52 protein-coding genes (2 of these 52 only partly in view) are annotated in these 57,671 nt (G+C 45.5%); 35 read left to right on the top strand and 17 right to left on the bottom strand.

Annotated features, from left to right (window positions below):
* The 3 genes from BS614_RS31650 to BS614_RS25935 form a co-directional block, all read left to right on the top strand.
* Positions 1 to 97, top strand: the 3' portion of a protein-coding gene (locus tag BS614_RS31650) for a hypothetical protein (RefSeq protein ID WP_017687030.1). Its footprint begins 50 nt before the window's first position; the window shows 97 of its 147 coding nt (coding positions 51-147); its start codon lies beyond the left edge, outside the window; its stop codon occupies positions 95 to 97.
* Between the two features lie 22 nt (positions 98 to 119).
* On the top strand, positions 120 to 257 hold the full coding sequence (locus tag BS614_RS31645; RefSeq protein WP_157116205.1) for a hypothetical protein: 138 nt from the start codon (positions 120 to 122) through the stop codon (positions 255 to 257).
* A gap of 212 nt (positions 258 to 469) precedes the next feature.
* Entirely contained in the window at positions 470 to 1,447 is a 978-nt protein-coding gene (locus tag BS614_RS25935; RefSeq protein ID WP_372238418.1) for a diaminopimelate dehydrogenase, read from the top strand.
* Positions 1,448 to 1,606: 159 nt separating this feature from the next.
* On the opposite strand, the gene BS614_RS25930 is transcribed toward BS614_RS25935, so the two are convergent.
* On the bottom strand, positions 1,607 to 2,461 hold the full coding sequence (locus tag BS614_RS25930; RefSeq protein ID WP_074096057.1) for a pentapeptide repeat-containing protein: 855 nt from the start codon (positions 2,459 to 2,461) through the stop codon (positions 1,607 to 1,609).
* 155 nt (positions 2,462 to 2,616) lie between these two features.
* Entirely contained in the window at positions 2,617 to 4,002 is a 1,386-nt protein-coding gene (gene gdhA, locus BS614_RS25925; protein WP_210436950.1) for an NADP-specific glutamate dehydrogenase, read from the bottom strand.
* Positions 4,003 to 4,390: 388 nt separating this feature from the next.
* Between gdhA and BS614_RS25920 the strand changes: the two genes are divergently transcribed.
* From BS614_RS25920 to BS614_RS25900, 5 genes are all read left to right on the top strand, one after another.
* Positions 4,391 to 4,864 carry a GreA/GreB family elongation factor gene (locus BS614_RS25920; protein WP_074096056.1) on the top strand — a complete coding sequence of 158 codons (474 nt, stop codon included), beginning with the start codon at positions 4,391 to 4,393 and terminating at the stop codon, positions 4,862 to 4,864.
* On the top strand, positions 4,854 to 5,360 hold the full coding sequence (locus BS614_RS25915) for a cation:proton antiporter regulatory subunit (protein ID WP_036617317.1): 507 nt from the start codon (positions 4,854 to 4,856) through the stop codon (positions 5,358 to 5,360). Before BS614_RS25920 ends, BS614_RS25915 begins: the two co-directional genes overlap by 11 nt.
* 3 nt (positions 5,361 to 5,363) lie before the next feature.
* On the top strand, positions 5,364 to 6,569 hold the full coding sequence (locus BS614_RS25910) for a cation:proton antiporter (RefSeq protein ID WP_017687037.1): 1,206 nt from the start codon (positions 5,364 to 5,366) through the stop codon (positions 6,567 to 6,569).
* Between the two features lie 338 nt (positions 6,570 to 6,907).
* Positions 6,908 to 7,624, top strand: a complete 717-nt coding sequence (gene exlX, locus BS614_RS25905; protein WP_036668609.1) for an expansin ExlX — start codon at positions 6,908 to 6,910, stop codon at positions 7,622 to 7,624.
* Between the two features lie 109 nt (positions 7,625 to 7,733).
* Positions 7,734 to 8,681 (top strand): alpha/beta hydrolase, encoded by a 948-nt coding sequence (locus BS614_RS25900; protein ID WP_084174744.1) that lies wholly within the window; start codon positions 7,734 to 7,736, stop codon positions 8,679 to 8,681.
* A gap of 141 nt (positions 8,682 to 8,822) precedes the next feature.
* On the opposite strand, the gene BS614_RS25895 is transcribed toward BS614_RS25900, so the two are convergent.
* Both BS614_RS25895 and BS614_RS25890 read right to left on the bottom strand, forming a co-directional pair.
* Entirely contained in the window at positions 8,823 to 10,382 is a 1,560-nt protein-coding gene (locus tag BS614_RS25895; RefSeq protein ID WP_074096055.1) for an IS1182 family transposase, read from the bottom strand.
* Between the two features lie 102 nt (positions 10,383 to 10,484).
* Complete coding sequence (locus BS614_RS25890) at positions 10,485 to 11,372, bottom strand: PhzF family phenazine biosynthesis protein (protein WP_074096054.1); 888 nt, start codon at positions 11,370 to 11,372, stop codon at positions 10,485 to 10,487.
* 210 nt (positions 11,373 to 11,582) lie between these two features.
* On the opposite strand from BS614_RS25890, the gene BS614_RS25885 reads away from it, so the two are divergent.
* Positions 11,583 to 12,509 (top strand): NADP-dependent oxidoreductase, encoded by a 927-nt coding sequence (locus BS614_RS25885; protein WP_074096991.1) that lies wholly within the window; start codon positions 11,583 to 11,585, stop codon positions 12,507 to 12,509.
* Here BS614_RS25885 and BS614_RS25880 read toward each other — a convergent pair.
* Positions 12,493 to 13,128 (bottom strand): type 1 glutamine amidotransferase family protein, encoded by a 636-nt coding sequence (locus BS614_RS25880; protein WP_074096053.1) that lies wholly within the window; start codon positions 13,126 to 13,128, stop codon positions 12,493 to 12,495. The two genes, BS614_RS25885 and BS614_RS25880, sit on opposite strands and share 17 nt — an antisense overlap.
* 199 nt (positions 13,129 to 13,327) lie before the next feature.
* On the opposite strand from BS614_RS25880, the gene BS614_RS25875 reads away from it, so the two are divergent.
* The 3 genes from BS614_RS25875 (at position 13,328) to BS614_RS25865 (ending at position 16,003) form a co-directional block, all read left to right on the top strand.
* On the top strand, positions 13,328 to 14,065 hold the full coding sequence (locus BS614_RS25875; RefSeq protein WP_074096052.1) for a cyclase family protein: 738 nt from the start codon (positions 13,328 to 13,330) through the stop codon (positions 14,063 to 14,065).
* 378 nt (positions 14,066 to 14,443) lie between these two features.
* Positions 14,444 to 15,181: a UMP kinase gene (gene pyrH, locus BS614_RS25870; protein ID WP_036617332.1), complete on the top strand. Its 738-nt coding sequence runs from the start codon at positions 14,444 to 14,446 to the stop codon at positions 15,179 to 15,181.
* A gap of 351 nt (positions 15,182 to 15,532) precedes the next feature.
* Entirely contained in the window at positions 15,533 to 16,003 is a 471-nt protein-coding gene (locus BS614_RS25865) for a GNAT family N-acetyltransferase (RefSeq protein WP_074096051.1), read from the top strand.
* Between the two features lie 242 nt (positions 16,004 to 16,245).
* On the opposite strand, the gene BS614_RS25860 is transcribed toward BS614_RS25865, so the two are convergent.
* The gene (locus tag BS614_RS25860; RefSeq protein WP_026080945.1) at positions 16,246 to 16,446 is read right to left on the bottom strand and encodes a hypothetical protein; all 201 of its coding nucleotides are present in this window, start codon (positions 16,444 to 16,446) and stop codon (positions 16,246 to 16,248) included.
* A gap of 216 nt (positions 16,447 to 16,662) precedes the next feature.
* Here BS614_RS25860 and BS614_RS25855 point away from each other — a divergent pair, with 216 nt between their 5' ends.
* The 3 genes from BS614_RS25855 to BS614_RS25845 all read left to right on the top strand — a co-directional run bounded on the left by BS614_RS25855 (position 16,663) and on the right by BS614_RS25845 (position 19,372).
* Entirely contained in the window at positions 16,663 to 17,118 is a 456-nt protein-coding gene (locus tag BS614_RS25855; RefSeq protein WP_074096050.1) for a hypothetical protein, read from the top strand.
* Between the two features lie 543 nt (positions 17,119 to 17,661).
* Entirely contained in the window at positions 17,662 to 18,669 is a 1,008-nt protein-coding gene (locus BS614_RS25850; protein ID WP_074096049.1) for an ROK family protein, read from the top strand.
* 58 nt (positions 18,670 to 18,727) lie between these two features.
* Entirely contained in the window at positions 18,728 to 19,372 is a 645-nt protein-coding gene (locus BS614_RS25845) for a sugar O-acetyltransferase (protein WP_244898200.1), read from the top strand.
* Between the two features lie 62 nt (positions 19,373 to 19,434).
* Here the strand turns inward: BS614_RS25845 and BS614_RS25840 are convergent, their stop codons facing one another.
* The 3 genes from BS614_RS25840 to BS614_RS25830 form a co-directional block, all read right to left on the bottom strand.
* The gene (locus tag BS614_RS25840) at positions 19,435 to 21,255 is read right to left on the bottom strand and encodes an ABC transporter substrate-binding protein (RefSeq protein WP_074096047.1); all 1,821 of its coding nucleotides are present in this window, start codon (positions 21,253 to 21,255) and stop codon (positions 19,435 to 19,437) included.
* Between the two features lie 73 nt (positions 21,256 to 21,328).
* Complete coding sequence (locus tag BS614_RS25835; protein ID WP_074096046.1) at positions 21,329 to 22,840, bottom strand: ABC transporter permease; 1,512 nt, start codon at positions 22,838 to 22,840, stop codon at positions 21,329 to 21,331.
* Positions 22,841 to 22,875: 35 nt separating this feature from the next.
* Positions 22,876 to 24,318, bottom strand: coding sequence for an ABC transporter permease (locus tag BS614_RS25830; RefSeq protein WP_244898199.1), 1,443 nt, complete (start codon positions 24,316 to 24,318; stop codon positions 22,876 to 22,878).
* A gap of 150 nt (positions 24,319 to 24,468) precedes the next feature.
* Between BS614_RS25830 and BS614_RS25825 the strand changes: the two genes are divergently transcribed.
* The gene (locus BS614_RS25825; protein ID WP_244898198.1) at positions 24,469 to 26,220 is read left to right on the top strand and encodes an ABC transporter ATP-binding protein; all 1,752 of its coding nucleotides are present in this window, start codon (positions 24,469 to 24,471) and stop codon (positions 26,218 to 26,220) included.
* Positions 26,221 to 26,329: 109 nt separating this feature from the next.
* On the opposite strand, the gene BS614_RS25820 is transcribed toward BS614_RS25825, so the two are convergent.
* From BS614_RS25820 to BS614_RS25810, 3 genes are all read right to left on the bottom strand, one after another.
* Positions 26,330 to 27,109 carry a hypothetical protein gene (locus tag BS614_RS25820; RefSeq protein WP_074096043.1) on the bottom strand — a complete coding sequence of 260 codons (780 nt, stop codon included), beginning with the start codon at positions 27,107 to 27,109 and terminating at the stop codon, positions 26,330 to 26,332.
* Positions 27,110 to 27,219: 110 nt separating this feature from the next.
* Positions 27,220 to 27,981 carry a LuxR C-terminal-related transcriptional regulator gene (locus BS614_RS25815; RefSeq protein WP_074096042.1) on the bottom strand — a complete coding sequence of 254 codons (762 nt, stop codon included), beginning with the start codon at positions 27,979 to 27,981 and terminating at the stop codon, positions 27,220 to 27,222.
* Between the two features lie 26 nt (positions 27,982 to 28,007).
* A complete protein-coding gene (locus tag BS614_RS25810) occupies positions 28,008 to 29,072 on the bottom strand; it encodes a suppressor of fused domain protein (protein ID WP_074096041.1) in 1,065 nt (354 codons plus the stop codon).
* Positions 29,073 to 29,219: 147 nt separating this feature from the next.
* Here BS614_RS25810 and BS614_RS25805 point away from each other — a divergent pair, with 147 nt between their 5' ends.
* The 5 genes from BS614_RS25805 (at position 29,220) to BS614_RS25785 (ending at position 36,000) form a co-directional block, all read left to right on the top strand.
* The gene (locus BS614_RS25805) at positions 29,220 to 29,513 is read left to right on the top strand and encodes an antitoxin Xre/MbcA/ParS toxin-binding domain-containing protein (protein ID WP_083657375.1); all 294 of its coding nucleotides are present in this window, start codon (positions 29,220 to 29,222) and stop codon (positions 29,511 to 29,513) included.
* Between the two features lie 289 nt (positions 29,514 to 29,802).
* Positions 29,803 to 31,260 (top strand): glycoside hydrolase family 1 protein, encoded by a 1,458-nt coding sequence (locus tag BS614_RS25800; RefSeq protein WP_074096040.1) that lies wholly within the window; start codon positions 29,803 to 29,805, stop codon positions 31,258 to 31,260.
* A gap of 194 nt (positions 31,261 to 31,454) precedes the next feature.
* Positions 31,455 to 32,879 (top strand): glycoside hydrolase family 1 protein, encoded by a 1,425-nt coding sequence (locus tag BS614_RS25795; RefSeq protein WP_062835706.1) that lies wholly within the window; start codon positions 31,455 to 31,457, stop codon positions 32,877 to 32,879.
* Positions 32,880 to 33,112: 233 nt separating this feature from the next.
* Positions 33,113 to 33,964 carry a BglG family transcription antiterminator LicT gene (gene licT, locus BS614_RS25790; RefSeq protein WP_036617363.1) on the top strand — a complete coding sequence of 284 codons (852 nt, stop codon included), beginning with the start codon at positions 33,113 to 33,115 and terminating at the stop codon, positions 33,962 to 33,964.
* 128 nt (positions 33,965 to 34,092) lie between these two features.
* Entirely contained in the window at positions 34,093 to 36,000 is a 1,908-nt protein-coding gene (locus BS614_RS25785; protein WP_074096039.1) for a beta-glucoside-specific PTS transporter subunit IIABC, read from the top strand.
* A 71-nt stretch (positions 36,001 to 36,071) separates the two neighbouring features.
* Here the strand turns inward: BS614_RS25785 and BS614_RS25780 are convergent, their stop codons facing one another.
* A complete protein-coding gene (locus BS614_RS25780; RefSeq protein WP_074096038.1) occupies positions 36,072 to 36,974 on the bottom strand; it encodes a LysR family transcriptional regulator in 903 nt (300 codons plus the stop codon).
* Positions 36,975 to 37,159: 185 nt separating this feature from the next.
* Here BS614_RS25780 and BS614_RS25775 point away from each other — a divergent pair, with 185 nt between their 5' ends.
* Together BS614_RS25775 and BS614_RS25770 are read left to right on the top strand one after the other, a co-directional pair.
* Positions 37,160 to 37,747, top strand: coding sequence for an ankyrin repeat domain-containing protein (locus tag BS614_RS25775; protein ID WP_074096037.1), 588 nt, complete (start codon positions 37,160 to 37,162; stop codon positions 37,745 to 37,747).
* A 50-nt stretch (positions 37,748 to 37,797) separates the two neighbouring features.
* The gene (locus BS614_RS25770) at positions 37,798 to 39,141 is read left to right on the top strand and encodes a uracil/xanthine transporter (protein WP_244898197.1); all 1,344 of its coding nucleotides are present in this window, start codon (positions 37,798 to 37,800) and stop codon (positions 39,139 to 39,141) included.
* An 82-nt stretch (positions 39,142 to 39,223) separates the two neighbouring features.
* Here BS614_RS25770 and BS614_RS25765 read toward each other — a convergent pair whose 3' ends face one another.
* Positions 39,224 to 39,601 (bottom strand): PilZ domain-containing protein, encoded by a 378-nt coding sequence (locus tag BS614_RS25765; RefSeq protein WP_036617371.1) that lies wholly within the window; start codon positions 39,599 to 39,601, stop codon positions 39,224 to 39,226.
* Positions 39,602 to 39,789: 188 nt separating this feature from the next.
* Here BS614_RS25765 and BS614_RS25760 point away from each other — a divergent pair, with 188 nt between their 5' ends.
* The 6 genes from BS614_RS25760 (at position 39,790) to BS614_RS25735 (ending at position 43,982) form a co-directional block, all read left to right on the top strand.
* The gene (locus BS614_RS25760) at positions 39,790 to 40,257 is read left to right on the top strand and encodes a DUF6386 family protein (protein ID WP_074096036.1); all 468 of its coding nucleotides are present in this window, start codon (positions 39,790 to 39,792) and stop codon (positions 40,255 to 40,257) included.
* A 29-nt stretch (positions 40,258 to 40,286) separates the two neighbouring features.
* Positions 40,287 to 40,967 carry a hypothetical protein gene (locus BS614_RS25755; protein ID WP_074096035.1) on the top strand — a complete coding sequence of 227 codons (681 nt, stop codon included), beginning with the start codon at positions 40,287 to 40,289 and terminating at the stop codon, positions 40,965 to 40,967.
* Positions 40,968 to 40,996: 29 nt separating this feature from the next.
* Complete coding sequence (locus tag BS614_RS25750; RefSeq protein ID WP_084174740.1) at positions 40,997 to 41,644, top strand: SMI1/KNR4 family protein; 648 nt, start codon at positions 40,997 to 40,999, stop codon at positions 41,642 to 41,644.
* A gap of 76 nt (positions 41,645 to 41,720) precedes the next feature.
* The gene (locus BS614_RS25745) at positions 41,721 to 42,122 is read left to right on the top strand and encodes a hypothetical protein (protein WP_074096033.1); all 402 of its coding nucleotides are present in this window, start codon (positions 41,721 to 41,723) and stop codon (positions 42,120 to 42,122) included.
* A gap of 179 nt (positions 42,123 to 42,301) precedes the next feature.
* Positions 42,302 to 42,850, top strand: coding sequence for a sigma-70 family RNA polymerase sigma factor (locus BS614_RS25740; protein WP_342351877.1), 549 nt, complete (start codon positions 42,302 to 42,304; stop codon positions 42,848 to 42,850).
* Positions 42,840 to 43,982 (top strand): DUF4179 domain-containing protein, encoded by a 1,143-nt coding sequence (locus tag BS614_RS25735; RefSeq protein WP_074096032.1) that lies wholly within the window; start codon positions 42,840 to 42,842, stop codon positions 43,980 to 43,982. Before BS614_RS25740 ends, BS614_RS25735 begins: the two co-directional genes overlap by 11 nt.
* 124 nt (positions 43,983 to 44,106) lie before the next feature.
* Here the strand turns inward: BS614_RS25735 and BS614_RS25730 are convergent, their stop codons facing one another.
* Positions 44,107 to 46,092, bottom strand: coding sequence for a beta-galactosidase (locus BS614_RS25730; protein ID WP_084174738.1), 1,986 nt, complete (start codon positions 46,090 to 46,092; stop codon positions 44,107 to 44,109).
* A 114-nt stretch (positions 46,093 to 46,206) separates the two neighbouring features.
* Between BS614_RS25730 and BS614_RS25725 the strand changes: the two genes are divergently transcribed.
* The 4 genes from BS614_RS25725 to BS614_RS25710 all read left to right on the top strand — a co-directional run bounded on the left by BS614_RS25725 (position 46,207) and on the right by BS614_RS25710 (position 51,569).
* A complete protein-coding gene (locus BS614_RS25725; protein WP_074096031.1) occupies positions 46,207 to 47,049 on the top strand; it encodes an AraC family transcriptional regulator in 843 nt (280 codons plus the stop codon).
* A gap of 287 nt (positions 47,050 to 47,336) precedes the next feature.
* Entirely contained in the window at positions 47,337 to 48,380 is a 1,044-nt protein-coding gene (locus BS614_RS25720) for a pectate lyase family protein (RefSeq protein WP_074096030.1), read from the top strand.
* Positions 48,381 to 48,682: 302 nt separating this feature from the next.
* The gene (locus BS614_RS25715; protein WP_074096029.1) at positions 48,683 to 50,161 is read left to right on the top strand and encodes a methyl-accepting chemotaxis protein; all 1,479 of its coding nucleotides are present in this window, start codon (positions 48,683 to 48,685) and stop codon (positions 50,159 to 50,161) included.
* Between the two features lie 184 nt (positions 50,162 to 50,345).
* Positions 50,346 to 51,569: a GNAT family N-acetyltransferase gene (locus BS614_RS25710; RefSeq protein WP_084174736.1), complete on the top strand. Its 1,224-nt coding sequence runs from the start codon at positions 50,346 to 50,348 to the stop codon at positions 51,567 to 51,569.
* A gap of 118 nt (positions 51,570 to 51,687) precedes the next feature.
* On the opposite strand, the gene BS614_RS25705 is transcribed toward BS614_RS25710, so the two are convergent.
* A complete protein-coding gene (locus tag BS614_RS25705) occupies positions 51,688 to 52,053 on the bottom strand; it encodes a VOC family protein (protein ID WP_074096028.1) in 366 nt (121 codons plus the stop codon).
* A gap of 164 nt (positions 52,054 to 52,217) precedes the next feature.
* Entirely contained in the window at positions 52,218 to 53,837 is a 1,620-nt protein-coding gene (locus tag BS614_RS25700; protein WP_157116328.1) for an alkaline phosphatase, read from the bottom strand.
* 261 nt (positions 53,838 to 54,098) lie between these two features.
* Between BS614_RS25700 and BS614_RS25695 the strand changes: the two genes are divergently transcribed.
* Both BS614_RS25695 and BS614_RS25690 read left to right on the top strand, forming a co-directional pair.
* The gene (locus BS614_RS25695; protein ID WP_074096026.1) at positions 54,099 to 56,012 is read left to right on the top strand and encodes an AraC family transcriptional regulator; all 1,914 of its coding nucleotides are present in this window, start codon (positions 54,099 to 54,101) and stop codon (positions 56,010 to 56,012) included.
* A 622-nt stretch (positions 56,013 to 56,634) separates the two neighbouring features.
* On the top strand, positions 56,635 to 57,671 hold the 5' portion of the coding sequence (locus BS614_RS25690) for a carboxylesterase/lipase family protein (RefSeq protein WP_074096025.1). 1,207 nt of this gene lie beyond the right edge of the window; the window shows 1,037 of its 2,244 coding nt (coding positions 1-1,037); it begins with the start codon at positions 56,635 to 56,637; its stop codon lies off the right edge, out of view.

Genomic DNA, 57,671 nt, shown 5'->3' with positions numbered 1-57,671 from the left:
TTGTCTATTGTCTCTAAGTGTATTATCTGTATCTGTGATATGGGTTAAGAATAACGTTCATGCGGTGCCTGTGATCCAGCCGTTTGAACGTGATTAGCACATGAAACAAAGATGAAGGGGTGGTAACAGATGGTGAAGAGAAGGAAATATGTATTGGCCTGTGCGGCACTGGCGATGATGGTAGCCTTGCCAAAAAGTTGACGGATGCGGGACAGGAAGGCGTCATTGAACTGACGTTGACCTGGACAGAATCATAAGCAGAAGAGAAGGGCTATTTTTCTTTCCTGCTTTTTTTCTTCATAAAATAACGAATGAACGCCATAATACCTTGCATACGGAGCCGCATTATTGCTGCACCGCTGCAAGGTATTTTTATTTCGAACTGGAAACCTGACAGGTTACATGGTATGTTATATCATTATAAACAGAGTAATAGACAACTATAGAAGAAGACAGGAGAGGATTGAACATGATTAGAGTGGGTATTGTTGGTTACGGTAACTTGGGTAAAGGTGTAGAGAAAGCCATTTCCCAGAACGAGGATCTGGAACTGATTGCTGTGTTTACACGTCGTAATCCGGAGCAGATGGTCGCTGAAAGCACAGAAGTACGTTTTGAGCATATCTCTGCAGCGGAGCAGTACATAGGCAAGATTGATGTTATGATCCTCTGTGGTGGTTCTGCAACCGACCTTCCAGAGCAGACACCAGCCATCGCCAAGTTGTTCAATACGGTAGATAGCTTCGATACACATGCGAAAATTCCTGAATTCTACAAGGAAGTTAATGCTGCGGCAGAGCAAGGCGGTCACGTAAGTGTCATTTCCACAGGTTGGGACCCAGGCTTGTTCTCCATGAACCGTCTGCTTGCACAGTCCATCTTGCCAGAAGGAAAAGAGTACACGTTCTGGGGCAAAGGTGTGAGCCAAGGCCACTCGGATGCTATTCGTCGTGTTCCAGGCGTTAAGGCGGGTGTACAGTATACTGTACCTGTTGAAGAGGTAATCAACCGCATTCGTGCAGGGGAGACACCAGAGCTGTCTACACGCGAGAAACATCTGCGTCAATGTTATGTGGTAGCAGAAGATGGTGCTAATCAGGATGAGATCCGTGAGACGATTGTGTCGATGCCTAACTATTTTGCAGATTACGATACAACTGTAACATTCATTAGCGAAGAAGAATTGAAATCCGAGCATGAAGGTATGCCGCATGGTGGATTTGTAATTCGCAGTGGGGTTACAGGTGCTGGTCAAAAGCAAATTATTGAATTTGGTCTGAAACTCGACAGCAATCCTGAATTTACAGCAAGCGTACTTGTGGCGTATGCAAGAGCCGCACAACGCTTGAGCGTGGAAGGACATAAGGGAGCGAAAACGGTATTTGATATTCCGCTCGGTCACTTGTCTCCAAAATCGGCTGAAGATCTTCGCCGCGACTTGTTGTAATTCTGATTCGTTCCAATGATTTTATAGAAACAGCTCGTCCTTGGATGTATAGGACGAGCTGTTTTTTTTGGCTGTTGCTGTATACGATTCATACATTCATATGAATTGGCAGGTCTATCCTACCTGTATTCCTGCTCGTGTTCTTGCGGAAATGGCACCCTACACCCAGTGTGAGGGAATGTTAAGATGATCCGGCAACTTGGTATTCACATTACCTTTGGCTGCATTAATCTGGGATTGCGTCAGGAAGATGCCACCTCTCAGGTCTGCATCGCCCAGATCCGTATCCCGCAAGTCCGCGCCAATCCAATCCGCATTTCGTGTATCTGCATTTCGGAGATCGGCTGCGATCATTAAAGCCCCTCGGAAGCTTGCGCCCCGCAGGTCAGCTCCTTTTAAATTGGCACCAAAAAAGTCACTTCCGGTACGTTTTTTACTCTTCTTCGACTTCCCTTGTCCATGAGCGGTGGGTGGCACATTCGCGCGTACCAACTCACTTGCCTGAACCAAGAGTTGATTCACACTGGACCGATAATTGGCGATGTCCAGACGGAGGAGTGCCGCAGGCTCCAGATTGCTCAAGCGCTCAATCTCCTCATATAACTCACCAAATGCCGAGTGAAGGGATGACGTCTCCGGTCTCATCATCATTTCCTTCATATAACTGAGCAACTCGTGAAGTTGTCGCAAAGCAGGCAGACAATCGAACATCTCGTTTGCAGACTCTGGATGATCACGCCAATCTTTGCCCGCGTAGGTCACTTGGGACAGCTTCTGTCCAGCTCCGAAACAGTCATATACCGTGCAACCTTTGAACCCTTTCTGCCGAAGCTGAGTATGGATACCGCAGCGATTGTCCGTGCGCAGATTGGGACAGGGTGTGCCGCTGGCTTTATCAAAAGCAAAGTCAGATGACTTGCCATAGGGCAAGGCAACACAGCACAGGCCAAAACATTGCTCACAGTCTGCGCTAAGATGAGGACTCGCAGTGCTGGCAAATGGTTGGTTAGACAATGTAAACACTTCCTTATAATAGTACAAATAGATGGAATTACGTCAGTACCACTTTACCATTGCCTTGCGATTAGAGCAATTGAAGACAAGGAAAAAAGGGCAGTTACCCAAATTGATGGGAACGCCCTTTGATCGTGGAGAATCACGTATTTAAATTAAACTACACCTTGAGCGATCATGGAATCCGCTACCTTGAGGAAACCGGCGATATTCGCTCCGGCTACGAGGTTGCCTTCACAGCCATACTCTTCAGCAGCTTCTACACAGCTGGTGTAGATGTTCTTCATGATGTCATGCAGCTTGGCGTCTACTTCTTCAAATGACCAGGACAACCGCATGCTGTTCTGTGACATTTCAAGAGCAGACACGGCTACACCGCCTGCATTAGCTGCTTTGGCTGGACCGAACAGCACGCCTGCACCGTGGAAGACGTCAATGGCAGCCAGGGTGGAAGGCATATTCGCGCCTTCGCCAATGGCCTTCACGCCACCTTTAACCAGCAGGGCCGCAGCTTCTTCATCGATCTCGTTTTGCGTCGCACATGGAAGAGCAATATCACAAGGGATAGACCAGATGCCTTCACAGCCTTCGGTATATGTAGCATGCGGGTGTTCTTTGATGTATTCGCTGATGCGAAGACGATCAACCTCTTTCAGACGTTTCACGGTATCCAGGTTGATGCCTTGTGGATCGTGTATGTAGCCACCTGAGTCACTACACGCCACGACTGTAGCTCCAAGCTCCTGTGCCTTCTGAATGGCATAGATGGACACATTACCAGAGCCAGAGACAACGACTGTGCTGTCTTGGAAGCTGAGTCCCTTGGATTGCAGCATCTCCTTCACGAAGTACACACAGCCGAAGCCAGTCGCTTCCTTACGTGCCAAGCTTCCTCCGTACAGCAGTCCTTTACCTGTCAAAACGCCTGCCTCATGCCCGCCATGGATACGTTTGTATTGGCCGAACATGTAACCGATTTCCCTTGCGCCTACACCAATGTCACCTGCCGGTACATCCGTATCGGAACCGATATATTTGTACAGCTCTGTCATGAAGCTTTGCGTGAAACGCATGACTTCCAGATCCGATTTTCCTTTGGGATCGAAGTCAGAACCGCCTTTACCACCGCCAATGGGCAGACCGGTCAAAGCATTTTTGAAGATCTGTTCGAAGCCAAGGAACTTGATGATGCCCGAGTATACAGAAGGATGGAAGCGAAGTCCGCCTTTGTAAGGGCCAATGGCACTGTTGAATTGCACCCGGAATCCACGGTTAACCTGAACTTTGCCCTGATCATCTACCCATGGGACACGGAATGTGATTACACGTTCGGGTTCAACAAGCTGTTCCAACAGACTATGGTTCTTATACTTGGGGTGTGCTTCAATAACAGGAATAAGGGAATCCAGAATTTCTTTGACAGCCTGATGGAACTCGTCTTCGTGCGGATTTCTGGCGACAACCGACTCATAAACGGAATGAACATATTCTGCGGCAGTAACTTGAACGGACTCTGTAGTTTCTTTTGTTATCGTGGACACTTTTTCGATGCACTCCTTTATTGTGTTAAAGTCTGTAGAGGCTTATTTGCATAAATTGAATAAAAGTTTGTAGTTAAATATACAGGAAAGCAAATAAAAATACGAGATGAAAATTCATAAAATGTTTTTTATGCAGTAATTAAAATGTTCTATGGATCTACCATATGATGTGAAGAATTAAGTTATTAAATGGAAGATATGACCACAAATGATAATAAAAAAGCAAGTTAGACGAATATACTGGATTAAAATATTAGTTTTGGTAAGATGGTAAGAAGGTCTCGTATCCCGGGATCTTTTTAAAATATAAAGGAGGAAAACAAGATGATGAAGAGAAACATGCCAATCAACATGGAGAACAAGGCTTGTATAGGGGGTGAAATTTATTATGAACCATAGGACCTCCCGCCATAATTGCAGAGAGAAGCTGGTGAGCCAGCTATTTACATTCGGTGAAGAGAAGAGAACATTTCTCGACGCCTATTTCGACGCGCGTGATCCAGAGCGGATACAATTGGAAAAACAATTGTCCGCATATACAGAGTATGTGGAAAAACTGCTCATGGGTCCTGATGAAGGTCTGGACTCAGCTGTATTGATCGGCAGTCATATTGATTTTGAATATCTCGATTTTCATACGTCAGATTCGTTCATGATTGTCATGCCAGAGGATACTAATCCTGATGAGGGTCGTATTTCCTTCCTCTCTCCAGTTGGGAGTCAATTACTGCTTGGCAGTAAAGGGGAAGTTAGGTCTGTTCATACACCATCAGGTTCCATGAGAATCCGCATTACGGGAATCGAGCTGAGGAGCGAAACCTTGAACGAGCCGGCGCTAGGGGGTGCAGATCATGCACTTTAAAGAGACGGACTTACCAGGGATTGGACGTAAATACTGGCTGCATACCCGTAGTGGTGAGCATTTGGTCATTGTGATTCATAACGACGAGCGACGTGACCTATTCCATATGGAGTCAGGGGATACACCTGAAGAGGTGGGTGATATGGTATCTCTTGTCACCCTGGATGATGATGAAGCCCGGGCGGTAGCCGCTATTGTTGGTGGTATGACCTATAAACCGAAGTTTCAGGATGAGCGTGAAGTGATGCTTGAAGGGCTGTTAATCGAATGGCTGCGAATTGAGCCTCACGCCGCAAGCGTAGGCATGACGATTGGTGAACTGGATATCCGTCAGGCTACGGGCGCCGTAATTCTCGCTGTTGTGACCAAGGATAAGGAGAAGCATTTTAATCCAGGCCCGGATTATGCTTTTACCGCTGGAGCTACAATTGTAGTTGCCGGTGAACGGAATCAGATCAAACATCTCAAACAATTGTTGACTGATGGACGGACTTAGCCTATGGATATGCTCATATTCGAAGTGGGAATTGCCGTTGCGCTGATTACACTTACTGGGCTGATATCTTCACGATTACGATTTTCAGTCATTCCTTTCTATATCCTGATTGGTATGGCTGTTGGACCACATGCACCACAGATCGGCATAGTGGATTTACGTTTTATCGAAAGTTCGACCTTTATTGAATTTATGGGCAGGCTTGGCATTCTGTTTTTGTTATTTTATCTGGGTTTGGAGTTCTCGGTCTCCCGTTTATTAAAGTCTGGTAAAGCCATTCTGACCGGGGGCATGTTCTATGTTGGTCTGAATTTTGTCTCTGGATTGCTGTTGGGGTGGTTCATGGATCTGCCCCTTCAGGAGACACTTGTTGTCTGCGGGATCATGACCAGCTCTTCTACAGCCATTGTAGCTAAAGTGCTCGTTGATCTGAAACGCACGGCAAACCCTGAAACAGAGATTATTATGGGCATGATCATGTTTGATGACTTGTTCATCGCGATTCATATCTCCATCCTGACCGGGCTTGTGCTCAGCGGGGCAACTTCATTCTTAAGTGTTCTATTAGTATCGCTGTCTGCCCTGCTGTTTATTGTGCTGTTCCTGATTATTGGCAGGAAAAGCATCAAATATATTGATAAGGCACTGAATATCAAGTCATCAGAGTTGTTTCTGCTTACCGTCATGACACTGCTCTTCCTGGTAGCCGGTTTCTCAGAGACGCTGCACGTAGCGGAAGCTATTGGAGCGTTGATGATGGGGCTTGTGTTGGGCGAATCAAGACATGTGAGTCGGATTGAACATCAGATCATGCCTTTCAAAGATTTTTTTGGTGCAATTTTCTTCTTCAGTTTTGGCCTGACCATCGAGCCGGCTTCACTTGGCGGAGCTGTTGGGATGACGATTATTGCCGTTATTCTGACGATTGCCAGTAACTATGGTGCAGGTATGATCGCTGGCAGACTGGCTGGAATGAGCCCTAAAGCATCATTGAATGTGGGCTTTACCCTGGTCTCGCGGGGTGAATTCTCCATTATCATGGCGAACATCGGCAAGGCCGGAGGGTTGATGGCATCCATCCAATCGTTTGCCGTGTTGTATGTGTTAATTCTGGCTGTGCTGGGGCCTATACTGACCAAAGAATCTCCGCGGATCTATGCTCAGTATGCGCGGCTAAGGAAGCGGATGAAACGAAGGGAAACAGGTTGAGTCAAACGCTAGCTGTCCTTGGACAGACTGGGTATTCTGACCGTAGTGTTTAATAGGCGCCACACCATTCGGAGAGAGGAATTACTCCGGGGTGTGGCGTTTTTTTATTACGGGGAACCCATCGAATACAGCCTTGTTATTATACATATTCCACCAAATTATGGTATGTATCCATATCTTGTGCGTGGTCGTGAATGTTCAAGTCCAGAGGCAGGACTATAGATGTGATTTGGTAGAGAGGGATTGAAAATAAGAAGTCATTATGTAAAATAATGTTATATTCAAATCTAGTAGTTGAACCAACCATTTACACGAGAACGGACGAGGAGGAATAGCTTATGAACAAGAAAAGTAGATTTCAACGGTTAAAATGGGCCGGTACAGGGATGTTGCTCAGTCTCGTATTATTTGCTCTCCCTGCATCTGCTGCATGGAACGATACATATCAGGGTTACGCGACGTATACAGGCTCAGGCTACTCGGGAGGTGCGGTGTTGCTTGATCCCATCCCGGCGGACATGAAGATTACTGCACTTAATCCGTTCCAACTCAATTATAACGGTGTCAAAGCCGCTTTAGCGGGAGCCTATCTCGAGGTGCAGGGTCCTAAAGGCAAAACAACCGTCTATGTAACAGACCTCTATCCAGAAGGCGCCAGCGGAGCACTGGATCTCTCACCGAATGCCTTTAACCTGATCGGTGACCCAAAGGCAGGTAAAATCGATATCAGCTGGAAAGTGGTCAAAGCTCCAATTCAAGGCAACGTCTCCTATCGGATCAAGGAAGGCAGCAGTCAGTGGTGGGCAGCCATTCAGGTTCGTAATCACAAATATCCGGTGCTGAAGTTCGAAGTGAAACAGAAGGATGGCACGTGGCTCAATCTTGAAAAGCAAGACTATAATCATTTCCTCGGAACTGGACTGGGCAAAGAAAAACTAAACGTTCGTATTACCGATATTCGCGGTCAGGTATTAAATGACACGATCCCGGCTCTGCCTAATGATGGATCGGGTGGTGCATATATCGTACCGGGCAATGTACAGTTCCCCGATTGACAGATATACGAAGGTGTTATAAAAAGAAGTATGGTCATAGACGTATTCTTAACGAAAAGTCGTACACTGTACGGCTTTTTTTGTATAAGAAAAGAGGAGAATGTAACGTATGAAAAAAAGTTTGCCTTCATATCAGACAACACATCCCTATTGGAAACAGTATCAGGCCTTTTTCCCGGAAGAAGTGAGGTTAGGGGAGCATACAGCTCCTGAGGAAGAATGGTGGGAGTCCAATGGGGTTCATCTGCATATCGATCGTTTACCTGCGCCGGAGTCTTCAATCAAAATTCTGTTCATTCATGGTGCGGGAGGCAATGGCAGGTTGCTCGCTCCGTATGCCCGCATGTTGCAGCGACATGGATACGAGGTGGTATCGCCAGATCTTCCGCCGTATGGGTTAAGTTATGCAATGTCTGGTACACGTATTAACTACGAACTTTGGATAGAGCTGCTTGTGTCACTCATTGAACGGGAACACAAAAAAGATGGCAAGCCAATCGTTGTATTGGGAAGTAGCATCGGAGGTATGCTTGCCTATCACACCAGTGCACGCAGCAAGCGTGTTAAGGGTTTGATCGCAACTACATTTGTAGATACGAGTAATCCGAAAATGCGTGACCAACTTGCGCCGAATCGTCTGGTGAGCCGGGCGGGAAAACGGATGATGGATCTGTTCCCTGGTCTGCTGGATCATGTACGTATTTCGGTCAAACAGGTATCCCGAATGCAACTGATTACTAATAACAAGGACTTAACCCGGCTTATTATGAATGATCCACAAGCGGCAGCTACACGTATTCCGTTGGAATTATTAAGAACATTCCTTAATAAAAAACCGGAGGTGAGCCCGGAACAGTTCAACCAGTGTCCGGTCCTGTTGGTTCACCCTGAACTGGACCCCATGACACCAATCAGGTTCAGCCAATCTTTTTTTGATCGTCTGGTGGTGGACAAGGAATGTGTGATCTTGGAAGGGGCAGGCCATTTTCCTATAGAGCAGCCAGGACTGAACCAGTTGGAGGTAGCGGTACTACGATTTTTACAACAAATTCAATGATGACCACAGGCTACTACACTGTTTTCGCATAAGATAGTTTACATATCCTAAGTACGTAAAGGGGCTGTCTCAAAAGCCCTTAAAAGCGTATCGGCAAAAAGAAATAACACTCATAGGTTCAAAAAAGGACAAAGCAGAGGTTTATCCAGCTTTGTCCTTTTTGCGTTTTTCCGTCATTGCGGCTTTTTTAAGCAGATTGTGGGCAAGGCAAAGCCACCCGACCTCCAGGCTTACTTTTTGCAAGCCGCGAAGCAGGAATCTTCGGAATCCCCGGTTGTTTTTGATTTGTCCAAATACACTCTCTGGCTCCGTCATGCGCTGAACAGAAAGGGTGTATCCTTCCTCGCTGCGCAGTCGTTCCCGCATCTCGTTTTTTTGCCGCATATAGGTCAGACTGATCGCGATCTCCCGATTGCCTTTGGCTTTGGTGCATGTTGCTTTCAGAGGACATGTACTACAATCTTCACTTCGATAATGGCGGGTACGAATCGTGTAACCACTTTCCGTGACCGTCTCGCTTTCATACCGAAAATGTAACGTCTTCCCAGCCGCACAGGTCCATGCATCTTCCGTTTCGTTATAGCTCCAGTTGTCCACCTTGCCAATCGCTTGCTTCCACGCCCTGGTTTTCTCCTTGTGGTACGTCCCATATTTGACGATTGCCTGGATGTTTTGCTCTTCGAAATAGCTGTAATTCTCTTCACTTCCATATCCTGCATCCGCAATGACGGCCTTCGGTCTTTTGCCGAGCGTTTCTTCGAAATGATCGAGATGGGGCTTCAGACATTTCGTGTCTGTGGGTCGCTGGTGCACCGTGTAACCCAAAACAAACTGGTTTTCCGTTCCAATCTGCACATTGTACCCAGGCTTCAATTGACCATTTCGCATATGATCTTCTTTCATTCGCATGAACGTTGCGTCTGGATCGGTTTTGCTATAGCTATTCCGCTCCCCTGCGGTTTGGATCTGGTGCTCATACTTTTGCAGCCGCGGTAGCAAGTCTTTGCGTAACTGGCGTACGGTTTTCTTTACGATTTTGTTTTTCGGTTTTTCTTGTAAAGATTCCTCCAGTTGCTCAACGGCTTTTTCTAGCTTTTCTGCCGTGAGTACAGACGCTTCCCCGAGCTCAGGGAGGTCTGTACCCGCATGGAGCGCATCTTCTTCACTTTCGGCCGCTTCGATGGTTTGGAACAGGGTATGTACTTTTTCTTGCAGCTTGGCCTGGTACTTGACGACAGCCTTTTTCCAGACAAAGGTGTACCGATTCGCATTCGCCTCAAGCTTGGTTCCGTCCAGAAAGTAGTGATCCATGGACACGTATTGCTCCTGAACCAGCAGTTCCAGCACATGGGTAAACACCGTTTCCAGTACCTCTTTCATCCGCTCGGAACGGAAGCGATTGATGGTCCGAAAATCCGGTTGTTGCCGCCCAGCGAGCCACATGAACATGATATTTTCGCGAACAGTCTTGGCGATTTGCCGGGATGAATAGATGCGTTGGGTGTAGGCGTAGATGATGATTTTGGTGAGCATTTTGGGATGATAGCTATGGCGGCCTCCGCCAGGATACGCCGAGTAGAAAATGGAATCGCTCAGGCGATTGACTGCGTCATTTACAACACGAACAAGGTGATTTTCGGGGATATCTGTCTCCAAATCCATTGGCAAGAAAAGTTGATCCATGGTATATTGAATGTACAAAAGAAGCCCTCCTTAGAAATGGTTGCTCGACACTTCCATTTTACCAAGGAAAGGCTTCTTTTTGTTTTACAATTTGGAAAACAGGTCTGTCCCTAGCCATTTTTATGACTTATGAGACAGCCCCATTTTAATGTTTTTGATATGAACTGCGCTACCGCCAACCTGAATCTGTGTGATTTCATTAGAGCTGTTCAAAGTTAATCTGGCTCGGATCTCAGAGGGGCGGTTCATGGTATACCCTTGTCTGATCGTGTACGTGTGATGATGAGGATCTGTGAGTTGGTTGTACTTGTATAAATAACAGAGCATTGCACCATTGGATGTGCCCGTTGCGCTCTCTTCCGGTATATCATAAAGCGGTGCAAAATTACGGCATTCTGCCAGAACGTCCTCAGCATCTGATTCGAGTGTAAACACATGATAACCTACGGCATGATGAGCCTTGCATATTTCAGTGATACGCTGGAAGTCAGGATCAATTTTGGTCAGAACATCAACATCTCTAACAGCTATCAGGATATCGGGTAGCCCGGTAGACACAATCTGTACAGGTAGTTCGGAATGTAAATCCTCCATAGAAATGCGTAATGAGTCAGCAATCTGCTGACGGTCCACGATCTCCCCAAACTCCGGCAATGTCTGTGACAGATAGACTTCTCCATTGACTGCGATAACGACTTTAAGAATTCCGGCCAGTGTCTCCAGTGTATATGTACCAACATCAACGAGATGTTGTGTCTTCATTAGATAAAATAAAGCAATCGTGGCATGCCCACAGAGATCAACTTCATCACTTGGAGTGAAGAAACGCACTTTGAAATCAGCCTGATCCGACGGCATTACAAACGCAGTCTCTGAAAACCCGACTTGTCGGGCAACCTCCTGCATCTGGGATTCAGACAAATGCGCAGCTTGTAAAACAACACCTGCGGGGTTACCGCCAAGAGCCTTGTCCGAAAATGCATGTAATGTACTTACTTCAACTTCCATATCGTTACCTCGCTTGTTCAAGTATTGGATTCAGTATTGGATTAAGATTTAACATAATCGATAATCGACATTATATCACGATTGTTGAACTGGATCGTGAATCCCAGATTGCTATGATTTTTGGAATGAATAGGTCAAGTGACAGCTGGGAAAGGGTAATGAAGGAAGAGAGAGCATAACGATAATCCAATGGAAAGGCTGGGATCTCTAATGAGAGCAATTGTGATTGAGGAATTTGGTGGAGCGAAACAATTGAAGGAACAGGAAGTAGCCAAGCCAACATGTGGAGTGAATCAGGTATTAATCCAAACGTATGCCACGTCGGTGAATCCAGTAGACTTCAAAATCAGACAAGGTTATATGAAAGAAGCAGCGGAGAATTTTCCGTTGATTCTGGGCGGCGATGTTGCCGGTATTGTGGCTGAAGCAGGTTCAAATGTCACGAGGTTCAGAGAAGGTGATCGGGTATTTGCACGTCCGCGTCAATTCGGGACCTATGCAGAATATGTTGCTGTTGATGCAGACATTATTGCCCGTATACCGGAGAACTTGAGCTTTGAGGAAGCGGCAGCGATCCCGCTGGCTGCGATGACGGCATGGCAGGCACTTGTGGATCACGGACGTTTAGGCAAAGGGCAGAAGGTACTCATTCATGCGGGTGCAGGTGGTGTGGGAACGTATGCCATTCAGATCGCCAAGTCCCTCGGCGCTGAAGTGGCTTCCACGGCGAGTGAATCAAACGAAGCGTTGCTTCGTTCGTTGGGTGTGGATCATTTTATCAATTATAAAAAAGAAGATTTCTCGGAGATTCTCTCCGATTATGATGTTGTGCTGGACACCATGGGCGGTGATATTCAACGCGATAGCTTCAAGGTGTTAAAGTCTGGCGGGCATCTGGTATCCTTGGTAGAACAACCGGATGAGAAGCTTGCCAAGGAAGCCGGAGTAACGGCCAACGTCTTCATGATGGAGCCCAAAGGGGATCAACTGGATCAGCTGGCTGAACTGGCTGCGGAAGGCAAGCTCAAATCGATTATTGATGGAACGTACCCGCTAACTCAACAGGGAGTAAGGGAAGCACATGGGAAGAGTGAAACCCATCATACCCGCGGGAAACTGGTTATTCAGGTGCAATAGAATTCATTAACTCGTAGAAGTATTTGGACTCATGAGTCTGATATAGATTGTACCAGGCCTGTAATGTTTCTGGTGCAAAGACATTCAACAGCTTCAACACATGTATTGTAAATTCTAACGGAGCTATTCCAGATGCAGTAACTAGATTTCCATCGGTTACTGCAGGCTCCGTTACATAATAGGTTTCTCCAGTATAATCTGGGCATATCATCTTCAGGTATTCTAAATCATTGCTTGTATGCTGTCTGGAATCCAGTATTCCTATTTTTGCAAGTGCAACTGTAGCACCGCAAATCGCCGCAATAACCGTACCCTCTTCTATAGAGGCAGCAACTTTTTTCAATAGAGGATCATGGATGGTGTCCATCCAGGTGTTTCCTCCTGGAAGAATGATGAGGTCGTCACCTTTCAATGTACATTCATCAATAGAAATATGAGGAAGGATGTTCAATCCGCCCATGGTAGTTACCGGATGTTTATCCACGCCTACGGTTACGACCTGTAAAGCCTGGATCTCTTTCCTGAAATACCTTCCCGAGTTCAATTCAGCAGTTAGATATCCTACCTCCCAGTCTGCCATCGTATCAAATACATATAGATATACGTTCTTCGTTTGCATCATACATGCTCCTTTTGTTTTCATGATTGAATGGATTACTCTTGTATTATAAATAAACTTCACTGACAACTACGGTCAGTGAAGTTTTAAAATTTGAAATTTATAGCCCTAAGAACTAATATAGGGACTGCTCCCCAATTGCAGTGGAATAAGATATAATAGGAGAAATTTATTCCATTTTGTGCATGAGGTGATAAGGATGTCCAACGAACTCATTCAAGCCATTCAATTGTTAAAAGAAAAGAAATGGGTAGATCTGACCCATACGTTTGGACCGGACTCTCCGCATTTTTCAGCTTTTGAGGCAGCACAATTCGATACACTGTTTGATCACGATCAAGGTTTCTATGCCCAGAGCTTCAAGTTCCCGGGTCAATACGGGACACATCTTGATGCGCCGATCCACTTCGTTCGGGATACCCGGTATCTGGATGAACTAGGTTTGAAGGAGCTTGTGCTCCCGCTTGTGGTCATTGACCAGTCTGCCGAAGTAGAGAACAATCCGGATTTCACACTGGATGTAGAGCATATTCTTGAATTTGAAAGAGAGCATGGCGTGATTGAAGCTGGAAGCTTTGTAGCCTTACGTACAGACTGGAGCAAACGCTGGCCTAACCATGAAACATTTGATAACAAGGATGCGGAGGGCAACAGTCATGCACCCGGATGGTCGGTTAGTGCGCTTATGTTTTTATTTGAGGAGAGAAAAGTACAAGCCATAGGGCATGAAACCTTTGACACGGATTCGGCCGTGGATTATCAGAAGAATGGGGCACTTCTGGCAGAATATTATGTACTTGCCCAGAATACATACCAGGTCGAGCTGTTAACAAACCTGGATCAAGTGCCGGCTAAAGGCGCTGTTATTTTCAATATTGTACCGAAGGCGGAGAAAGCTTCTGGTTTTCCAGTCCGGTCTTTTGCCATTCTGCCGTAAAAACGGGGTAGATCATAAGCTGAAATAGATAAATAAGGCACAGAACTCAGAATACTCAAGTAGACAGCCGGCTAAATAGTCGGCTGTTTTTTAGTTAAGCTAACGGACAGGTTAGTGGCAAGGTAGCTCTTTGATACGGCTCATCGTAAATCATTCTATAACTTATTGAAATTGCTTGCAGATTTAATAATGACGGTAATTGCAATTTAGCCTCACGTAATGTAAAATTACTTGACGGAAAAACATGGAAGGGGTGGGGGTATGAGGTGGAAAAGTAAGACTTATATTCAGTCGACTTGTGTAATTTCATATTTCCATTCCATTAGGACACTAAAGCATTTATTGCTTTAGTGTTTTTATTTTATGGGGGTGTATTAATTGTCAAGGTATAAAAGAGTTCTCGTTAAGCTAAGTGGCGGAGCAGTCGCCGGAAACTCTGAATTTGGTTTTGAACCGGAAAGATTGGACCAAATCGCTGATGAAATTATGTCAATAGTAAACTTAGGAGTTGAAGTATCATTAGTTATTGGTGGGGGGAATATTTTTCGAGGTAATATGGCGGAAAGCTGGGGAATAGAAAGGGCAGAAGCTGACAACATTGGAACACTTGCGACTGTAGTAAATAGTTTAATGCTTCGTGGAGTTCTTAAAGCCAAGACCAAAAAGGAAGTACGGGTAATGACCGCTATACCTATTACTTCAGTTGCAGAACCATACATCCGTCTAAAAGCAATTCACCACCTAGAAAAAGGCTATATTGTAATTTTTGCAGGAGGGAACGGTCAACCTTACGTTACAACAGACTATCCTTCAGTACAAAGAGCCATCGAGGTTAATTGTGACGCTTTATTAGTTGCAAAGCAAGGTGTTGATGGTGTTCTTAATGCAGACCCTAAATTTGATAAAAATGCAAAGAAATTTCGTTCGCTTCATTACAACGACGTTTTAGAACACAACTTAAAGGTAATGGACCAATCAGCTTTCATTTTGGCAAGAGACTACAATTTGCCAATGCATGTGTTTAACTTCGATAAACCAGGTTCGATGAAAGAAATCTGTGAGGGTAAGAATAATGGTACGATAATTAGTGGCGAATCAATTTTAGAGTTGGAATGAAGTATGTTACAAGTACTACTCTTCCTTGATTTAGCGGAACGATAGTTCCGCAAAAGAGAAGTTCTATTCAAAATCCCACTCGGCCATGGAGTGGGATTTTGTTTATGTTGATATGTATATCTTGTGATTAAAAGATACTTTATGTTTTGATTCATTACGGTGATCCGTATCATAGGTAGAAGTACAGAACATTACTCTAACGGGAAACGATAGCTCAATAAATCCAACAAAGCAGCAGACCAACGTGATTGGCTGCTTTAGTTCAACTAACGGGCAGGATAGTTCTGTTATGGTATTATGTGGGAGTTATACTATCGGCGAGAGTCTGAAGTATTGGGGAGGTAGGTGGGTATGGAGTACAGTATACGCTTGGCAGAGAAAGAAGATATCAGAGTTTTACTTGATGTGAGAAATAACAAGGATTTATTTACAACGTATTTGAATCAACAAGAAAAAAAGGAAGTGTATCTCCTTGTTGCTGAAATGGATAGATCAACAATTTTGGGGTTCGGTCTTCTGAAACTTAATAGTTACTTATCACCCAAATTGAGTGACTTATATGTAAATGAAAATTATCGTGGCAATGGTATTGGTTCCGGTTTAATTAGACATCGTGAAAAACTTGCAAGGAAACTCGGCTATTCTGAAATATTCGTTAGTGTTGACCCAATTGGGAATCCGAAAATGATAAAGCTTATAACCAAGCTTGGATATAATAGAATTACTGAACCATACTCAAGAGCAGCTCTATTCCACAATGAAGACGGGACAACATATGAGAAAACTTATACAAGGGTTGATTGGAAGAGGTCATTGAACTAACGGGAAACGTTAGTTCATAAAGCACGGGGCAGACTGCAGGTTGGCAGGCTGCTCTTTTTTCATTTAGCTAACTGGCAGCAGGTAAGTAAGCTTATCAGGAACCAAGTCAAACTAGGATTTGACACATTAGAAAAATAAATGTGTATTTTGGCAAACTTATGGATTAAGTCACAACTAACTAATCTAAATGATTCACATATGTAAATAGCAAGGGAGGCGTATTCCGCCTCCTTTTTATGTTTTTACTTTTGATCCGAGTGAGGATCTTGATTAAATCTTTGAGAGATTTTTTTCTCTGTTTTCTTACGCCGTATCCAGCGCTTGAGTATGCCTTCTTCCTTGCGTTCTTGCAGTGTTTCCTTCAAACCTTGAATCATAAATTCCGATCTTCGTCTGTCATCCCGACTAATCTCGCGTAATTCCTTAATAAATTTGTCGTCCATATCTGCCTCTCGCTTATTCAGGATAATTTCATTATACCGAACGTACGTTCTTTTATCAAGTTTTTCCATTACGAATGATTTTCGAGATCAATATAGTGAAAAGAAGCACAGGAACAATACGCGGCATGTGTGAGAATGGTACTAGAGGGTTTGATAATAATCCGCCTATGAATGACTGTATGAGGTTGAGAAACGAGAGGACGGAAGGAGCAATTCATGATGAAGCAGAGTGAAGGCAGATCGTGGTTACTCATTTTGATGCATGGAATTCTGGGGATTGGGGCAATCGTTGGAGGGAGCATTTTAATCATCGACCCAACTGGAAGTATGGTGAATTTGCCCGAATCTTTGTTGGGGAACTCCCCGTTTTCCAGTTTTTTGTTCCCGGGGATCATCCTATTGCTGGTTCTTGGCGTGATGCCTACAACGATTGCTATTTCGCTCATCTGCTACATTCATTGGGGGGTGGGTGAGAGACTGAATCTCTATCCTGATCGCTATTGGGCTTGGACTTTTTCGTTGTATACGGGGTTTGCTCTCATCATCTGGATTATGGCGCAGGTGTACTGGATTCAGGAAGTCTCTATCATTCACTTGGTCTATTTTGCATGGGGAGTGGGTATTCAAGTTGTGACCTTATTGCCCGGGGTACAGCGAATCTATTCAAAATAAACTGCTTGTATATTGAACAAACAGCTGCCGAAAGAATCGTTGAATGATTCTTTCGGCAGTTATTTTTTATGGGCATCGAGATAATACGCGTTGTTGTAGTCATGTTGTCCACATGTTCCTTGGACTGAAAAGTGCTCGGATAAATCTAAATCATATTGACAAAGAACTATTATCCTCGCATACTTACGTAATATACTTTATAAAGTTTGTTTATTAACTAGAGGGATAGTCACATGTGGTATCGCAAAATCATAATCCGCATGAAACAGGGAGGTAAGTATGGATGGTCTACGTTATTATGGCAGTTATAATATGGGCAGGTACTTATGCAAGTATGGCCTTGTCAAAGCAACCGATGGAAGTGAAACCTGTGAAGTCGATGGATGATTTGTTTGAGTGAACAAAGTAGCTCTGCCTATTTCGATCCATTGCCAGCACGATGGAACTCATGTGTTCGAGTAAGGCATTATGTTATGATATGGTGTGAATGACATCCATACCATTGCTTTGGCTCAATTGAACCAGAGTAGAAACGAGAGGGTTATGAAAAAAGCCAACGCTACAATGATGAAATACATCAATTTGAATAATGTGCGTGAAGTCATGCAGCAGATCGAGACGGCGACCAAACCGCAATTAGCTTTATTAACCAATCTTAGTGTTGTGACCATTAATGCGCTGATTCAGGAATTATGTGATGGCGGAGAGTTGTTCCAGGATAAAGTGGTTCCCTCTAACGGCGGTCGTCCTGCTCAGGCATATCGATATAATTATAACTTCAAGCTTGCTTTGGTTCTTTACATTAAAGAGATGAAAGGCCAGGAGTTGATTTCGGCAACGGTCATGAATCTGGAGAATAAGGTTGTGTTGAAGGAAGAGAGCATTTTGCCTGCTTTCGATAAACAGCATGTGCTGCAACTTATCGCGCGTTTCGTTACGGAGTACCCCGCCATTGATATGATCGGCATCGGTATTCCGGGGCAAGCCGTAGATGGGGACATCACGGTGAGCAGTCATGAAGAGCTTATCCACTCACATCTGATACGGGAGATCGAGAGCGAGTTCCAACTGAACGTTCTCGTGGAGAATGATGTTAATGCAGCGATTAGCGGATACTGTACACAGCATGCGGATATGAAGGAACAGAGTGTAGCGGGAATTTATTTTCCGAACCGATACCCGCCGGGTATGGGCATGATGTTGAATGGACAGATGATCCGTGGGAAAAACGGGATGTTTGGTGAGATCAAGTATCTTCCTTATTCACCTGATTGGCACCGTGACATGAGCAAAAATGATTTTGTAGTGAACGTATGTCACATCCTGCAAACGATTAATGCCGTCGTTGCCCCGCACCAGATTGTCATTTATCAGGAACGGGTGGAGAGAGAAGAGCTGGATTTGGCGTGGAAACAGTACGGGAAGGATCACCCCATGCCGTCTTTGCCCGAGATTGTACATCAGGACTCGTTCCAACATGATTTTGATGCTGGGTTACGAGGAATGGTTCTTCAGGCGTTGAAGTCAGGCATTCTATCAGAAGCCTTATAACCCACAGGTCATGTCTGTGGGTTATATTTTATAAGCTAACTCTTGTAAAGGAGGATTTATGATGCGTGAAGAAGAGAGAATCATGAAGGGCGTGTTGTTCAGTCCAAGTGATCCCGAATTAAAGGTCATCAAAAGGCGGGCCCATAATCTCAGTCAGCGTTACAGTCAGACCTTTGAAGAACAGACTGAGGAAAGGAATCAGATATTGCAACAGCTACTGGGAGAGATTGGAGAAGGCGGATTCATGCAAGGCCCCATCTTTTTTCATTATGGTGTGCATACCCGGATAGGCGAGCATTTCTTCGGTAATTACAATCTGACGATACAAGACGACGCGCAAGTGACGATCGGGGATTATACCAGTTTTGGACCCAACGTTACGATTGTTACCCCCATTCACCCCATGATTGCCAGCGAGCGGAGACAGATGGTGGACCAGAACGGTGATGTGAAGTCACTATGTTATGCCAAGCCGGTCACGATTGGTAATGATGTATGGATCTCGGCAAATGTCACAGTGTGCGGGGGCGTAACGATTGGAGACGGCTGTGTGATCGGAGCAGGTAGCGTGGTGACTCGTGATATTCCACCGCATTCTTTTGCAGCAGGCGTACCGTGCAAAGTTATTCGCAAAATTACTGATGCGGACAGCATCCGAAACTACCCCGATGTTCTGGCAGATTGCCGTGTGCTGGAAGAATAACAAAAGGCTGCCATCAGGATCAAACACATGATCCTGATAGCAGCCTTTTTGTTGGTATACGTTTACTTGGAGGCGTTGTAGTTACTCAAGAATTCTTTTACTTTTGCAGGATCGGCTTTCAATTCATTCCCGGTCTGAACGAGCGGGCTTACTGTGGAGTATGCTTTGAGTTTGTTGTTCTTGTAGAAACTCAAAATCTCATCCTGATTAATGGAGTACAGCACGGCTTTTCTCAGGTCACTGCTCTTGGCAACTTCACGATTGGCCGTATTGAACAACAGATAGGAGACAGCGTTACTTGGCAGACTTTGCAGTTTCAGTTTGCTGTCATTTTCGATGATGTCATACTTGGTTTCAGGTACACCGTAGTATAAGTGAATTTCACTGCTGCGAAGAGCAGAGAGGGCGCTGTCTGCATCCGCGATGAATCGAACGTTAACCTGAGCAATTTTTGGCTCATCTTCCGTGCCTTTACGGTAAGCCGGATTTTTTAAGAATACACCTTCATAGTCATTTTTATAAGACAAAATGTAAGGTCCGCTAGTATAAAGGGTGTTATTGTATGCTGCGCCTTCAGTCACCGTGTTCTGATCACCGTAAGGAATATCTTTGTTGACGTCAAAGGAAGCTACATCATATGTGTTGATGCTCTCCACCTGTTTTTTGGACACGATACCCGCAGATTGGTGAGCCAGGTAGTTCAGTACTTGCGGGAAAGGTTCAGTTGTGGTCAGTTTAACGACCTGATATTTACCTGCACTATTATCTGCTTTGGTTTTGTCAGTCACAAGTTCGGTAATTTTGCTGCCCAGTCCTTGTTCCAATGCTTCGAGGATTGTGCCGTGGCCACTGGATTGTTTAACGTTTTGCAATGCACTCAGATCTGTTACAACTTCAGCTTCTTTGATGTGTTCATGCAAACTGTATGTCCGGTGATCCGGAACGGAATCTTTGTTTTTAGCGCGATCCAGGGAGAAGATAACATCATCTGCACCGACACGTTCTCCTGTATCTACAGCTTTTTTGTTATCAATCTTCGCAAAGTTGATATCGTCTCTGAGAATGAAGTAGTAGTCTGAATTACCTTCAGCAATACTGAAATTATGGGACAGTGATCCTTCTGCTGTCAGCTGATCGTCATCTGTCAGGTTAACGAGACGTACATACATATTGGTGTTCAACTGGTTGATGGAACCGTCGTTTCCTTTGATGGGATCAAGGGAAGTCAGTACGGATGCGCTTTGCGTCAGAATCAACGGATCTTTGGCATTTTTGGAGCTGTCCTTGAACTCAATCGGTTCCCAAGCCATGGCGCGGGATTTGGAGAGACGAACGGTGTCGACATTCAGAATGTCTTTGTTCACAGCCTGACTTTTCAGGGAAATGTACAGAGGAGCGATATACGCCTGATCCGTTACCAAGCGATCTTCCAATTGTTTGTACGTGTCTTTGTACTCATCTGGAGTTTGAGTAGCTGCCTGATCGATGAGTTTATCAAGTTCCGCATCTGCAAGGATACTGTAATCTCCACCTGTTTTGAAAAGGGAACGCACTGCATAATCGGGATTTCCCGTTACCGTTGTCCAGCTGGACAAGGCAATGTCATAATTCCCTGCATCCTGCTGGGATTTGAAGCTACCGTAATCCGGCTGCAGGTTCAACTTCACATTGAAGCCGTTTTTGGTCAGCTGGTCGCGCACAATGTTTACATCATTTTCGGAAGAACTCATGGCGAGCAGTTCAATGTCAGCCGGTTTTTGTGCAGTTTCAGTTGTGTCCGCAGGTGTGGTCTCCGCCTGGGATTCGGTTTTCGTTTTTACGCTGCAGCCGGAAATCACAATGACGAGAATTAATAGCAATGAGATCAGTGTACGTTTTTTCATGGGATTACCCTCCATATCTTGAATGTGTGATGTGTGATTTCTTTTTTCTATATCATTCATTTCAACAACTCATTTAGGCCTTCTCCAGCTTGGGATCAAGCGCATCACGCAGACCGTCACCGAGAAAGTTAAACGAAAGAACCAGCAGAATAATAGCCAAACCTGGATAAATCGCCAGATAAGAGTGGGTCTCCAGGTATGTACTGCCGAGCTTCAGAATGTTACCCCATTCCGGAATATGCGGCTCCACGCCGAGTCCCAGATAACTCAAACTGCTGGTAGCGATAACAGCTCCACCAATCGTGAGTGTGGACTTGATAATCATGGGCGCAAGGGAGTTGGGAATAATGTGTTTGAAAATAATCGTACGATTGTTGTACCCCAGTGCACGTGCAGCTTCCACAAATTCAAAAGTAGATACATAGAGCACACTGGCTCTCATCGTACGGGCGTAAGTTGGGATCGAACCCAGACTCAGCGCCAGAATGAGATTGACTGTATTGGCTCCAAACGCCGCAATAATGGCAATAGCGAGCAGAATTCCCGGAATCGCATAGAGAATATCCAGCAGCCGCATGATGATGTTATCCGTATGCCTTCCGTAGAAACCGGAGAATGCTCCGAGGACTCCACCGATCAACACAGGAATGATGGTCGACATGCAACCTACGATCAAGGAGATCCGGGCACCAAATACAATCCGGGAAAATAAACATCGTCCGAAGTCGTCCGTTCCCAACGGATACGCAAGGGAAGGCGGTTGAAGCAGCGCCGAGTAGTTATTTTCCACAGCCATGCTGTAGTCAAAGGTAAAGAAGCTGCAGATCGATATCGAGAACAGAAAAATGATAAAAAACAAACCGGACATGGCAGTCATATTTGGAGCAAGTCGCTCCCACAGATCATTCCAGAAGTTTGATTTTTGTTTCCCCTGTCTGCGAATGCGTCCAATAATGGAAATGCCGAGCAATAGGGCAAATACATTACCTGTGATTGAGGTCAGAATCAGCACTACACTGACACCGATCATCCAGCGAGGGAGGATAGAGGTCGCGTTATATCGGGATACGATAATCAGTACGACCAGGTCGATGACCAGAATAAATATCAGCACCGCCATGGCGGGCAGAAAGTTGTCAGCCACATAAGGTTTGAAAACATTTAACGCAGATACACCGATGACGAACAGCTGGGTTAACAGCATATATACCGCAAAGGTGTACTCCACATTCTTGGCTTTTCGCATCAGATGAAAGGCTGCCGTTACGATAAATATATTGCCAGAAAGGATAGCAAGCAGTTGAACCCAGGCGATCCTGCGGGTCAAAGTAGAGATCGTACCCGTACGGATCAAGTCTTTTCGAATCCGAAGGGTGATGACACTTTGGACCAGTGTGAAGAACACATAGATCCCAAGTATCGTTAGCAGAAATGGTTTGAACGTCTGCCCGCTCCAGTCATAACTGTTGAACAGCAACAAGGCAGTCAAGAGAAGGGACGTGATCCAGGCGAAGCTCGCCTGACTGTATTCTCGAGAAGACTTAAGCCGGAAACGCATTTCTTGTGTTAAGGACGAGTTTGTCATAATACACCTGCTTTAAGAGGTAGTTCAACACCACTTTAATATTGTTTCATCTTGGAGCGCACTCTTGGATCAATAAAAGCGTACAGCAGATCAACCGCTACATTGATAATGGAGATCGTAATTGCTGTGTAGATTACTCCGCCCATGATACTCGGAATATCGGGGATGAATTGTTTATCCACAATATAGCTACCGAGACCGCTGATATTAAACACTTTCTCCGTCACTGCTGCCCCGCCAAGCATGGCTCCGAATTGAAGTCCAACCACAGTAACGATTGGAATCAATGCATTACGTACAGCGTGTTTCAGCATGACCTGACGTTCGCTTAACCCCTTGGCGCGGGCGGTCATCACATAATCCTCATGAATGACTTCCAATGTAGAAGACCGGGTCATCCGGGCCACCGCAGCCGTGAGTCCCGTGCCCAGCACAATGGTTGGCATAATGATCGACAGCCAGTTCTGCGGGTTGAAGGTGGCGGGAAGCCACTGCAATTTGATCGAAAAGTTCAGAATGAAAATAAGTCCTTGCCAGAAATTCGGGATCGATAATCCAATCAGAGCGATGAACATAAACGTATAATCGAACCATGAATTAGGCTTAATCGCTGAGATGATACCGATGGGTAACGCAATGACAAGTGCTAATAGCAGGGAGATGACCGCGAGCGTCAATGTAATTGGAAACTTTCTTGCAATCGTTGCTGTTACGTCTTCATTTCCTGCAAAAGACTTGCCAAGATCGAAGAGAGCAACTCCTTTAATATTGTTCCAAAGCTGTGTAAGATAAGGCTGATCCAAGCCATACACCTGATTAAATGCTGCAATCTGTTCCTGCGTTGCTGTCTCTCCGAGAATGTTAGCTGCCGGGTTGAACGGAGACAGATACAAAATCGTAAATACGAGTGTTGCTACGCCCAGAATGACAAATACCGTCATCAGTATTCTTTCAAATATGTACTTTAGATAAGGATTTCCATACAAAAAGAGGATGCCATACATCAGACAGCCAGGAATAATCGATATCGCGAAAAACCACGGTTTGTCGATAAGGGTGTGGAATGTATCGGCCATCGTAAGACGGTGACTTCCCTGTTCCTGAAGTATGCGAGAAGTCCGCTCCTTCAACTCTTTCTGAACCGTTTCTTCCAACCATTCCTCTGTCTGACGTGTGAATTCTTCCTCACTGACCTGTTGCTGGAAAAAACGATGTTTGCGCCGCAGCTGTTCTTCCACTTCCAACTTCAGCTTGTTCCGATAGGAAGAAGCGAGCAGTTCTTGCTCAGCCGTCTGCCTGGCAGCTACCCAGCCGTCATTTTTTCGATTCGAACGCCATATTAGAAACACGACCAGATTGATCGGTAATCCAAGAATGAACAGAACATATCGGTAGGAAGGATGAAGCAGCATTTTGCCATAAATAAAACTTAAATTGTGCACCAACCGCGAGAGTCTGCTGCTTTCTGCAAGATTCAAACCAAGCGTGCCTCCTTTCATTCAGGTTTAAATTGCATTATTCCGATTGATATAGTATATATTATTTAGGGTCTAAACAATTGTCAAGGAATTAAATGGTATACATATGAGATGAGTGAATGTGAAAAACGGATGAGAGCTGGTGATAACATGGAACCTTTATTGAAAGTTAATGATTTATCGGTCTCTTTTCATTCTGGAGAGAGTGAGTTTCAGGCAGTGCGAGAAGTAAGTTTTGAAGTGCGAAAAGGCGAGACACTGGGCATTGTAGGAGAATCGGGCAGTGGAAAGAGTGTAACAGCACGTTCCATTATGAGGTTGCTGGCGTCGCCGCCTTCACAGATGAAAAATGGAGAGATTCTGTTCAAAGGGGTCGATCTGGCGAATAAAACGCAGAAAGAGATGGAGAGCATCCGTGGGCGTGATATTGGTATGATCTTTCAGGACCCGATGAGTTCTCTTAATCCGACCATTAAAGTAGGGAAACAGATCTCCGAAAGTCTGATCAAACATCAGAAGGTGTCCAAAAGGGAAGCCAAGAAACAGGCAATTGCCATGATGGAGCGGGTGGGGATAACTCGTAGTGAAATACGCTACAACCAATATCCGCACGAATTCTCCGGAGGCATGCGTCAGCGGGTCATGATTGGTATTGCACTTGCTTGTCGTCCTGAATTGCTCATTGCCGATGAGCCGACAACCGCACTGGACGTTACAATTCAAGCTCAGATTCTGAATTTGATGAAAGATATGCAAGATCAACTGGGTACATCGATTATTCTGATCACGCATGATCTGGGCGTAGTGGCAGGCATGTGTGATCGGGTTGTTGTTATGAAAGAAGGACAGATTGTGGAAACTGGGACTACAACAGAGATTTTTGCTAATCCCAAACACCCGTATACGATCAGACTTCTGAATGCATTACCACGTCTGGATCAGAAGAAAAAGCCAAAACTGGTATCATTGGTCCCGAGAGATCTGGAGGATGATCAGCCGTTGCTTGAGGTGAAATCGCTCAGACAACATTTTAATCTGGGGAAAGGCAACACCTTAAAGGCTGTGAATGATATCAGTTTCCATATTCGTCAAGGAGAGACACTCGGCGTTGTAGGGGAATCCGGCAGCGGAAAATCAACCACGGGGCGTGCGATTCTGCGGTTGCATGAGCCAACAGGTGGAGATGTACTGTTTAAAGGAGTCCCGCTCAATCGTCTGTCAGCTTCAGAGATGAAAACGATGCGCAGACATATGCAGATTATTTTCCAAGACCCCTATGCATCTTTGAATCCCAAAATGAGGATTATGGATATCATTGGAGAAGCGCTTGATATTCATCAACTTGCAGGTACAGCATCTCAGCGGGAGAAGCGGGTGGAGGAATTACTAGAGATGGTGGGTCTTGATCCTACCCATGCGCAGCGTTATCCACATGAATTCTCGGGTGGACAGAGACAGCGAATCGGTATAGCGCGGGCTCTGGCTGTGGAGCCGGAATTCATCGTATGTGACGAACCGTTGTCTGCACTGGATGTGTCGATACAGGCTCAGATCGTACAATTGCTTGAAGAGTTACAGCAGCGACTCGGATTAACGTATCTCTTCATCGCGCATGACTTGTCCATGGTTAAACATATCAGTGATCGAGTGGCTGTCATGTATAACGGGAAAATTGTGGAGCTGGCCGAGAGTGAAGAACTCTATTCCAACCCGCAACATGCCTACACCAAGGCATTGCTGTCTGCTATTCCTGTGCCTGACCCAGCGGTAGAAGCGAAGAAAAAGAGACATGTTGTGAAAGAAACAACAAGAGAAAATATTGAAGTAGAGGACCGTTATAATCTGGAACATTCCAAGTGGGTAGAAGTCACGGAAGGGCACTGGGTAGCCATATCTAGCTAGTGCAATATATAGTCTTTTTAACTACAAAAGAACCCCGACGATGATCTCCACAGATCGTTATCGGGGTTGAGTTATATGTTCTTCGTATAATGGCAGTAATCGAAAGCGATTATTTGAATTGAACCGATTTTTTGATGGTATCAATCTCGGCTTTGGTCTTATCATCCATGTAAGTGAAGATGAAGTTGAAAGCATATCCTTCAATAATTGTACTATAGTAATCTTGAGTAATTGTTGAACCGTCACCAGCATCCATCGTGATTTGCATCAGATCCATCTCTTTACCACCGATGGTTTCCGTTGTGATTTCCTTATAATCGTAAGGGAACTGGCTATCCACCATGAATTTTTTGGTTGCTTCCAGGTAGTCTTTACCTGTACGGATGCCTTGCAACAAGCTCACTTTCTCAGCAATGGCCATAGCGGAAGGGCCAACTTGACCGCCGTCCAATGGGTACTTTGAAGCCATAAGCAGATTCAATGTTTTGGTCTGAGACAGTTCAATCTGTTTTTTCTTTGTTTCATCATCACCAGCAATCGCTTCGGATGAAGCACTTGTCAGCTCATTCATGCCTGCAGCATCCTGGAACTCCCATGCTTCCGGGAATTTCAGAGATACGCCAAAATAGTCATTGGTGTAAGAACCTTTTTCCGTAGTCCCCAGCTCAACGTCTTGGGAATTATCAGTTTCCTTGGACTCTTCGCTTGCTGGTTCTGTGTTCTCTGTCTCTTCTGTAGTCGCTGTATCAGAATCAGTACCCGTCGTTGTTTCTGTCGGGGTAGGCTCTTTTGTTGCAGCTGTGTTATCTGCTTTGTCACCGCAAGCAGCTGCAACCAGCATAATCATAATGAGCATGGCGAATAAAGAAGCTTTTTTTGGAATTGTCATATTACCCTCCTGAAATGTGTGTGTGTGTTTCTCTCTCTACATGGTGCCTGCTTCCTAAATTGTAGCACAAACGTTCTCATATACTACCTATAGGAATCTATAGGGGTCTTCTATACATAAGACATTCGGCTGGCAATTGAAACAGCTTCTGTGCTGGATTGCACACCTAATTTGTTAAAAATCACTTTTTTGTGATGATTCACGGTGCATTCCTTGATCTTTAATTTCAAAGCAATGGCTTTTACCGTGAGGCCTCCGGCGATCATCTCCAGAATGGTTAACTGACGCTCGGTGAACTCCACCGCCGGTTTGTCGCACACTTCAGCAGTCTGTTGACTCTGATAACAGTTCTGCATGTACGCTGGAATTAGCTTGGCAATGGCAATCAGTTCACCTTGCATATCTGCATTAATGGTGGACACATCCAGATAACCGACATGTTGCGATCCCATGGACAGAGGTGCGGCGTAACAATGCCAGCTTTGAAAAAAAGGACTTTCATGCTGCTCGGGCAGTAGCACTACAGGCTTGTTGCTGTCCATCGTTACAGATATGGCGTTAACTCCACAGCTCTGTGCTGTGAAGAACATGCCCGGACGAATGGGGGAATGTTCTACTACAGTTTTAAGATCTGAACTGTAATTCATGGAGAGGAGCACACCGTTGGTATCTGCGAGTAGAAAAAGATAAGTGCCCGTTAAATTCTCTTTGATAACCGAGATGCTGCTCTGGAATGCATGAATGAGGAAATGATTGATTTTACGAAGCCTGTCCAGACTGGATTTTGGTAAATAGTCGAACGGTGCCGTTCCTGCTGCATGTGAGCAAGTCGGAGACTCTTCGTGTCGTGAGGTAAATGTAATGGCAGGCATGTTGTTTCCTCCTTGCTGCACAGTTCTCATCCAATCGTTTGAATGACGTGTCCTTCCTGGTCCTTAATCTCTGTTCTAACAATCTGAACGATAATATGATCCAATGAAGTTATCTCGAATGTCCCTTCAACCGGACGAAGGTTCTCTGCCAGCTCATTAACAATTTGTTTGTTCACCGTCAGGGTAACTTGTCTGTCCGATTCCAATACAGCTGGCTGTTCACCTGCTTCAAATAGAATATTAGTATCAGGTCCGATCAAGGATAGAGAGGCACCTTTCGAAATTCGGCTACGAAGGATGGTGCCAACTAATACGGCTTGTTTGGCTCCAAGCTGGAGTTTGGCCGGAACCGATTTTTGCAGCAATTTTTTGCGAGGAGACTCCCAAGCCAGTTGTTGTATGAATAAAAATGCTGTGCTGGACCCGTCCTGTTCCATTCCATCCTCAACCGCTTGTATAACCGAAGGAATATCTGCGTACGAATTTCTCATCAGATCCGTCACATATTTGGGCATGAACATAGAGGAGGCAGACAGGAATCCACGAGCATTCCAGCTTTGAATCATTTCCAGTTCCCGACCTGTAATACCAACCATCTGAATAAATTGCACTGAACCATTAGGCGTAGAGATTGCGGGTAGATCCGGGTCTTCAATAAACGAGAGAGCTGTCAGCAAAGTATCGGATTCCAGACAGATGGGGCCATTGGCGTCCATGTAATCTCCTGGCTGAAAGATATTTCCGCTAGTGAACACGTATCGTCCTACATTCTGTAACAGATTCAGCGCCCAGGCAGGCGGTTCAGTTTCTTCTTCAGTGCGTGTAAGACGAAATGTGAATTCGAATCCATACCCGCTTTTGGATGCATCCTGCATCTCTTTTTCATATAATTCAGAGAAACCGTAGGTAACAAAATGCCAGTGAGGCATAGGTGTGTTCACCTCATAAACGCTAATGCCATCGAGTGGATCGGGACCTCCGAGCATATACGGAAGGGCAGTGCCGTAGTGTTTTGGCTCTTGTTCCCCATACAATTCACGCATGGATTGATCAATCGCATCCCAACCAGATGTGTTTTCTTCCTGAGTCATTATTGAATCCTCCTTGACTGTTCTTTCCCCCGAAAAACATTTAAAATTAAGTCTACCTGTTACAGAAACGGATTCAAGCGGCTTAAGGATGAATTGTGTCAGATAGGACCACAGGGTTACAAATGGCGATATGGGGAGTGAAATTACATGAGTATGAAAGGTATCTATTTAAAGGAGTTTAATCAGGCAAGCTGGGACTCATTTTCCGAATTGTTCGAAGAACTTGGACAAAAGATGGACCCCGCGTGGGTAGAACGTGCGCGATTACAAGGAATTCCAGCAGATATAAGTCGGGTGCTTTTGTGTGAAATGGGGGAGTACGCTTTTGAATGGATGGCGAAAGATATCCCGGCTTTAGGGGACCAAAGTCCCGCTGTTTACCTGGAAACGGAGGAGGGAGCGCAGGCATTAAGGGCAGCGATTATGCGTATGCCACGTTAATTTTTTCGATGGTGAGAGTGTGCGAGCGATCATATGATCCAGTGAAGTTGATTTTGCAAAATAGATATGTTACGCTTACATTACAAGAGCAAACACAACAGAATATGCAATAACATCTTTTGATGGATTGTAACTGTGAAGACAGGCAAAACCTAAACTGATGGTGAAATGAAAGCTCCTTTTTTTGGAGCTATTTTACCTTGAGTTTAGGTTTTTCTTGTTTTCTGCTCTAAATTACAGTTTTTTACCTGGAAAAACCAAAATAAATTTCGAAAAGAGGTTGTTGTTCATGACCACGGCAAAAAAAGGATTCCCCGAAAACTTCCTATGGGGCGGCGCTACAGCTGCCAATCAATTGGAGGGTGCATTCGATAAGGACGGCAAAGGCCTCTCCACAGCGGACATGATCGCTCATGTTCCTAAAGAGAAGCGTACAGGCGGACATGCCATGGAAATTTCCTCTTCCCGAATTGAAGAGATCCTCTCCGGCAAAATTGAAGAACGTTTCCCGAAACGTTTTGGTATCGATTTCTATCATCACTTTAGAGAAGATATCGCTTTGTTCGCAGAAATGGGCTTCAAAGTATTCCGTTTGTCCATTCACTGGGCACGTATTTTCCCGAACGGTTATGATCAAGAGCCAAATGAAGCAGGCTTGAAATTCTACGATGAAGTATTTGACGAGTTGTTGAAATATGGCATCGAGCCGCTTGTTACATTGTCTCACTATGAGACACCGCTTGGCTTGACGCAAAAATATAACGGCTGGGCTGGCCGTGAAGTAATCCAGCACTATGTTCGATATGCAGAAACGGTGTTTAACCGTTATAAAAATAAAGTGAAATACTGGCTGACGTTTAATGAAATTAACGTCATGCTGTTCAGCCCGTACACTGGCGGCGGCATTCTGATCGATAAAGTGGACAACAAGCTGCAAACCACTTATCAAGCGCTGCATCACCAATTTGTAGCAAGTGCATTGGTAACGAAGCTTGCACACGAAATTATCCCTGGTTCCCAAGTGGGTTGTATGCTTGCTCGTATGGAAACTTATGCAGCAACATGTAATCCGGTAGATGTTCGTCTGGCTCAACACGAGAATCAGATCAACCTCTTCTTCACGGACATGCATGCTCGTGGTAAATACCCGAACTACATGGCTCGTTATTTTGAAGAAAACGACATTGTGATCCAAAAAGAAGCAGGCGATGATGAGATTTTGCTGAACAATACCGTTGATTTCATCTCCTTCAGCTACTACATGTCCGTAACCAAATCTGCATCTGCAGACAAGGAAGAAACATCGGGTAACCTGACTGGCGGCGTGAAAAACCCTTATCTGGAAGCATCCGACTGGGGCTGGGAGATCGATCCGATCGGTCTGCGCGTAACCTTGAACAACTTCTGGGATCGTTACCAGAAACCATTGTTCATCGTAGAAAATGGTCTGGGTGCATATGACCGTGTTGAAGAAGACGGTTCGATCCATGACTCCTATCGAGTGGATTACCTGAAAAAACACATCGAACAAATGAAAGAAGCCATCAAAGACGGCGTCGATCTGATTGGATTTACAGCATGGGGCCCGATTGACCTTGTGAGCATGTCCACTTCCGAAATGTCCAAACGTTATGGTTTCATCTACGTGGATCTGGATGACGAAGGTAACGGAACACTCAAACGTTCCAAGAAAGATTCGTTCGATTGGTACAAAAACGTAATCTCCAGCAATGGTGAGCAACTGTAGTTCTCTCGTTTCCAGGATTGTTACCGCATAAAAAGAGCGGGCAAAACCTAACGCGAAAGTTGGCATTCAAGGAACCTGATGTTCCTGACTGCCCTTTTAGTTGGAGATTGTCCGCTTTTTCCTGTCGGCAAAGGATAGAGTAATGCGTTTAGACAAAGAATGAAAATATCGTTAATTAGAGAGGAATGATTGACATGACTACACCATTTCCGAAAGACTTCCTATGGGGCGGCGCTGTAGCAGCCAACCAACTTGAAGGAGCTTATAATACAGATGGCAAAGGTCTGTCTGTTCAAGATGTAATGCCACACGGGATTACAACGCCTAGAACGGAAGCACCTACAGAAGATAACCTGAAACTGATCGGTATCGATTTCTACAACCGCTACAAAGAGGATGTTAAACTGTTTGCTGAAATGGGCTTCAAAGTATTCCGTACATCTATCGCTTGGTCCCGTATCTTCCCTAAAGGTGATGAACTGGAGCCAAACGAGAAAGGTCTGCAATTCTACGATGACCTGTTCGATGAGTGCCACAAATATGGCATTGAACCACTCGTAACGATCTCTCACTATGAGACACCGCTGCATTTGTCCAAAACGTATGATGGCTGGGTTAACCGTAAAATGATCGAGTTCTACGAGCGTTATGTAACAGTGCTGTTTAACCGTTTCAAAGGCAAAGTAAAATATTGGCTGACATTCAATGAGATTAACTCCATCCTGGAGGAACCATTCATGAGCGGTGGCATCTATACGCCAAAAGCAGAACTGTCCAAACAGGATCTGTACCAAGCGATCCATCATGAATTGGTAGCCAGTGCGTTAGCTGTAAAACTGGGTCATGAAATTATGCCTGAAGCCAAAATCGGCTGTATGGTACTGAGCATGCCTACCTATCCGTTGACTCCGAACCCGGATGATGTGGTTGCAGCGATGCATGCTGAACAGCGCAATGATATCTTTGCTGATATCCATGCACGTGGTTATTATCCGAAATACATTAATCGTTATTTCAAAGCAAATAATATCAATATTAAGTTTGAAGATGGCGATGCTGAAATTCTGAAGCATACCGTAGACTTTATCTCGTTCAGTTATTATGTAAGTATCTGTGAGACTGGTGATCCCGAGAAGCGTATCGAAGGAAAAGGAAACCTGTTCGCTGGTGTGCAAAACCCTTATCTCAAAGCGAGTGAGTGGGGCTGGCAGATCGATCCGCAAGGACTGCGCGTAACCTTGAACAAATACTGGGACCGTTATCAAAAACCATTGTTTATTGTCGAAAATGGTCTGGGTGCAGTTGATGAGCTGATTACCGACGAAAATGGCAATAAAACGGTGAACGATGATTACCGTATTCAATACTTGAATGACCATCTGGTACAGGTTGGCGAAGCTCTTGAGGACGGCGTAGAAGTGATGGGTTATACGTCATGGGGCTGTATTGACCTGGTAAGTGCTTCAACAGCAGAGATGAAGAAACGTTATGGTTTCATCTATGTAGACCGCAACAATGACGGATCAGGAACATTGGATCGTTACAAGAAAAAATCATTCCATTGGTACAAGGAAGTTATTGGTACAAATGGCGCAAGTCTTAAGAACAACAACGAGTAAATACTAGTTCTATAAGCATAGTTGTGCAAGCACCTTCTGATGTCACATTAACGCACATTAACCGCTTTCACAAAAACATTGTCATATGGATAATTATATGGTAAGATGGGCCTAAGGCTAATGAATACTGGATTGTTACTGTTCAATCAGGCAAAACCAGAAGCGGGGCATATTTCGTGACCTGCTTTGGTTTTGCCTTTTACTACTTTGACGGTGCAAGGTGATGTGAAGAAATGAAAATTGAGAAGGTGCTGAACAACAACGTAGTTACCGTAATTGATCCGGGAGGAAACGAACTGGTCGTTATGGGACGTGGAATTGCCTTCAAAAAGCATACTGGTGAATCGATTGACGAGAGTCTCGTCGAAAAAATATTCTCGCTTGAAAGTAAGGAAGTATCACAGAAACTTAAAACACTTCTGTCTGATATCCCGGTTGAATATGTCGAGTGCTCGGATGAGATTATCCGTTATGCCGAGACGGTGTTAGGTGAGAAGCTGCATGAGAGCATCTACATTTCACTGACGGATCATATTCATTTTGCCATTGATCGACATCGTCAAGGATTGCAGATCCGTAACGCATTGTTCTGGGAGATCAAGCGCATGTACCGGAAGGAATATGCCATTGGACTCAAGGCGCTACAGATTATTGAGGAAACATTAGGTGTCCTGCTACCCGAAGACGAATGCGCATTCATTGCAATGCATCTGGTTAATGCCCAGATGAACGGTGAGATGAGGGAAACGATCAGTATTACGAACATCGTTAAGGACATACTTAACATCGTAAGACGTAGCTTTGTGATTGAACTTGATGAAGATTCATTGAGTTATTATCGATTTTTAACTCATCTGAAGTTCTTTGCCCAACGTGTGTTGCAAGGAACGGCGATTGAAGATAAAGAAGTAGATAATCCGCTTCATGACTTGGTGAGCAAGCAGTATCCGGAGGCACATGCATGTGCAGTAAGGATCAGTGACTATACGCGTAAGATCTATAATCGGGTGTTGTCCAAGGAAGAAATACTGTATCTGACCATTCATATTGAACGAATTGTCAGAAATGAACAAACAATTGAATAAAGTTGGGATTGTTACTGCTAAAAAGGCAAAACCTAAACGTTGAATAATGATAAGCTTTTCTGCTTTGTCATTATTCAGTGTTTAGGTTTTTTTTTAACCTTCATTACACATAAAAGGAGCAAAACACAATGGATAAACAACAATTGTCCAAGGATATTTTGAAGCTTGTTGGTGGCGAAGAGAATATTGATCAAGTCACTCACTGTATGACAAGACTCAGATTTAACCTGAATGACAACCAAAAAGCGGACAAAGCGACGCTGAAAAATACACCAGGCGTTATGGGCGTGATGGAGAATGGTGGACAGTTCCAGGTTATCATCGGTAACGATGTGCCTATCGTGTATAACGCATTCGTTGGCAACATGTCCAAATCACCAAACGCAGATAATGCAACCTCAAGCGCTTCAACTGGGGAGAAGAAAAAGAGAAATCCGGTAAGTGCGTTATTCGATTTCATTTCAGGTATATTTACACCGATTCTGCCAGCGATTACAGGTGCTGGTATGATCAAAGGGATCGTGGCTATCCTGGTAGCCCTGGGTTGGTTGTCCGATACCAGCTCGACCTACATCATTTTGTCAGCAATCGGTGACGGTGCATTCTACTTCCTGCCAATCATTCTGGCGATCAGTGCTGCACGTAAACTGGGTAGCAATATGTACATTGGGGCAGCACTCGCCGCGGGTATTATGCATCCAACGATTACCGCGTTACTTTCGGAAGGGGATTCGACATTCGCAGGCATTAAAGTCATTGCCGCAACGTATTCCTCCACAGTAATTCCGATCATTCTCGCCATCTGGATTGCTTCTTATGTAGAGAAAGCCGTTGATCGTGTAACACATGCTTCACTTAAACTCTTGGTTGTTCCAACAGTAACACTGTTAATTATGGTTCCACTGACGTTGATGACTGTAGGTCCATTGGGTACGGTTCTTGGTAACGGTTTGTCAGGTGGTATTTCATGGTTGTTCGATAACATGTCCATCTTCGCAAGTATCCTGATTGGTGGTACGATGTCACTGCTGATCATTACAGGTATGCACTATGCGTTGCTGCCAATCGTTGTTGGTTCAATGACAACACTGGGTTACGACTTTATCATTCCACTGATGTTTGCAGCTAACTTGGCACAAGGTGGCGCAGCATTTGGTGTAGGTCTCAGATCGAGAAATAGCAAAACCAAATCCCTTGCGTATTCCACAGGTCTTACAGCTGTCATGGGGATTACAGAACCAGCGATGTACGGTATCAACATGAAGTTCAAAAAACCGTTTATTGCAGCCCTTATCGGGGGAGCGATTGCCGGTGGGTTCATGGGTATCTTCAATGTTAAATCGTACGTTATTACAGGACTTGCAGGTCTGCCGAGTGTGGCAGCATTTATCAGTCCAGCAATCAGCACACTGCTCTATGCTCTGGCTGGTGGTTTGATTGCCATCGTAGCTGCGGCAGTACTGACGTACATTCTTGGGTTCCAAGAAGAAAATGCATCGGAGCCAGTAGCTGCACCAGCAGCTGAGCCGGCAACACCAGCAGCAACAACTTCTGCTGCTGTAACTGAAGAAGCAAAAGCACAAGATGAGCAAGTATTCAGCCCGATCACTGGTGAAGTTAAACCGCTGAGCGAAGTGCCAGACCCTGCGTTCTCTGAAGAGATTATGGGTAAAGGATTCGCGATTCAACCATCTGAAGGTCGCGTCGTATCTCCGATCAACGGAACCGTGTTCTCGTTATCGAAGAGTGGACATGCCATTGGCCTGGTAAGTGATACAGGCGCAGAGATGTTGATTCATATCGGGATTGATACCGTGAAGCTGAAAGGTCAGTTCTTCTCTCCTAAAGTTCAAGCAGGTGCGAAGGTTGCCGTAGGTGATGTACTGATGGAGTTTGACCGGGAACAGATCGAAAAAGCCGGTTACACAACGATTACACCAGTCATTATTACAAACATGCATCAGTATGAGTCCATTGAGTCTGCTGGTCGCACTACGATCAAAGAAAAAGACTTGTTGTTCACAGCTAAAGCTTAACCATAAAAATGAAACAGCAGCTTCACCGGAATGAATCCGGTAAAGCTGCTGTTTTTTTTGCTTATAGCCTTTTACACGGGAAGCATACCCTGCACCAGTTGCACAAAGTGTTGTGCAGGCTTGGACAGATAGCGGTTCTGCAGCCACACCAGCGCCGAGCCAACCGTGGAATGCTGATCCTGGATGCGATATACGTGGAATGGGTGCTCGTGATATAGCTGTAGTACCGTGTGAGGCACAATGGAACTGGCGAAGCCGAGTCGGACCAGCTCCAGCAACATATTAATGTCCGAGCATTCGCCCATGATGGAGGGGGTAACCAGGTGCTCCCGGAACTTGTCCAAAATTAACTCGAACATACCAAGTCCTTCTGTACTTGGAAGCAGTAGAGGGATTCCTGTAAGCTGCTCAAAATAAGTCCCCATTTCCGCTCCTAATCCCAATTCCGTCGGGCTATCCAGGGGTGTTGAAGAAATATAGAAAAGGGGCTCCTGTGGCAGATGCAGCACCTCATAACGTTCAGTCTGGACAGGCATGCGTACACAGGCTAGTTCAACTTTGCCATCTTCCAGCAATCGGCATAATTGCGCAGATTCATTTTGTTGAATTTTATAGGTAACCTGTGGGTGGGTGGTGCGAAACTGTTGCAGTGCTTGCGGGATCAGGCGATCCGATATGGTATTGATGCCGATGGCGAGTTTGCCCCGTATGCCGTGACGGAAACTTTGCATCTCCATTACAGCTTCCTCCATATATTTGGTCAAGGTAACCGCATAATCATAGAAGCTGCGACCCGCCTGCGTTAGTTCCATCATACGCCCTTTGCGTTCAAACAAAATTACGCCAAGCTCTTCCTCCATTAACTTAAGCTGCTGGCTTAAGGGTGGCTGAGCCATGTGAAGTCTTCGGGCTGCTGCTGTAATCTGTTTCTCCTCAGCAATGGCAATGAAATAGCGACACTGTTTGATATCCAAGTGGTTGTTCTCCTTCGCCTGCAATGTATATGTAATTCGTATGGAAAGGCAACAAAACATGTATTTTTAATATACTACGATCTTATGTTACCATACATTAGATTTGCATACCTGACTAACAGGGTTTGGTTTCTATATGAATATTACTGCATGAGAACGACCTTGAATTGGAGGAAAAAAACAACGTGGTTAGAACAATACATGATGCTGCTCAAGCGGGCCATACCGATGAGGTCATTCGATTTATCACACAACAGGGTAACCGGTTGAACGAACGGGATACATTGGGGCGGACACCTCTGCTGGCAGCGGTGCACGGTAACAAGATAGACACGGCAAGGATGCTAGTGGACGCCGGAGCGGACATTAATCTTCAGGATGCACGGTTGGACAACCTGCTGTTATACGCGAGTGCTGAGGGTATGTATGACATGGTCGAATTGGCAATTACAGCAGGTGCAGATACGAGGTTAACGAATCGTTTTGGCGGCACAGCCCTTATCCCAGCAGCGGATCGGGGCCATGTGGACATTGTGGAGCTTCTGCTGACACGCAGTGATGTGGATGTGAACCATATCAACAACCTGGGGTGGACAGCCTTGCTGGAAGCGGTCATTTTGGGAGATGGCGGGCCGCGTCACCAGCAGATTGTTGCCTTGCTTTTGCAATATGGTGCAGATCCAAAGATCGCGGATCGGGACGGGATTACACCGCTTGCACATGCAAGCCGGCATCGGTATGCCGAGATGGAACGACTATTAACCCAAGTCTGAAGAGACTTATACATTTATGATACAGAACAGTGAAAGGATATTCCAAACGAATGAACAGACATCAAGAGCATTTTTCACAAAAGAATATGAAGGACGTATCTTCACTGATTTTGGCAGGTATACAGTGGTTTTTCTTCCTGTTTACCAATACCGTTGTTGTTCCGCTATCCATTGGACATAATTTTCATCTGTCTCCTGATGCTATAGCTGTGTCGATGCAGCACGCATTCATACTTACCGGAGCAGTGTGTATTCTGCAAGCTGTATTTGGTCATCGATATGCGATTATGGATGGTCCGTCAGGATTATGGTGGGGATTGACGCTAAGTTTGACGGTATCTGCTTCATCGGCCGGTATGAGTCTGGAGCGTATTGGCGGTGGACTGGCTGCAGGTTTTCTGTTAGCGGGACTAACGATGGTGATTCTGGGTTGGCTGGGAGCAGCGCAAGTGCTGCAAAAGCTGTTCACACCTATGGTGAAGAGTGCGATGTTATTTCTAATGACGATTCAATTAACCATGAATTTTTTCAAAGGCATGATTGGATATACGGAGTTTGGTCGCTTCGATCTGCCTGTTGCCGCATTGTCCGTTGTCATTGCATTTTTGGTGGCATGGATTCAATTAAAGGGCAGGGGGAAGCTGGGGAACTACGCGATCCTGATTGGGATTGTGGCAGGCTGGATCGCTTATAGTCTATTGTTTCCTGGACAGCATGGCGGACAGCCGAATCAGACAACAACAGGCCTAACGCTGTTTCCATGGGGAGCACCCAGATGGGAACCGGGCATTGTCATTACTGCATTTTTCGTGGGGTTGGTGAATATGACGAATTCGATCACCACATTAAGCACAGTTGAGAAACTATACCGGACAGAAACAACAAGCCGTCAGTATAGGCATTCCTATGCACTAACGGGTCTGTTCACGATGTTGTCAGCCTGTGTAGGTGTGCTGCCCTTTGGTTTATTTGCATCATCGATCGGGTTCCTGGAGAGTACTCGCATTCTGCGTCGTGCTGCCTTGATTATTGGAGCGGGGATGTTATGTGTGATAGGTCTTACACCTTCAGTGACAGCATTTTTTGCACAAATACCACCAAGCGTCGGCAGTGCTGTTTTGTTCGTGGCTTATCTTCAGATGTTCGGCACGGCACTTAGAACGCTTGAAGGTACGACGTTTAATTCTAAAACGATCTATCGTGTAGCGCTGCCGGTCCTCACGGGAGTTGCTGTCATGAATATTCCTGCGGAGGCCTTTCAAACCTTGCCCATGTATCTTATTCCGATCATAAGCAACGGTCTCGTCATTGGGGTATTGGTCTCACTCGTTCTCGAAAAAACCGTGAACTGGTCCAAAATGGAACAACCAATGACAGTTAGTAAAGCAGCTTAAAGAGACTCATCTTGCGACAGTCCAATTTGATTGGGCTGTTTTTTTGTTGTTCTTTGTGTTATCAGGTTATATGGCTAGTTCACTATTTCACGATGATTTTACCTTGTCCTGCAAGCATTCGCATCTCTCTAGAGAGACGGTCCTGGTTCCCATCCTGCATTTCGAGTTGAACCCCATAGTGCCATGAGGTATTTTTTTCTTGACCCCAGCGGAGAGTGCCTTCCATATATAGAGGGTCTTCAAAAAGCAGCATATTCATTCCAATCCGAATATCGTTATTCTCGACAGGCAGGGACAGCGGAAATGACAGCTGACAGCCAGATCGACTGATATCGCAGAGTTCGGCCTGAATGGGTTTGGCTGGTGCGTTAACCCCGTTGATGCTGAGAATATAGATCTCAAAGTGGATCGGTTCCTTCAATGTGTAGCGAAAGGGTTCTTTTCTATTGTTAATTGACATGGCTTGGCTTCCTCCATCAGGTTCAAAAAAAGTCAGTTATGCTTATATCGACCATTTGGAGCGAGAAATGAAGAGTTGCGAAAGCAGAGATGGACCAGGGGTTCCTTTTACACGTGTACCAGGCTTGATATAATGATGGAATATATTTCTGAGCTCAGACCTGAATCAGACAGAAGGGACGGTTGAATATGAGAGGGACATTTCAAATGGTTACAGATACGGCAACAATGTGCTTGTATGATCTGGCTGCGTTAAAACATCGTGTCGAGGATACTTCGGACTGGTGGTCCATTCCGGCGGACGAGCTGGCTGAGGTGAATGCAGGCCATTGTCTGTTCCTTAACTTGGGTGCGGATGGAGTGTATGAGGTGGAATGGAGCATGCAGGATGTAGATGCAGATGTAGATCCAGAACGGGTAGCAGAACGTGGAAAAGTGTATCATTTGCAAGTTCCGTCGGGCAACGTCTATCTAGGAGCAGCAGATGATGTCAGTGGCGGTGATTTGGAGCCGGATGAGTCGTGTGAAGGGGTCTTGTTTCAGTTAAAGCCCGGAAACTATGCGTGTATCATATCCAGAGAAGCCAGTCGGATCGCGATTATCATGACACCAAGTATTCAGGGAAATAACACGCTGGATGAATTAATTCGGATGTAGTGTACATATGTGAACAGGAGGAATTTGATATGCAGGATTGGAACGAAACAACCATGATGAATGCAGATAGCTTGCGTAAACGGATGAGAATACTTGCTGCATTGGATATCATCTTTTCGGAGGAAGAATGGCTACGCGTTCATTATTATGAAGCTGAGCTTCAGCCAGGTGTGGCGTGGGGAAGCATTAATAACGGTGCAGGTGATCATCTGCATGTATTGTTTACGAATTCAGGTACCTTGATCAAGGGATTCGATCATGAGTCACCTTTAAGCCCGCATGCACGTGAGGATGGTGAGATCTACCCGGGCATGTATGATGAAGTGCCAGAGGCCTTGATGGCTGTTCTGCGAGATCATGAGGAAACATTGGATATGGAGGATGTGACCTTTTGCCTATGGCAGGAAGGGAACGACTTGTCATGGAAGGTTGGTAACTGGATTCAGCTGGCGATGACCGAGGAAGACGAAGTGGATGCCAGAGGTGGCGCAGAATTTTTACTGGGATATTTGGAGAAGAACACGGAAGATTACGTTGACTGGGCCAAAGGCTACTATGACTTGCCGGATCTGCCGTTGGAAGCCGTAACTGATGTATATGCAGAAAAACCGGTGACCGCCAGCCTGATTAAGCAGTTGTGTCCTGAGCGAGATGTGGCAGCAGCACTGGATGAGTTGCAGCAACGCGGGTATGCCGTGGAACAAACGTAATAGAGTAGCGAAGGGAGGAAAGGTAGATTATGTACACTGTACAACTGGAGCGGATGCGTGAAAAGTTGAGCACTCTCCGAAGTCTGGACCCGGATCTGGACCTGTTTGGCGCAGAAAACCATGAATATGAAATGGAGCCTGTGTGGACGCAGGAGGATATCACGCAATTTGAACAGAAATGGCGAATTGAGTTGCCGGAGGAGTATAAGGCATGGCTTCTTCATATGGGAACGGGTGGTGCAGGACCTTATTATGGTCTGGAAAACCCGGATGACGGCGTATACGCTGTGCTTGGTTATGATGATGAGCTGAATGCAATCTCGGACCCTTTTCAATTCACAGAATCATGGAACTGGAACTATGACTGGTTCGAAGACAGCAAGGAAGAAGAGGAATGGGAAGCGTTGGAACATGAATATCTTGATCCAAAATGGTCGGCAGGCATGCTGCGCATCAGTGATTTTGGTTGTGGCATCTCCATGAATCTGATTGTTAAGGGAGCCTCCTACGGAGAGATCTGGGTTGATGACCGGGCTAACCGCAATGGAATCTATCCTGATCAGTATTGGGGCAATACGAATCGATTACATTTTCTGGACTGGTATGAGTTATGGTTGGATCGTTCAATCCATCAAATGCATGAACAAAAGCAACGATCTGGAGCGAACGAAGTCTGAAGGAGGAGGTTGTACATATGGGCTGGGAATATGGCTCTGATCGGTAAGAGATTTGCCTGAAACAGGAGGAGCATATATGGCTAAAAAATCAAAGAGAACAATTCCTGCGCTCATATATCAGTATCAAGGTCCACAGCGGAATGTGGGTTTTGTTGTATCCCCTTTATACATAGAAGAATCGGTTGAAGTAGAGATGGAAGACATGCTGTTCATATATCATGAAGACTTTGACTATATTCGCCCTGCATTGGATCGCGCATTTCCCTTAATTGACCCGCGAACTGGAGAAGAGATGAAGGAGCTTGATCCCTGCTGGGAGAATCCGATTACGAAGGATGTGTGGGTGGGGATTTTATCAGAGTTGGATCACCAGGTGGTTGCAGAGCCTGAATTACGGAATTTTTTGAATCAGTTTACAGCTTGGGTGAAAAACCATCTGCAATTGGCCGACGGGATCGAAGTCACCGGCAATTTGTAAGTTAGTTGATCTTGGATTGTTCATTCGTGTACGTAATTCAGTATACCGGCGGCCGAAGTGCTATGTAATCAAGCTCCCTCATAATGATGGCGGAGCTTTTTTGATGAACAAATATTAAAAACCGTTTGCTTCACTCACCCGTCTTATACCACAGAAAGAGAGAGAAGGAGGGATGCGGGGTGGAAACAAAAGCAGAGATGAACCAGAGGATATATGTACAGACTGAAGACGAGACGGCATTTGTGCAATCCATTATGGAACATCAAGATACGCTCATTTCCATCGCCTACAGTTACCTGCGTAATCGGCAAGATGCGCTGGAAGCTGTGCAGGAGATGACGTGCCGGGCTTGGATCAAACGTCGTACGCTGAATAATGAGAAGGCGTTCAAGTCGTGGATCATTCGGATTCTCATCTATGTCTGCATCGATGAACAGAGGCGCCGCAAGCGGGCGACACCTCTGGCGAAGGAGGATATAGAGGACAGCATTCCGGCGTCTTGGATGATTAGCGTTGATGATAATCGAATCGCTATGGAATCTCTTTTGCAAAAGGTGAAACCGAAATATCGCCATGTATTATTGCTGAAATATTATAACGACATGACACTGACGGATATTGCCTCCATCCTCGGCAAACCGGAAGGTACGATCAAGACCTGGCAGCACAAGGGACTCCAACAGTTGCGCAAGTTGATGAGGAATAGGAGGGATTGGCATGACCACTAACCCGGAGGAGAAAGCACTTCTTGCAGACGCATATCAGGTGAAAAGAGAGAAACAGCAATGGAATCCGGCGGACACGACTGCGGCAATTCAACGTGGTCTCGCAAAGGCCAGAACAAAACGATCAGGTAGGACTGTTCGTATCAAATGGATCACGGCAGTGCTAGTCACGGTTCTGGCTGCGGGTTGGTTTCTTATAGGCCCGCTTGGAAACTATGGGCAACAACCGGCAACATATACTGAGCCTGTGACCCATTGGGGAGTACTTGAACCCTTTCGTGGCCTGCTAACTTCGGATATGGACCGTGCAACGATTACTTCAACGCTCAATAATGGTTATGTGCAACTCGTGGATCGGACGGTGACATCAGGAATATATCAGTTTACCGTGAACGCGGTTATGGCGGATGAGAACAGGATAACCGTATTGTATACCGCCAGAACGGATGCTTCGCAAGAGATTTATTCGATAGTCAATACCAAGATGACGGATGCAAAAACAGGTTATGTCCTTGATAACGGAAATATAGGAGGTATGCATTTTTCGAATGATAAACATACCATTTATGGCCGGAATACAATTGAGCGTAATCGAAATAAACCACTGCCTGAGCAAGTGAATCTTCAATTCCAGCTTTCTTCCGTTGTTCCAGATGTGGTGGGAAATTCAGAAAAAGGGGAAAAGGAACGAAAATATAAATATTCCAAAAAAATGAATCTTTCTTTTGCACTGGATCCCAAGTTCTCTATCCCCAAAACGGAAATCATCAACGTTAATCGGACCTTTACCGTTGGGGGTCATGAAGTTACGTTGTCCGAAGTGGAATTATCACCGCTTATGACTCGGGTTAGAATTGTTTTTGAGCCGGAGCAAGAGATCGATTACAAAACGAAGTTGTCGATCAGTGAAGTCGTTCAGCCTCTTGAGATTGTAACTACCACTAAAAACGGGAAACAGACCAAGTTATCCATGGTAGGCGGGAGCGGAACGGAAGACGGAATGATGTATTCTTTCAGTAGCAATCTGTTGGACCATCCGGAGTCCATGGTATTAAAACTTCGTGGTAAACCAGATAAGGTCTATGATGATTTGCAGGAAGCCAAGAATGATGAATTGGAAATCAAAATCAAATAAGATGAACTAACTGGCAATACTCTTATTCAGATTAGGTGAATGTTAGTGAAAGCAGAGAAGGGATGTCCCTCAAGGTCGTAAGCCTTGTGAGACATCCCTTCTTAAATAAGAAAAGCTGCTGATCTTATACAGTTATAATATCTACTCCCATAGCTGGAAGAGTCAACTTCTGATCCAACCTCTCGCTGGTCAACAAGCTGCGAAAAGGAACGTCCAGCGTAATCTCTCGTTGCTCATTCGTCAAATTGATCAGGAAGAGGAAGTTTTGCTCCCCCTTCGTTCGAATCGACAGCTCAACACCTTCCGGCAGCTGGATTTTGGGCGCCAATTCCTTTTCCTTCAATATGCCTTCAAACAACTGATAGAAATACGATGGCTCCGGCCAAGTGCCAACATAATACACTTCACCTTCACCAAACTTATTGACAGTAACCGCCGGTACACCCTCGTAAAAGTCGTTGTCATACCAGGCGATCGGCTCTGCGCCTCGCAGTTCCAGTAGATCACACCATTGCTTCGCAGCGAATGTCTTGCCCTCCGCGTTCCGTATCCGATGCTCACTGTTGCCGATGGCATCATATTCACTTACGACAACACCCGCGGCTTCGGCCAGTAGCCCCGGCAGAGGCAGCATCTCACATACATTCCTCATGTTCTTCACACCGGTCCGATTTGTGAGGACAACCGTCCCCCCTTTAGCTGCGAATCGCTCCAGTCGCTGTGCTATTTCTTCACTTAACAGGAAGAGAGAAGGGACAATGACCAGCTTGTACCCATCGAGCTCCTCGGTCCAATTGATAACGTCTGTACCAACACCCATTTTCAGAAATGCATTATGCATAGAGGACAAGTTGTCTATATAGTGCATTCCTCCTTCCGCCTGTGGCTGAAGGGAAAGTGCCGTATGCTGATCATGCGAATGCAGAATCGCAACCTGGGTAACAATGGTTGAGTCGGCGAGCATTTCTCCTAACCGGTTCACCTCGCGAGTAAGCTCAGCAAACTCCCTGAACCTGCGTCCAGGAACATTGCTGTGGTCGATTAGCCCATGCCAGAACTGTTCCGCTCCGACGGTAGCACTCCGCCACCGGAAATGGACGACCATATCCGCACCGCGAGCGATTGTCTGCCAGGAGCGAGCTCGGATCAGTCCAGGATACGGGGTGCGCTGAATCGGCATCCAGGCACCCTGTGCTCCGCTGAGCTGTTCCATTACCCAGAAATTGCGGCGTTTGATGCCGCGAACCAAGTCCAGCGTAAGCGCTCCGTTCCTCGGAAACCGATCGCCATAATCGCGATACAGCTCATTTGGATAATAATCAACAGAGACGAAGTCCAATTCGTTGTGCATATCATAATAGTCCAGACTATTCGGATACTGCCACATGTTATGCGTCACAAATTGGCCTGGACAGTTACGGCGTAAAATCTCAAGCTGCCATCCCAGCAGATAGCCTACGCTGTCAGAACAAAATCGTTTGTACTCCAGAAGATAGGAAGGATTCATTGGTTTGCTGGGTCCGAGTGGTGTTGTTACCTCAGCCCAGCTGCTGTACTCACCACTCCAGACGACCGTACCCCACTCCCGGTTCAATTCCTCCAGATTGGAATAACGCTTTTGCAGCCAAGCGACAAATGCACGATTACATGTATCACAATGGCACTCCTGGTAGTGCATCTCGTTATCGATTTGCCAGCCAATGACGGCGGGATGCTTACCATAGCGCTGTGATATCGCTTCCACAAATTTGGAGCCCAGCATTCTCAAGGAAGGGCTGTTGTTGCAACGATGTCCACGCACACCTGGCCGAATGATGTGGCGTTGTTCATCCATGGGCAGCACATCCGGATAACGTGTTGTCATCCAGTTTGGCGGGGTATTGGTTGGGGTGCACAACACAATTTCCATGCCGCGCGAAGCGAATACTTCTATAGCCGCATCCAGCCATTCAAACTGATAATTACCCTCATTCGGTTCCATTCGGCTCCAGGCGAACTCCGCCATTCGCACAACAGCAACCCCCGTCTCTCGCATAAGTACAGCATCTTTCTCCCATAACTCCGGGGTCCATTGCTCTGGATAATAATCAATTCCGATCTTAATTGTCATCCTGTGATCTCCTTTATTTATCAATATATTGCGATTATATGCTATATTAATTCGAGTGAATATCTTAAATAATTAATATGATATAACAATATTAAGATCAGGAGAGTTAGTCTTATGCCGCATCCCAATCGTAATTTTCCGGTATTATCTGCCCGAGACAAGCTGCTCCCTTTTTATTTACTTGGCATTGGCCTGCATCATGAACAGGAGCATATCCGCCGAGACCAAGGCATTGAGGATTATCAGTGGATACAATGCCGCAGCGGTGTGGGTAAGCTCAAGCTAAGTGAAACGGAACATATCGTCAAGCCAGGTATGGGCATGCTGTTATTCCCTGGACAGAAGCATGAATACTATGCGCTATCCGACAGTTGGGAAGTCGACTGGATCATTTTCGATGGCAACGGGTCAGCAAACTTGTTTGAAACCGTGGGCATTGTCGACACATGCGTATACACGCTTGTACAGCCTGAATACCTTCTATCCCGGATGCGGGAGTTGCTGCAAGCTGCCTTAACACCACAAGAGCAGACATTAAGCAATTACGCCTGCTCCGCCATTCTCTATACCTTATTGACAGAGATTATTCAACGCGTATCTGTGCAGGGCAGCGATACCGTCGGGCAGCAGTATGAGCGATTAAAGCCGGTTCTGGACTATATTGAACAGCATTATGCTGAAGAGATTACTTTGCCAACGCTGGCTGGATTGATCTGTGTCACACCAGAATATTTCTGTCATTTGTTCAAGAAGACGACAGGTCTTCGTCCCATCAGCTATGTTAATCAGGTAAGAGTCAACAAGAGCAAGGAACTGCTGCTCGACAATGTGCAGCGCGGGATGGAGGATATTGCTCGTCAAGTCGGCTTCGAATCGACCAGCTACTATGGAGCCATCTTCAAGAAGCTGGAACGACTTACACCCGGTGATTTCCGCCGCAGCTATCAGAAGTCGTAACATATTATTATCCGCAAGCACTGGTTTTCGTTAGAGGCTTTAAGAACTGATCCGAGGGCAGATCAGTTCCAAGTTGGATCACATAGTACTCCTTAATAGAGACGCTAATTAGCGTCTCTATTTTGTGTGAACGAATGGCTGGGTTTACGTTTTTTCACTATATCTGATCTGCTGTTGCGAAAAAGATAATATTGTTGTCTTTTTGCAATTATTGTATTGTCACAACCAAAGTTACACGATATAATCGAGTTGTCTTTGAGGATAATATTATAAAGGATGGTGAAATTTTGAAGAAATTTTCGATGCTTTTACTCGCTGTAACTCTATTGTTGTTAACTGTCTCTACAGCCCCGTCTACATATGGTGCGGCTAGTTATCCGAACACAGGTACGAATGGGTTGACTGGTTTTGCAGGCAGTGCCAAGAATGAAAGTGGTGTATCGAAGGCAGCCACGACAGGTGGCAAGAACGGTCAGGTAGTTTACGTTAGTAATCTCAATGACCTGAGAACACATATGGCGGGCTCTACAGCCAAAATTGTCGTCATTGAACAGAATATTTCTTCCTCCACGCTGCAAAAGGTTGAATTCGGAGCGAACAAGACACTTGTAGGTTCCTTTGGCAAACATACATTAACGAATATTCATTTCAGATCCACAAGCAGTTCAAGCAATGTGATTTTTCAGAATCTGACTTTTGAACACGCTTCCAATATTAATGCCAATGATGATATCCAGATGTATATCACTTCAGGCTCCAATTACTGGATTGATCATGTGACGTTTGCTGGTCACAGCTACAGCACTGGCGGTAGTGATCTGGACAAACTTCTGTATATTGGTGATCGCGCCGACTATATTACGATTAGCAATTCCAAATTTGCGAACCATAAGTATGGCGTCATCCTTGGTCATCCGAATGATGGTAACAGCAGTTACAATGGAGTGCCTCATGTGACGATGTCCAATAATTACTTCGAAAATTTATATGTACGTGGTCCTGGACTTTTAAGATATGGTTACTTCCATCTCAAAAACAACTATGCAAACAACTTTAATCAGGCCATCACAATTGGTGAAAAAGCACGGATTTATTCTGAAAACAACTACTTTGGTGCTGGCGCTGAAAAGGGTGGCATCCTGGATGACAAAGGAAAAGGTGAGTTTACGGATACGGGCAGTACACCAGCGCTTAATAGTCCAACTTCTCCTAAAACGAACTGGAGACCAAGCTCCAATTACAGTTATCAGGTAGAGAGTGCCAGCTACGCGCGTGAGTTCGTCACCAAGTATGCAGGCTCCTCCAATACGACACTTGTATTCGGAAAATAAGAGCTGCTGCACATCCTTTCACGACCCAAAAGGCCTGTCTTGTACGTCATAACGTATAAGACAGACCTTTTTTGTTTATAAAATGATATGCTTACATATCATTTTATATTTCATATTCATTTTAAATGTTGAATACCGATATACATAAAGTAGCGCTGATTTCATACTTGTGAAGTTAATATGTACTATGTTAAGGCGCTGCGTATTTGCGATTTGCACATAAGCAGGACCAAAGACTACTAGATGTAGTACAGAAAGGCCCTACAACTTACATTTAACCTACATAAAAGGACGGGGTATGCATGGATCGTATGGACGAAATTATTTGGAAAAGGAACAAATTAATTGGTATCATTTTGTGGATTATTATTGCCATTGGTATGGGGCTTGCCTTTACGATGCCGAAGTTACTTGTGTCCAATGGAGTAGCTCTAGTCTTTGTAGTTTGGATTACATACGCTAATGCGAAAAAGAAACATATTCATCTCATTCCATGGCTGATTACCGTATTACTGACAATATGTGGCGTCTATGTCGGTTGGGGAACGGTCAATTTTGCGTTAAGTTTGGTTATAACCGCAGTTCTACTGTTATTTCCTAACAAGAAATTTTTTGTGGTTGGATTTTCGGTATTACTAGTCAACAGTGTTCTGCAGTTATTTGTTATGAATACCGTTGACTCCGTTGAGCTAATAGGTAATATCGTTAATGTGGGACTATTCGCTCTCACGGGGGCCATTCTGATGCTGGTCTCCCAGCTGAATCAAAGGCTTTTCCATGAAAGTGAAGTACGCCAAAATGAGGTGGAGCATTCTAAGCAAAGAGTGGAAACCATGCTGGAACGTGTGAAGGAATCGGTCGAAGGTTTATCACGTTATACGGATCAATTGAAGCAAAAAGTGAATGCGACTGGCTCCATCACCAATGAGGTGACGCTTGGGTTCAGTGAGGTTGCAAAAGGTGTTGAGTTCCAGGCGACCAGTGTAGCCGAAATTTCAGAATCCTTATCTGTATCGGATCAGCATATCAAGGACGTTGCTTCGTATTCCCAGCAGATGAAAGAGTTGTCCGCAAGTATGGCAACGAGCACGCAAACTGGAAGCACACAGATGGACCAGCTAAACATCCAGATGCAAGATCTATATGAAACGATCAATACAACTGCAAATGACATGCGAAAGTTCAACGAGGAAAGTGAATCCATGACGCTTATGCTGAACAGCATAGCGGATATTGCGAGTCAGACCAACCTGCTCGCACTTAATGCAGCCATTGAAGCTGCTCGTGCGGGTGAGCATGGGCGCGGGTTTGCCGTTGTATCGGAGGAAGTTCGCAAGTTGGCGGAGAACTCGGGTCAGTCCGCAAGTGATATCGGAACCATCCTGTCTCGATTAAAAGGGCAGACGCAGGCACTGACGGATCGATTCGAACGCATTCGTCAATCGTTACAACAAGGAAGAGATAGCGTCCATACGGCAGAGGAAGTATTCCGTACGATCAACAGCAACTCTCAGCATGTGTTGAATCAAGCGACAGATATAGAGACTAGTTCGGCGACCATGAAGGCATCTTCCACCAGAGTTGTGAATGAAGTTTCCGAGATTTCGAGTGTGACGGAGCAATCCAGTGCAGCGACAGAAGAGATTCTGGCGAGCATGGAAGAACAACGTAACCTGACACAGAAGATGGTAGAGAGTTTTGGAGAACTGGAGCAACTGATTGTGAACCTGAATGAGTTAGTCTCGGATCATCAGGCTTCTTCCGTTGAGAATAAACTTTAATATTAATAGTTGAGGGCCTGTCGGTGCGAATTTAGCGTACTGGACGGGCTTTTTTTCATCTGTAAAACAGCTTGATGCCGACATTTTTTTCCTATACAGTGTGTTGTGTAGAGTATGAAGAGAGTAGAACTAAAAATGTAAATAGTAGTCAAAAGAAGACGTTACCTCATGGGGGAGTAAAAGTTTGAAGAATAAATTAATGAAAGACAGCTCGGCCTACGATGACCTTACATATGAGCATAGGAATGATAATAGCGTTGCACGCGTGCGTCTTTATGATCAGCATTCGTTCAAAGAGATGGACTGGCCCGATACAGAGGATGGCAGATATGCCAGAGTCTATCTGGAACCTATGATGCTGGACGGAACCCAAAGCTTTATGTCCAATGTGGAAACGACATTGTTGCTCGCCCGGATTGATAATCTCGTTATTCCGCTGACGGTGAATGATACAGAGTATGATAATGCTTACGTTTGTTCGCCATATACGCATTATGTGAGTTACGCCAAGCAGGAACTGAACATGTTGCAGAAGCCAGTGTTGGAAAAAGGTCTTTCTGTGCTGCTCAGTCTAATAGGTTGGGGAATGAAGCAATCGAAGATCAACAAAGTTGTGCATGTGAACAACTGGTTGTTGTCCACCAATCTGTATCCAGCCATGTCTGGTGATCAGGCAGCTTGTTTGCTTGCAGTGGTACAAGAGCGGTACCCTGAGCATGTCATTGTGTTTCGCTCCTTGTGTCCGGGACTTCATCCCGATCTGACGGCGAGGCTACCAGAAGCGGGGTGTCGATTGATTCCGAGCCGACAAATCTACCTGTACCAAGCGCATGATCCGAATTTTGGCAACTCCAAGTCGCGCTGGTTGCTGAAGCGGGATTTCGAATTATTGGCCAAGCACGATTACGAACTCGTATCCGAAGCAGATATGACAGATGCAGATATTCCGCGAATCGTTGAGCTGTACAAGCTGTTATATCTTGAAAAATACTCCTATCACAATCCGCAATTCACCGAGCAGTTCATTGCTGCTGCGATGGCATCAGGGACACTCAGGCTCTATGGATTGCGGAAGGAAGGGCGCCTGGACGCGGTCATGGGTTATTTCTGCCGCAATGGAGTTATGACAACGCCGCTGTTCGGTTACGATACAGCGGTGCCCCAATCCGTCGGACTATACCGCATGTTATCAGCTTGTCTGATCGGACAGGCTCGCGAGAACGGTCATCTGTTACATGAGAGCGCCGGGGCTGCGCAGTTCAAGCGCAATCGCGGTGCTGTGGCGGATTTTGAATATTCGGCTGTGTATGAGCGCCACCTTCCATGGGGCAGACGCTGGTGCTGGCTGCTGCTTGATCGGTTGTTGAATCGCGTAGGTGTGCCGCTGATGCGCCGCATGAAGCTGTAAACAGACAAAAAACGTGCTTGCGCTGCCCGATGTAGGTGTGAGCTTACATCTGATTTGACTGCACACTTGCACACACAACTGATCATCGTGATACGCACAATTATGTGCTCTCGCCTAATTAGACATGCTCTGCGAGTTGTACCTCGAAGCCGTCTGGATCTGTAATGTAAATAAACCGCAGATGCGGATTGGGCTGGATGGGGCCGCGCACAATCGGAATATTCAGTTCTGTCAGTCGTTCCATGGCCTCATCTAGCGAGTTCACCTCATAACCGATCGACACGCCGGCCTCTGGTTTAAGAATGGACTCACTGCCCTCAATTAGTTCCAGCTTAGCTTCATTCTCCTTGCCCAGCATGGCAATCTGCCGTCCACGGCTTTCGAATCTGCGCTGAATGGGAAGTCCAAGCATGTCGTGGTAGAACCCGAGCGAAGCTTCCAAATTACTGACCCTCAGCGTGATCCAGTTTAATTTGATCAACATGGGTGAATCTCTCCTTTTTCTTGCATGATATGTATTTTTGTTACGTTCATTATACGATAGGTGTTAGCAGGAACCTACTCCTTAACAATAAACAGTAAAATAGCTGCCGAAATATTCGGCAGCCAGATGGTGTAATCTCCTTGTGGTTCCGTAGCTCTAACGAATCATTGAATCAGATCAACGGCCGTCTGTGGTACAAATGCCTCTACACCGTTATACACAATGACACCCTCCAAAGTTGTCTTTTTGCCGTTCACCAGTGCAATATTTTTGTAGATTTGCAGTTCCATTTTGGTGTTACCTTTTGTTACGAGGATCTTCGGATTTTTGGTGTCCGTCAGGTCCAGTTTGTACGTCGCGCCTTTGGCTGTAAATGCCTGTTTGGCAGGTACAAACAATTGTTTGTTCACGCTGTCGAGATCCAGATCCAGTACACGTGCCATATATTTAGCGATATCCGTGTTGTCAATCACACCGAATGGACGATCATTGTTCGGAGCATACGTGTACAGCACGACATCTCCACCTGTATGACCACCGGTTGTCCAGCCGATCCCTGCACGTTTGCTGATCATTGGACCGATTGCATAGTTAAGACTGCCCGGCTCAGCCGCTTTAATGGTGGCAACCTCCTCGGAAGTCAGATCGGTAATACCATAATATTGTTTCATCACTGCTTTGATGTTTGTGCGCTTGGCATTCAACTTCGCTTCAACGCCCTCACCAGTCAGCTTGGCCTTTTTCAAAGGTCCGATAAATGTGGACAACGGCTCTTTGTCATAAGTGCCAGTTGTGGAGGCATTACCGATCGTGAGTCCACCGTTCTGATGGTCAGTTACAGCCACAACGGCAGTTTCTCCATCTGCTTTGGCAAAATCCATGGCTACTTTTACGGCATCATCAAAAGCCAGCACGTCACTGATAATACCAATCGGATCATTGGCGTGAGCTGCCCAGTCCACTTTACTGCCTTCGACCATCAGGAAAAAGCCGTCTTTGTCTTTGGACAGTACTTCAATGGCTTTGGATGTCATCTCGGCAAGGCTTGGCTGTTTCGCAGGATCACGGTCCATATTATAAGCCATGCCTGCGGGTGCAAACATACCCCACAGCTTGTTCGAATCGGAAGCTTTCATTGCAGCTGGTGTAGTGACGTAATCGTAACTCAGTGCCTTGATGGACGAAACCAGATTTTCGCCGTCTTTACGTCCGGCTGGCTCAAGGTATTTGCTACCTCCACCCAACACAACATCCATGCCGTTGTAGACTTGTTGTTTGCTGAGTGCATCATAGTTTTTACGGTCCGGATAGTGAGAGGAGAAATCCGCTGGTGTGGCGTGCATAATCTCGGATGTAGCGACAATGCCAGTTGCTTTACCCGCCAGTTTGGATGCTTCCAGCACGGAAGCAACAGGTTTTCTTTCGTCTCCAGGCGCAATAGCCTTTTGCCCAGGCATGGTAGCCTTGTCCGGCAGTACACCGACAAATCCGGTATGAGATTTATAACCTGTTGCAAAAGCGGTTCCGGCAGGGGCCGAGTCGGCAATCGGCGCATCGGCGGAGTGTGTCCGAACCATGCCGCTTGCCATGGAGTCCAGTGTCAGGGACGAGCCCTTATACCAACGAGCCAGAGCGGTAGCATCATTAGCCATACCGTCAGGAATCAGAATAATCACATTTTTAATCGGTGATGCAGATGTCGTTGAGGTGGTGTTCTCCACAGCCCACGCTGCACTGCTTCCTCCGAGTGTAGCCGTAACAATTGTTGTCACCGCGAGCATCATTTTGGCTGCACGGACATTAAACCGGTTTAACATGAATGCATCCTCCTAGAATATATGTATAGTTGGTATCCCAGACCAAGTGTATACAACAATTGCTAAACTAACGTATGAAATGGGTTAACTATATGTAAAATTTACGATTAGTGAAGGATGTTGGAATTCAGGTGAACTGGACAAAATGAGTACCACTCTTGTATGTTAAGGAGAAAATTGGACCAGGGAATGACCCTCGTCTAGTGATCGGCTTTGAGGTGGTTTGTAATGAAAGAATGGTCAGAAGCCATTCAGTGGTGGAATAAAAATCAGGTGAAGCTCATGGACATTCGTCATCTGGTCTTGAAGCCGGGACAGGCAATTAAGCCGTATGTTTTGCCAGCCCATGCTTTTTTGGTGATGGTCAGAGGAGAAGCCATTGTTCATTTGGGCAAAGAAAAGCTCAGGTCCAACCAGACGCAGGTTCTGCATGGTGGCAAAGGCACAACTATACATATCCATTGTCTGGATCTCCCCTTGGAATATTATCTTATTTTATATAAACCCCAGCCAAGCTCCACTGGTACCGACCCGTCGAGAGTAGAAAACGTACAACAGGAGTATGAATTTTCCCCGCAGCAGTATTATTTTACAGCAACATATCCGCTGTCGCTAATTCCTATAATGGAGAGAATGCATGAATGCTGGGTAAGCGGCGAAGAATTGGACAGGTTGCAGGTTACAGGACTGTTGTATCAGTTTGTATACAAACAGTTTCGTCAATGGAAGCAGGCGAGTGATCAGGTAGCTGATCCTCCAGAATTAGCCGAGCAGATTGCAGCATACATTCAGGAGCACTACGCACATCCCGTGTCCATGGAGGATATGGCGGCCCAATTTCATTACAGCAGTCATTATCTGGCACGGGTATTCAAGCGCAAATTCGGTTGCAGTCCGATGGAATACGTCATCCAAACCCGGATGAACCAAGCCAAAGTATTGCTAACAGAGACAGAGGCTCAGATTCGTGATGTGGCTGAGAGCGTTGGATATAAAGATTTGTACTACTTTAGCCGAATCTTCAAACGAATGGTGGGAGAAACTCCCGCTCAATATAAAATGCACAGTCATCTGTTTAAAGGTTCAAATCGTACCAATAAGAAGTCGGAATCGTTCATTGCTGGAGAACTCACACAACGCTATATTGATAATAACGATAATCATTATCAATACAACACTTGGAGCGTGAATGACTTGAATGTTCGTTTTAAGCCTACTTTGGCGGTCAGTTTATTATTTAGTTTATCCCTGCTATTAGCAGCTTGCGGGGGAGGAGCTGATCCACAGTCAACAGCAAATGAAGATGCTTCACTGCCTGCAACCAAAATGTATACCGACGCATCGGGGAGAACGGTTGAGATTCCAGCCCAATCTGCCAAACCGGTTGTGATCACATATGGGGGGTATTTGCTGCCACTCGGAATGAAGCCGGCGGGTGCCAACAAGGAAACACTGGATCTGTACCCGGAAGAGATGGCTAATGTACCTGATATCGGATCAGGAACGGGGAACGTAGAAGTGGTCTCGGATCTAGAGCCAGATCTGATCATCGTACCTGATTATACAAGCACGGAAGTGATTGGCACCTATGAGAAAATTGCGCCTACGATTACGGTAGCCTGGGGTGGTGACCCAGATGTCATCAACACCCTGAGAACGATGGGTGAGATTATGGATCGAAAAGAGGAAGCAGAGCGATGGATTGCTACTTTTGAAAGTAAATTGAATGGGATCCGGGATGAACTGAACATCAATATTGAACCGGGAACCACGGCCATGTCCTTCGTTATCTACAATAAGGAGGTATTACTTGGGGGAGAAGGCGGCACATTGGGCAAGTTGATATACCAGGATTTCGGATTTGATATGCCTGAACAGTACAAAGCTTATGCAGATGGTGGAACCGTGCTCTCATTGGAGAAGCTGGCGGATAAACCTGCAGACTACTTCTTCACCCAGATGGACGATGAAGAGATGGAGCAGATGATGGAACTATTCAATGAGCCGGTGTATCAGAGTATTCCTGCGATCAAAAACCATCGGATCATTAATGTGTCTCGCAACTATTGGAATTATGGACCGTATCTGGTCGACAAGGGGCTGGATAGTCTGATTGAACAAGTGAGCAAGCTGCAGGAATAAAAAAACATTTCATTCTACAAAATTGACGCAAATCACGTCATACCAGAGCAGGCCATAGGTTAAATTACCTATGGTCTGTTTTGTTACATCGTCGGTTCTGTATAATTAAAGCTTATAACCGACGGAACATTCGGAGCGATATGATGTTATATATTGAATTGTGTAAAAAATATATTGCGAACGCTTACATTATGTGCTAACATCACCATAACAACAGGATTGTAACCGTGTTTAGGGCAATACCTGTGTCAGTTCATTCGTTGGTTCTTTGTTCATCAAACGATTGATTGCGTTTACATTTTCATATGGAATGAACCTCATTCCTCAGGGTTGTTACTGATTGCAGGCAAAACCTGAATTGAGGGCAGTAGACCACGCTAAAGCGATGTCTGTTTGCCTTCGGTTCAGGTTTTTTTATATAAAAAAATGCCTGATGGCATGACCGCAAGCGCCGTAGCAGATATTTCGAGCAGAAAGGAGCGCAGCAGATTTAATTTTTTCATAAATAGAGATATAGACTCATCCAGACATTGGAATACTGATTCTTAGATACGCAATTCAAATGGACATTCCAATGAACTTATCCCATCACACACTATTCGACAGCGAGGAGATTTATGACATGAAAACCATTAAACGTTCGATTGCTGTAGCAACAATTCTGGGGTTATGTGTATCCGCTCTACCAGCTTATGCAGCAGGCAATACAGGACCTTCTTCTTCAGCAGCGATGGACAAGCTGATCCAATCCGAGCTTATTCGCGGTAGCGGTCAAGGAGTTAATGCAGCTTATCTGAACAAAAAGGCTACACGCATTCAGGCCGCAGTACTTTACTTGCGTTTGTCCGGATTGGAGAAAGAAGCACTCGCTTATCAGGGATCGGAAACGTATGACGATGCGGCTCAGGCAGGCAAAGTATTGCAACCGGTCGTTGGTTACTTGAAGCAGCATCCGTATGTGTCTGAGATCGTAACAGGAACGGATGAGTTTGAACCTAATGCACCACTTACAGCGGAAGGTTATGCCGAAATGCTGCTGAAGGTGCTTGGATATGAAGCGGGTTCGGATTATGAGCAGGGAGCGGCTTCCACCTACGCGGCTGGGAAAGGAATCAAGGCACTTCAAGGGAAGGGCGCGAGTCAACTTACCAATCGCCTGATGGCAGAGGCAACCGCACAGGCTTTGCAGATACAGCTCAAGAATGGCAGTGGAACCTTGGAGCAGAGTTGGTTAAAACATAAAGAAGCTGGAGCGTTCCAACCTCAAACGGTGCAACAGACCAAGTATGGCGCGATTGATGGCAAAACCTATGAGCAATATGGCACGCTCGGCTGGCTTGGTGTTCCTTACGCGGCACCTCCGGTAGGGGAACTGCGCTGGAAAGCCCCGCAAGAACCAGAAGCATGGACAGGAACCAGATCGGCTAAGGAATTTGCAGCGAACAGCTTGCAGATCTCCGGCAAGACTACAGCAGGAAGCGAGGATTCGCTGTATCTCAATATCTGGCGTCCCGACACAACCAGTTCGAAACTTCCGGTTATGGTGTTCCTGCACGGCGGCGGGAATATGACCGGATCAGGTAAAGATTTTCAAGGTGAACAGCTTGCACGGAGCACCAACAGCATTATCATCTCAGTGAATTACCGTTTGGGAGCCCT

Origin of the sequence: Paenibacillus xylanexedens, assembly GCF_001908275.1 — a bacterium.
GTDB classification, from domain to species: Bacteria; Bacillota; Bacilli; order Paenibacillales; family Paenibacillaceae; genus Paenibacillus; species Paenibacillus xylanexedens_A.
This window is presented reverse-complemented; position numbering and strand designations above follow the sequence as displayed.

What these genes read in the sequence shown, in the direction of transcription:
- BS614_RS25850 (WP_074096049.1), top strand. Translation starts at nt 17,662, where the DNA reads ATGAAAAAAGCCAACGCTACAATGATGAAATACATCAATTTGAATAAT.
- BS614_RS25760 (WP_074096036.1), top strand. Translation starts at nt 39,790, where the DNA reads ATGAGAGGGACATTTCAAATGGTTACAGATACGGCAACAATGTGCTTG.
- BS614_RS25865 (WP_074096051.1), top strand. Translation starts at nt 15,533, where the DNA reads ATGGAGTACAGTATACGCTTGGCAGAGAAAGAAGATATCAGAGTTTTA.
- BS614_RS25920 (WP_074096056.1), top strand. Translation starts at nt 4,391, where the DNA reads ATGAACCATAGGACCTCCCGCCATAATTGCAGAGAGAAGCTGGTGAGC.
- BS614_RS25860 (WP_026080945.1), bottom strand. Translation starts at nt 16,446, where the DNA reads ATGGACGACAAATTTATTAAGGAATTACGCGAGATTAGTCGGGATGAC.
- BS614_RS25825 (WP_244898198.1), top strand. Translation starts at nt 24,469, where the DNA reads ATGGAACCTTTATTGAAAGTTAATGATTTATCGGTCTCTTTTCATTCT.
- BS614_RS25840 (WP_074096047.1), bottom strand. Translation starts at nt 21,255, where the DNA reads ATGAAAAAACGTACACTGATCTCATTGCTATTAATTCTCGTCATTGTG.
- BS614_RS25855 (WP_074096050.1), top strand. Translation starts at nt 16,663, where the DNA reads ATGATGAAGCAGAGTGAAGGCAGATCGTGGTTACTCATTTTGATGCAT.
- BS614_RS25910 (WP_017687037.1), top strand. Translation starts at nt 5,364, where the DNA reads ATGGATATGCTCATATTCGAAGTGGGAATTGCCGTTGCGCTGATTACA.
- BS614_RS25750 (WP_084174740.1), top strand. Translation starts at nt 40,997, where the DNA reads ATGTACACTGTACAACTGGAGCGGATGCGTGAAAAGTTGAGCACTCTC.
- licT (WP_036617363.1), top strand. Translation starts at nt 33,113, where the DNA reads ATGAAAATTGAGAAGGTGCTGAACAACAACGTAGTTACCGTAATTGAT.
- BS614_RS25695 (WP_074096026.1), top strand. Translation starts at nt 54,099, where the DNA reads ATGAAAGAATGGTCAGAAGCCATTCAGTGGTGGAATAAAAATCAGGTG.
- exlX (WP_036668609.1), top strand. Translation starts at nt 6,908, where the DNA reads ATGAACAAGAAAAGTAGATTTCAACGGTTAAAATGGGCCGGTACAGGG.
- BS614_RS25820 (WP_074096043.1), bottom strand. Translation starts at nt 27,109, where the DNA reads ATGACAATTCCAAAAAAAGCTTCTTTATTCGCCATGCTCATTATGATT.
- BS614_RS25845 (WP_244898200.1), top strand. Translation starts at nt 18,728, where the DNA reads ATGATGCGTGAAGAAGAGAGAATCATGAAGGGCGTGTTGTTCAGTCCA.
- BS614_RS25725 (WP_074096031.1), top strand. Translation starts at nt 46,207, where the DNA reads ATGCCGCATCCCAATCGTAATTTTCCGGTATTATCTGCCCGAGACAAG.
- BS614_RS25890 (WP_074096054.1), bottom strand. Translation starts at nt 11,372, where the DNA reads ATGGAAGTTGAAGTAAGTACATTACATGCATTTTCGGACAAGGCTCTT.
- BS614_RS25875 (WP_074096052.1), top strand. Translation starts at nt 13,328, where the DNA reads ATGTCCAACGAACTCATTCAAGCCATTCAATTGTTAAAAGAAAAGAAA.
- BS614_RS25815 (WP_074096042.1), bottom strand. Translation starts at nt 27,981, where the DNA reads ATGCCTGCCATTACATTTACCTCACGACACGAAGAGTCTCCGACTTGC.
- BS614_RS25880 (WP_074096053.1), bottom strand. Translation starts at nt 13,128, where the DNA reads ATGCAAACGAAGAACGTATATCTATATGTATTTGATACGATGGCAGAC.
- BS614_RS25755 (WP_074096035.1), top strand. Translation starts at nt 40,287, where the DNA reads ATGCAGGATTGGAACGAAACAACCATGATGAATGCAGATAGCTTGCGT.
- BS614_RS25765 (WP_036617371.1), bottom strand. Translation starts at nt 39,601, where the DNA reads ATGTCAATTAACAATAGAAAAGAACCCTTTCGCTACACATTGAAGGAA.
- BS614_RS25705 (WP_074096028.1), bottom strand. Translation starts at nt 52,053, where the DNA reads ATGTTGATCAAATTAAACTGGATCACGCTGAGGGTCAGTAATTTGGAA.
- BS614_RS25810 (WP_074096041.1), bottom strand. Translation starts at nt 29,072, where the DNA reads ATGACTCAGGAAGAAAACACATCTGGTTGGGATGCGATTGATCAATCC.
- BS614_RS25700 (WP_157116328.1), bottom strand. Translation starts at nt 53,837, where the DNA reads ATGATGCTCGCGGTGACAACAATTGTTACGGCTACACTCGGAGGAAGC.
- BS614_RS25915 (WP_036617317.1), top strand. Translation starts at nt 4,854, where the DNA reads ATGCACTTTAAAGAGACGGACTTACCAGGGATTGGACGTAAATACTGG.
- BS614_RS25730 (WP_084174738.1), bottom strand. Translation starts at nt 46,092, where the DNA reads ATGACAATTAAGATCGGAATTGATTATTATCCAGAGCAATGGACCCCG.
- BS614_RS25885 (WP_074096991.1), top strand. Translation starts at nt 11,583, where the DNA reads ATGAGAGCAATTGTGATTGAGGAATTTGGTGGAGCGAAACAATTGAAG.
- BS614_RS25770 (WP_244898197.1), top strand. Translation starts at nt 37,798, where the DNA reads ATGAACAGACATCAAGAGCATTTTTCACAAAAGAATATGAAGGACGTA.
- BS614_RS25745 (WP_074096033.1), top strand. Translation starts at nt 41,721, where the DNA reads ATGGCTAAAAAATCAAAGAGAACAATTCCTGCGCTCATATATCAGTAT.
- BS614_RS25935 (WP_372238418.1), top strand. Translation starts at nt 470, where the DNA reads ATGATTAGAGTGGGTATTGTTGGTTACGGTAACTTGGGTAAAGGTGTA.
- BS614_RS25900 (WP_084174744.1), top strand. Translation starts at nt 7,734, where the DNA reads ATGAAAAAAAGTTTGCCTTCATATCAGACAACACATCCCTATTGGAAA.
- BS614_RS25800 (WP_074096040.1), top strand. Translation starts at nt 29,803, where the DNA reads ATGACCACGGCAAAAAAAGGATTCCCCGAAAACTTCCTATGGGGCGGC.
- BS614_RS25795 (WP_062835706.1), top strand. Translation starts at nt 31,455, where the DNA reads ATGACTACACCATTTCCGAAAGACTTCCTATGGGGCGGCGCTGTAGCA.
- BS614_RS25735 (WP_074096032.1), top strand. Translation starts at nt 42,840, where the DNA reads ATGACCACTAACCCGGAGGAGAAAGCACTTCTTGCAGACGCATATCAG.
- BS614_RS25785 (WP_074096039.1), top strand. Translation starts at nt 34,093, where the DNA reads ATGGATAAACAACAATTGTCCAAGGATATTTTGAAGCTTGTTGGTGGC.
- BS614_RS25835 (WP_074096046.1), bottom strand. Translation starts at nt 22,840, where the DNA reads ATGACAAACTCGTCCTTAACACAAGAAATGCGTTTCCGGCTTAAGTCT.
- BS614_RS25805 (WP_083657375.1), top strand. Translation starts at nt 29,220, where the DNA reads ATGAGTATGAAAGGTATCTATTTAAAGGAGTTTAATCAGGCAAGCTGG.
- BS614_RS25715 (WP_074096029.1), top strand. Translation starts at nt 48,683, where the DNA reads ATGGATCGTATGGACGAAATTATTTGGAAAAGGAACAAATTAATTGGT.